General features: G+C 66.2%; 55 protein-coding genes and 2 pseudogenes (1 of these 57 running past the window's edge). 39 read left to right on the plus strand and 18 right to left on the minus strand.

Annotated elements, in window-relative coordinates; genetic code table 11:
• Positions 1-189: pseudogene (locus RMCB_RS36335) on the plus strand (hypothetical protein); the annotation flags it as partial.
• A 117-nt stretch (positions 190-306) separates the two neighbouring features.
• Here RMCB_RS36335 and RMCB_RS00380 read toward each other — a convergent pair.
• From RMCB_RS00380 to RMCB_RS36370, 3 genes and pseudogenes are all read right to left on the minus strand, one after another.
• The gene (locus tag RMCB_RS00380; RefSeq protein WP_062827179.1) at positions 307-984 is read right to left on the minus strand and encodes a haloacid dehalogenase type II; all 678 of its coding nucleotides are present in this window, start codon (positions 982-984) and stop codon (positions 307-309) included.
• A complete protein-coding gene (locus RMCB_RS00385) occupies positions 981-1,850 on the minus strand; it encodes an alpha/beta fold hydrolase (protein WP_062827180.1) in 870 nt (289 codons plus the stop codon). Before RMCB_RS00385 ends, RMCB_RS00380 begins: the two co-directional genes overlap by 4 nt.
• A 280-nt stretch (positions 1,851-2,130) precedes the next feature.
• A pseudogene (locus tag RMCB_RS36370) lies at positions 2,131-2,241 on the minus strand (CAP domain-containing protein); the annotation flags it as partial.
• Between the two features lie 91 nt (positions 2,242-2,332).
• On the opposite strand from RMCB_RS36370, the gene RMCB_RS00395 reads away from it, so the two are divergent.
• Positions 2,333-2,998 (plus strand): TetR/AcrR family transcriptional regulator, encoded by a 666-nt coding sequence (locus RMCB_RS00395; protein WP_029368828.1) that lies wholly within the window; start codon positions 2,333-2,335, stop codon positions 2,996-2,998.
• Between the two features lie 79 nt (positions 2,999-3,077).
• Here the strand turns inward: RMCB_RS00395 and RMCB_RS00400 are convergent, their stop codons facing one another.
• Positions 3,078-3,896 (minus strand): class I SAM-dependent methyltransferase, encoded by an 819-nt coding sequence (locus RMCB_RS00400; RefSeq protein ID WP_029368826.1) that lies wholly within the window; start codon positions 3,894-3,896, stop codon positions 3,078-3,080.
• Positions 3,893-4,420 (minus strand): GbsR/MarR family transcriptional regulator, encoded by a 528-nt coding sequence (locus tag RMCB_RS00405; RefSeq protein WP_062827208.1) that lies wholly within the window; start codon positions 4,418-4,420, stop codon positions 3,893-3,895. The genes RMCB_RS00400 and RMCB_RS00405 overlap by 4 nt, the downstream gene beginning before the upstream one ends.
• A 92-nt stretch (positions 4,421-4,512) precedes the next feature.
• Between RMCB_RS00405 and RMCB_RS00410 the strand changes: the two genes are divergently transcribed.
• Positions 4,513-6,225, plus strand: coding sequence for an acyl-CoA dehydrogenase (locus tag RMCB_RS00410; RefSeq protein WP_062827181.1), 1,713 nt, complete (start codon positions 4,513-4,515; stop codon positions 6,223-6,225).
• Here RMCB_RS00410 and RMCB_RS00415 read toward each other — a convergent pair.
• Positions 6,222-7,313, minus strand: coding sequence for an alcohol dehydrogenase catalytic domain-containing protein (locus tag RMCB_RS00415; protein WP_062827182.1), 1,092 nt, complete (start codon positions 7,311-7,313; stop codon positions 6,222-6,224). The genes RMCB_RS00410 and RMCB_RS00415 overlap by 4 nt on opposite strands.
• A 35-nt stretch (positions 7,314-7,348) precedes the next feature.
• Between RMCB_RS00415 and RMCB_RS00420 the strand changes: the two genes are divergently transcribed.
• The gene (locus tag RMCB_RS00420) at positions 7,349-7,801 is read left to right on the plus strand and encodes an acyl-CoA thioesterase (protein WP_029368821.1); all 453 of its coding nucleotides are present in this window, start codon (positions 7,349-7,351) and stop codon (positions 7,799-7,801) included.
• The gene (locus RMCB_RS00425; RefSeq protein ID WP_029368820.1) at positions 7,785-8,228 is read left to right on the plus strand and encodes an SRPBCC family protein; all 444 of its coding nucleotides are present in this window, start codon (positions 7,785-7,787) and stop codon (positions 8,226-8,228) included. The genes RMCB_RS00420 and RMCB_RS00425 overlap by 17 nt, the downstream gene beginning before the upstream one ends.
• Before the next feature lie 22 nt (positions 8,229-8,250).
• Here RMCB_RS00425 and RMCB_RS00430 read toward each other — a convergent pair whose 3' ends face one another.
• Together RMCB_RS00430 and RMCB_RS00435 are read right to left on the minus strand one after the other, a co-directional pair.
• Positions 8,251-9,567 carry a lipase family protein gene (locus RMCB_RS00430; RefSeq protein WP_036423537.1) on the minus strand — a complete coding sequence of 439 codons (1,317 nt, stop codon included), beginning with the start codon at positions 9,565-9,567 and terminating at the stop codon, positions 8,251-8,253.
• A 34-nt stretch (positions 9,568-9,601) separates the two neighbouring features.
• Positions 9,602-10,327 carry a GntR family transcriptional regulator gene (locus RMCB_RS00435; protein WP_062827183.1) on the minus strand — a complete coding sequence of 242 codons (726 nt, stop codon included), beginning with the start codon at positions 10,325-10,327 and terminating at the stop codon, positions 9,602-9,604.
• A gap of 61 nt (positions 10,328-10,388) precedes the next feature.
• On the opposite strand from RMCB_RS00435, the gene fadD5 reads away from it, so the two are divergent.
• The 14 genes from fadD5 to RMCB_RS00505 all read left to right on the plus strand — a co-directional run bounded on the left by fadD5 (position 10,389) and on the right by RMCB_RS00505 (position 26,086).
• A complete protein-coding gene (fadD5, locus tag RMCB_RS00440) occupies positions 10,389-12,080 on the plus strand; it encodes a fatty-acid--CoA ligase FadD5 (RefSeq protein ID WP_062827184.1) in 1,692 nt (563 codons plus the stop codon).
• A gap of 180 nt (positions 12,081-12,260) precedes the next feature.
• On the plus strand, positions 12,261-13,061 hold the full coding sequence (locus RMCB_RS00445) for an MlaE family ABC transporter permease (RefSeq protein ID WP_029368813.1): 801 nt from the start codon (positions 12,261-12,263) through the stop codon (positions 13,059-13,061).
• Between the two features lies 1 nt (position 13,062).
• Positions 13,063-13,932 (plus strand): MlaE family ABC transporter permease, encoded by an 870-nt coding sequence (locus tag RMCB_RS00450; protein WP_029368812.1) that lies wholly within the window; start codon positions 13,063-13,065, stop codon positions 13,930-13,932.
• A 4-nt stretch (positions 13,933-13,936) separates the two neighbouring features.
• A complete protein-coding gene (locus RMCB_RS00455; RefSeq protein ID WP_029368811.1) occupies positions 13,937-15,157 on the plus strand; it encodes an MCE family protein in 1,221 nt (406 codons plus the stop codon).
• An 82-nt stretch (positions 15,158-15,239) separates the two neighbouring features.
• Positions 15,240-16,271, plus strand: coding sequence for a virulence factor Mce family protein (locus tag RMCB_RS00460; protein ID WP_029368809.1), 1,032 nt, complete (start codon positions 15,240-15,242; stop codon positions 16,269-16,271).
• The gene (locus RMCB_RS00465; protein ID WP_062827209.1) at positions 16,268-17,848 is read left to right on the plus strand and encodes a virulence factor Mce family protein; all 1,581 of its coding nucleotides are present in this window, start codon (positions 16,268-16,270) and stop codon (positions 17,846-17,848) included. The genes RMCB_RS00460 and RMCB_RS00465 overlap by 4 nt, the downstream gene beginning before the upstream one ends.
• 9 nt (positions 17,849-17,857) lie before the next feature.
• Complete coding sequence (locus RMCB_RS00470) at positions 17,858-19,501, plus strand: virulence factor Mce family protein (protein WP_029368807.1); 1,644 nt, start codon at positions 17,858-17,860, stop codon at positions 19,499-19,501.
• Complete coding sequence (locus RMCB_RS00475; RefSeq protein WP_029368805.1) at positions 19,501-20,673, plus strand: virulence factor Mce family protein; 1,173 nt, start codon at positions 19,501-19,503, stop codon at positions 20,671-20,673. Before RMCB_RS00470 ends, RMCB_RS00475 begins: the two co-directional genes overlap by 1 nt.
• A gap of 3 nt (positions 20,674-20,676) precedes the next feature.
• Positions 20,677-22,236, plus strand: coding sequence for an MCE family protein (locus RMCB_RS00480; RefSeq protein ID WP_084388324.1), 1,560 nt, complete (start codon positions 20,677-20,679; stop codon positions 22,234-22,236).
• The gene (locus tag RMCB_RS00485; protein WP_062827185.1) at positions 22,206-22,895 is read left to right on the plus strand and encodes an Rv1363c family protein; all 690 of its coding nucleotides are present in this window, start codon (positions 22,206-22,208) and stop codon (positions 22,893-22,895) included. The genes RMCB_RS00480 and RMCB_RS00485 overlap by 31 nt, the downstream gene beginning before the upstream one ends.
• Complete coding sequence (locus RMCB_RS00490; RefSeq protein ID WP_062827186.1) at positions 22,892-23,884, plus strand: RDD family protein; 993 nt, start codon at positions 22,892-22,894, stop codon at positions 23,882-23,884. The genes RMCB_RS00485 and RMCB_RS00490 overlap by 4 nt, the downstream gene beginning before the upstream one ends.
• A complete protein-coding gene (locus RMCB_RS00495) occupies positions 23,881-24,432 on the plus strand; it encodes an Rv1363c family protein (RefSeq protein WP_029368801.1) in 552 nt (183 codons plus the stop codon). The genes RMCB_RS00490 and RMCB_RS00495 overlap by 4 nt, the downstream gene beginning before the upstream one ends.
• On the plus strand, positions 24,399-25,394 hold the full coding sequence (locus RMCB_RS00500; RefSeq protein WP_062827187.1) for a hypothetical protein: 996 nt from the start codon (positions 24,399-24,401) through the stop codon (positions 25,392-25,394). Before RMCB_RS00495 ends, RMCB_RS00500 begins: the two co-directional genes overlap by 34 nt.
• 14 nt (positions 25,395-25,408) lie before the next feature.
• On the plus strand, positions 25,409-26,086 hold the full coding sequence (locus RMCB_RS00505; protein ID WP_062827188.1) for a YoaK family protein: 678 nt from the start codon (positions 25,409-25,411) through the stop codon (positions 26,084-26,086).
• Positions 26,087-26,123: 37 nt separating this feature from the next.
• Here RMCB_RS00505 and RMCB_RS00510 read toward each other — a convergent pair whose 3' ends face one another.
• Complete coding sequence (locus RMCB_RS00510) at positions 26,124-29,246, minus strand: arabinosyltransferase domain-containing protein (protein WP_305802434.1); 3,123 nt, start codon at positions 29,244-29,246, stop codon at positions 26,124-26,126.
• Positions 29,247-29,395: 149 nt separating this feature from the next.
• Here RMCB_RS00510 and RMCB_RS00515 point away from each other — a divergent pair, with 149 nt between their 5' ends.
• Together RMCB_RS00515 and RMCB_RS00520 are read left to right on the plus strand one after the other, a co-directional pair.
• On the plus strand, positions 29,396-29,719 hold the full coding sequence (locus RMCB_RS00515) for a DUF732 domain-containing protein (protein ID WP_109784127.1): 324 nt from the start codon (positions 29,396-29,398) through the stop codon (positions 29,717-29,719).
• A gap of 344 nt (positions 29,720-30,063) precedes the next feature.
• Positions 30,064-30,903 carry a helix-turn-helix transcriptional regulator gene (locus tag RMCB_RS00520; protein ID WP_131805474.1) on the plus strand — a complete coding sequence of 280 codons (840 nt, stop codon included), beginning with the start codon at positions 30,064-30,066 and terminating at the stop codon, positions 30,901-30,903.
• Here RMCB_RS00520 and RMCB_RS00525 read toward each other — a convergent pair.
• The 3 genes from RMCB_RS00525 to RMCB_RS00535 form a co-directional block, all read right to left on the minus strand.
• Positions 30,900-31,169 carry a hypothetical protein gene (locus tag RMCB_RS00525; protein ID WP_062827212.1) on the minus strand — a complete coding sequence of 90 codons (270 nt, stop codon included), beginning with the start codon at positions 31,167-31,169 and terminating at the stop codon, positions 30,900-30,902. The genes RMCB_RS00520 and RMCB_RS00525 overlap by 4 nt on opposite strands.
• Before the next feature lie 139 nt (positions 31,170-31,308).
• The gene (locus tag RMCB_RS00530; protein WP_062827191.1) at positions 31,309-31,806 is read right to left on the minus strand and encodes a lipoprotein LpqH; all 498 of its coding nucleotides are present in this window, start codon (positions 31,804-31,806) and stop codon (positions 31,309-31,311) included.
• A gap of 97 nt (positions 31,807-31,903) precedes the next feature.
• On the minus strand, positions 31,904-32,746 hold the full coding sequence (locus tag RMCB_RS00535; protein WP_063979556.1) for an MAP_0585 family protein: 843 nt from the start codon (positions 32,744-32,746) through the stop codon (positions 31,904-31,906).
• A 390-nt stretch (positions 32,747-33,136) separates the two neighbouring features.
• Here RMCB_RS00535 and RMCB_RS00540 point away from each other — a divergent pair, with 390 nt between their 5' ends.
• The 7 genes from RMCB_RS00540 to RMCB_RS00570 all read left to right on the plus strand — a co-directional run bounded on the left by RMCB_RS00540 (position 33,137) and on the right by RMCB_RS00570 (position 40,985).
• Positions 33,137-33,541 (plus strand): nitroreductase/quinone reductase family protein, encoded by a 405-nt coding sequence (locus tag RMCB_RS00540; RefSeq protein ID WP_062827213.1) that lies wholly within the window; start codon positions 33,137-33,139, stop codon positions 33,539-33,541.
• 30 nt (positions 33,542-33,571) lie between these two features.
• Positions 33,572-34,411: an SDR family oxidoreductase gene (locus tag RMCB_RS00545; protein WP_062827192.1), complete on the plus strand. Its 840-nt coding sequence runs from the start codon at positions 33,572-33,574 to the stop codon at positions 34,409-34,411.
• Positions 34,411-35,181, plus strand: coding sequence for a fructosamine kinase family protein (locus RMCB_RS00550; protein WP_062827193.1), 771 nt, complete (start codon positions 34,411-34,413; stop codon positions 35,179-35,181). Before RMCB_RS00545 ends, RMCB_RS00550 begins: the two co-directional genes overlap by 1 nt.
• A 388-nt stretch (positions 35,182-35,569) precedes the next feature.
• Positions 35,570-37,663, plus strand: a complete 2,094-nt coding sequence (locus tag RMCB_RS00555; RefSeq protein ID WP_062827194.1) for a hypothetical protein — start codon at positions 35,570-35,572, stop codon at positions 37,661-37,663.
• Positions 37,664-37,735: 72 nt separating this feature from the next.
• A complete protein-coding gene (locus RMCB_RS36885; RefSeq protein ID WP_062827195.1) occupies positions 37,736-39,337 on the plus strand; it encodes a serine/threonine-protein kinase in 1,602 nt (533 codons plus the stop codon).
• 130 nt (positions 39,338-39,467) lie between these two features.
• Positions 39,468-40,163 (plus strand): hypothetical protein, encoded by a 696-nt coding sequence (locus RMCB_RS00565; protein ID WP_062827214.1) that lies wholly within the window; start codon positions 39,468-39,470, stop codon positions 40,161-40,163.
• A gap of 36 nt (positions 40,164-40,199) precedes the next feature.
• Complete coding sequence (locus tag RMCB_RS00570) at positions 40,200-40,985, plus strand: maleylpyruvate isomerase N-terminal domain-containing protein (protein WP_062827196.1); 786 nt, start codon at positions 40,200-40,202, stop codon at positions 40,983-40,985.
• Here RMCB_RS00570 and RMCB_RS00575 read toward each other — a convergent pair.
• Entirely contained in the window at positions 40,982-43,066 is a 2,085-nt protein-coding gene (locus RMCB_RS00575) for an acyltransferase family protein (RefSeq protein ID WP_084388325.1), read from the minus strand. The two genes, RMCB_RS00570 and RMCB_RS00575, sit on opposite strands and share 4 nt — an antisense overlap.
• Positions 43,067-43,210: 144 nt before the next feature.
• Between RMCB_RS00575 and RMCB_RS00580 the strand changes: the two genes are divergently transcribed.
• The 3 genes from RMCB_RS00580 to RMCB_RS00590 all read left to right on the plus strand — a co-directional run bounded on the left by RMCB_RS00580 (position 43,211) and on the right by RMCB_RS00590 (position 44,684).
• A complete protein-coding gene (locus RMCB_RS00580; protein WP_036423481.1) occupies positions 43,211-43,615 on the plus strand; it encodes a guanyl-specific ribonuclease in 405 nt (134 codons plus the stop codon).
• On the plus strand, positions 43,612-43,890 hold the full coding sequence (locus tag RMCB_RS00585; RefSeq protein WP_062827198.1) for a barstar family protein: 279 nt from the start codon (positions 43,612-43,614) through the stop codon (positions 43,888-43,890). Before RMCB_RS00580 ends, RMCB_RS00585 begins: the two co-directional genes overlap by 4 nt.
• Positions 43,891-44,111: 221 nt before the next feature.
• The gene (locus tag RMCB_RS00590) at positions 44,112-44,684 is read left to right on the plus strand and encodes a nucleotidyl cyclase domain-containing protein (RefSeq protein ID WP_029368775.1); all 573 of its coding nucleotides are present in this window, start codon (positions 44,112-44,114) and stop codon (positions 44,682-44,684) included.
• Here RMCB_RS00590 and RMCB_RS00595 read toward each other — a convergent pair.
• Complete coding sequence (locus RMCB_RS00595) at positions 44,681-45,742, minus strand: phosphodiester glycosidase family protein (protein WP_407662089.1); 1,062 nt, start codon at positions 45,740-45,742, stop codon at positions 44,681-44,683. The genes RMCB_RS00590 and RMCB_RS00595 overlap by 4 nt on opposite strands.
• Positions 45,743-45,957: 215 nt before the next feature.
• On the opposite strand from RMCB_RS00595, the gene RMCB_RS00600 reads away from it, so the two are divergent.
• Positions 45,958-46,629: an MIP/aquaporin family protein gene (locus RMCB_RS00600; RefSeq protein ID WP_062827199.1), complete on the plus strand. Its 672-nt coding sequence runs from the start codon at positions 45,958-45,960 to the stop codon at positions 46,627-46,629.
• Positions 46,630-46,651: 22 nt separating this feature from the next.
• Here RMCB_RS00600 and RMCB_RS00605 read toward each other — a convergent pair whose 3' ends face one another.
• Together RMCB_RS00605 and RMCB_RS00610 are read right to left on the minus strand one after the other, a co-directional pair.
• The gene (locus RMCB_RS00605) at positions 46,652-47,887 is read right to left on the minus strand and encodes a PQQ-dependent sugar dehydrogenase (RefSeq protein ID WP_062827200.1); all 1,236 of its coding nucleotides are present in this window, start codon (positions 47,885-47,887) and stop codon (positions 46,652-46,654) included.
• Positions 47,865-48,578 carry a pirin family protein gene (locus RMCB_RS00610; protein ID WP_062827201.1) on the minus strand — a complete coding sequence of 238 codons (714 nt, stop codon included), beginning with the start codon at positions 48,576-48,578 and terminating at the stop codon, positions 47,865-47,867. The genes RMCB_RS00605 and RMCB_RS00610 overlap by 23 nt, the downstream gene beginning before the upstream one ends.
• Before the next feature lie 60 nt (positions 48,579-48,638).
• Between RMCB_RS00610 and RMCB_RS00615 the strand changes: the two genes are divergently transcribed.
• Entirely contained in the window at positions 48,639-49,415 is a 777-nt protein-coding gene (locus RMCB_RS00615) for an SDR family NAD(P)-dependent oxidoreductase (protein WP_029368768.1), read from the plus strand.
• Between the two features lie 79 nt (positions 49,416-49,494).
• On the opposite strand, the gene RMCB_RS00620 is transcribed toward RMCB_RS00615, so the two are convergent.
• Complete coding sequence (locus RMCB_RS00620; RefSeq protein ID WP_062827202.1) at positions 49,495-50,619, minus strand: NDMA-dependent alcohol dehydrogenase; 1,125 nt, start codon at positions 50,617-50,619, stop codon at positions 49,495-49,497.
• A gap of 326 nt (positions 50,620-50,945) precedes the next feature.
• On the opposite strand from RMCB_RS00620, the gene RMCB_RS35940 reads away from it, so the two are divergent.
• The gene (locus RMCB_RS35940; RefSeq protein WP_234791945.1) at positions 50,946-52,469 is read left to right on the plus strand and encodes a DUF4262 domain-containing protein; all 1,524 of its coding nucleotides are present in this window, start codon (positions 50,946-50,948) and stop codon (positions 52,467-52,469) included.
• Positions 52,469-53,131 carry a DUF4241 domain-containing protein gene (locus RMCB_RS00630; RefSeq protein ID WP_062827203.1) on the plus strand — a complete coding sequence of 221 codons (663 nt, stop codon included), beginning with the start codon at positions 52,469-52,471 and terminating at the stop codon, positions 53,129-53,131. The genes RMCB_RS35940 and RMCB_RS00630 overlap by 1 nt, the downstream gene beginning before the upstream one ends.
• Positions 53,132-53,139: 8 nt before the next feature.
• Here RMCB_RS00630 and RMCB_RS00635 read toward each other — a convergent pair whose 3' ends face one another.
• Positions 53,140-54,156 carry a sigma-70 family RNA polymerase sigma factor gene (locus RMCB_RS00635; protein WP_029374232.1) on the minus strand — a complete coding sequence of 339 codons (1,017 nt, stop codon included), beginning with the start codon at positions 54,154-54,156 and terminating at the stop codon, positions 53,140-53,142.
• A 13-nt stretch (positions 54,157-54,169) separates the two neighbouring features.
• Between RMCB_RS00635 and RMCB_RS00640 the strand changes: the two genes are divergently transcribed.
• The 4 genes from RMCB_RS00640 to RMCB_RS00655 form a co-directional block, all read left to right on the plus strand.
• Positions 54,170-54,496 carry a hypothetical protein gene (locus tag RMCB_RS00640; protein ID WP_062827204.1) on the plus strand — a complete coding sequence of 109 codons (327 nt, stop codon included), beginning with the start codon at positions 54,170-54,172 and terminating at the stop codon, positions 54,494-54,496.
• A 31-nt stretch (positions 54,497-54,527) separates the two neighbouring features.
• Entirely contained in the window at positions 54,528-55,367 is an 840-nt protein-coding gene (locus RMCB_RS00645; RefSeq protein ID WP_029374230.1) for an alpha/beta hydrolase, read from the plus strand.
• Positions 55,364-56,332: a hypothetical protein gene (locus RMCB_RS00650; protein WP_062827205.1), complete on the plus strand. Its 969-nt coding sequence runs from the start codon at positions 55,364-55,366 to the stop codon at positions 56,330-56,332. Before RMCB_RS00645 ends, RMCB_RS00650 begins: the two co-directional genes overlap by 4 nt.
• Positions 56,333-56,395: 63 nt before the next feature.
• Positions 56,396-56,474, plus strand: partial view of a DUF2786 domain-containing protein gene (locus RMCB_RS00655; RefSeq protein ID WP_062827206.1) — the beginning only. It continues 665 nt past the right edge of the window; only the first 79 of its 744 coding nucleotides appear in the window; the start codon lies at positions 56,396-56,398; its stop codon lies beyond the right edge, outside the window.

Here is a 56,474-nt window from a genome sequence, read left to right on the forward strand (position 1 = left end):
GCCCTGTTCTCACCAGAGCAGGTCCACGACGGCAGCTGGCTCGACCGCTGGCACCGCCGCGCAGCCACTCACCAGGCCTACTACCAGGCACACCCCGAACGATTCCGCCGACGCCCACACACCCCAGCACCAGCCAATACCGTCGGCATCAACCTACCCAAACCCGAAAACCGACTCCAAGCAGCTTGACAACGGCCGGGCCGCGACATTTTCGTTGAATTCGGGGTTAGAGGACTCGACCATCTTACCGCCGGCCGAGGCGGTCGAGGCCGCCGAAGCCGTCGAGGACTATCGCGCGCATGGTGGTCATGACATGGAACCCAGAATCTCGTTGAGCTCCAGCAGGTTTGATGCGATGACCGTGGGTTCGGGAATGCCGGGAACACGCAGGGCGGCGTTGCCGGGCCGGGTGATGAGCGCGCCGCTGAAGCCGGCGGACTGGGCGCCGATGGTGTCCCAGGCGTGCGCGGCGACCATCATGCAGTCCCCGGGGGCTACGCCGAGGCTGTGGGCGACGCCGGTGTACAGCGACGTCGACGGCTTGAAGACGCGCGAGTCGTCGACGGTGAACTGGCGCTCGAAGTACTCCGTCAGTCCCGCGTGATCGAGCGGTGTCGGGCCGTCGCTGTGCGGCGAATTCGTCAGCGTCACAAGGCGGTAGCCGTTGTCGCGGAGGAGTGAAAGTCCTTCGCCGGCGTCGCGATGGGCCGGCATGGTTCGCATACCCTCGGCGAGGGCATGCAGATCTCCGTCGTTCACATCCACTCGGTGGATCTCGGCGAGCATGTGCACCACGCCCTGTCCCAGAGCGAAGAAGTCCGCATACCGTCCGGCCAGTGTGACGGTCATGGAGTACATCACCAGCTGACCGAACCACTCGCGCAGGACCGACGAGTCGCCGAAGATCCGCTCGAAATGTGGTTGTAGCGCGTCGATGTCGATGAGGGTTTCGTTGACGTCGAACACCAGCACCCGCGGGCTCATCGGCCGACTCGGTCCAGGAACGCGACGATCAACTGGGCCACTTCATCGTTCGCGGTTTCCAGCAGGAAGTGCCCGCCGTCGAGGATGTGGATGTCGGCGTCGACCGCGTCTTTGCCGAAGGCGCGGGCACCGTCGGGACCGAAGATCGGGTCGCCGCCGCCCCATACCGCCAGCACCGGCACGGCGCTCGTCCGCAGGTATTCGTGCAGTGCGGGGTACAGCGGGGCGTTGGTCGCGTAGTCGCGGAACAGCTGCAGTTGCACGTCGTCGTTGCCGGGCCGGGCCAGCTGTGCGGCGTCGTGGATCCAGGTGTCCGGGTCAACCAGGCTTTCGTCCGAAACACCGGTCAGGTATTGCCATTTGATGCCCTCGACGTCCAGTGCCGTGCGCACGGCGGCCTCGGTTTCCGGGGTCTGTTCGCGCTGGTAGTCCCACACGGTGGTCCAGAAGCTCTCGATGAACCCCGCGTCGTAGCCGTTGCCGTTCTGCGTGACGATCGCGGTGATGGCCTGAGGCTGCCGCAGGGCCAGTCGCCAGCCGATCGGTGCGCCGTAGTCCTGGACGTAGATCGCGTAGCGGCTGAGGCCCAACTGCTGCAGGAGGCCTTCGGTGAGGTCGGTGAGTGCGTCGAAGGTGTAGGTGAATTCGTCGACGGTCGGAGCGTCGGAGTGCCCGAAGCCGAGGTGGTCCGGTGCGATGACGTGGTAGCGCTCGGCGAGCTGGGGGACCAGGTTGCGGAACATGTACGAGCTGGTGGGGAAGCCGTGCAGCAGCACGATCGCCGGGGCGTCGGGTGAGCCCGCTTCGCGGTAGAACAGCCGGCGACCGTCGACAGTGGCGTACCGGTGATGAACCTGAACCGACATCTCTAACTCCCTATTTCGCTTAAGTGGTTAGGTAGCAGTCAACATCCGAACGACTAACCTGTCAATAGCCATTTGATAGTTAGAAGTTTCCTGGATGCAGGCAGCGCTGCAGGATGGACCTGTGCCGTGAAAGGGGTGAGAGCGCGCGTAGGCGGTGCGGCCAGGAGCCCGGGGCGGTCACGGGCGGCTACCGGTCGAGAATGCCGGTCATTGCTGAGGCCTGCGGAAACGCGTGAAGGCGCGTCCTTGTTACGAACGCGCCGAGACGTCAGGAAGTGGTTTACACCGGGGGATATGCGGGGGGCGGGTACACGCCGCGTATGCCCCAGGGCACCCAGTTGAAGAAGTACTCGATCTCGTCACTGGCGTCGTAGTCCGGATTCGGATCCATGCGCGAAGTCTAGACCGGTTGCCTCCGCACGGACCAGGCATTGCCTACACTATTCAACCAACGAGTTGATAGGTGAAGTACGGAGATTCCTATGGCATCCGATCCAGAGGCCGGGCGAGGCCGCGGTGCCGCGTCCACGAACGGTACATCGCGACGCGACGAATTGCTGACGGTGGCGGCGAAACTGTTCGCCGCGCGCGGCTACCACGGCACCCGGATGGATGACGTGGCCGAGGCCGTCGGACTGAACAAGGCCACGGTCTACCACTATTACGCCAGCAAGTCGCTGATCCTCTACGACCTCTACAAGAGCACCGCGGACTTCACGGTGGAGGCGCTGCACGACGATCCGAGCGCGACGGCCCGCGAGACCATCTACAACTTCACTCGTCGGCTGCTGGTCGGCATCGCCAACGACCTGGAGAAGGCGGCGGTGTACTTCCAGGAGGGGCCCTACATCACCGAGTGGTTCACCGAGGAGCAGGTCGCCTACATCCGGCACGCCGAGGCGCAGGTCTATGAGCATGTGCGCGACGTCATCGACCGCGGCATCGCTAGCGGCGAGTTCTACGACTGTGACTCGCACGTGCTGGCGCTGGGCTACATCGGGATGACCTTGGGTGCCTACCGGTGGCTGCGGCCGCACGGCAGGCGCTCGGCGCAGGAGATCGCAGTCGAGTTCAGCACCGCCCTGCTGCGCGGGCTGATCCGCGACGAGACCATTCGCAACGAGTCACCACTGGGTGTCGAGGTCTAGAGCTGCTTGCCGCCGAACGTGAAGAAGATTGCGAAAACCGTGCGAGGATTCGCCAACAAGTTCACATTCGGCGCATGTCCTAGAACCGGAACTGGTTCAACACGTCGTAGCGGCCGGCCAGGGTGGCGTTGAGAAGGCCCAGCAGCAGCCGTTGCGGCTTGAGCGGAATCGTCCGGTAGTTGGCGTACGCCGGTACCCGGTCGATGAGCTGCAGGCGCGGAACCCAGCGTTCGACCTCGGTCATATCGCTGATGCCCCACTTGACCATCCCGTTGCTGAACGTCCGGGACAGCTTGGGGCCGATCGGGGCGATGGTGTCGAAATCGATCTCGCCGTGTTCGAAGCGGTCGGTCAGGCGCTGCAGTAGCTCGCGCACGTCACTCTCGGCCAGGTACATCAGCAACCCCTCGGCCACGATCAAGGTCGGCCGGCCCGTGGGTGCCTCGTCGAGCCAACCGGCATCGGTCACCGACGATCCGATCATGCGGTAGCCCGGCCCATCGTCGTAGAGCTTGCGCCGCAGCTCGACCACACCGGGCTGGTCCACGTCGAACCAGTCGACGGTGGCGGGGCGCCGCACGCGGAAGGCGCGGGTGTCCAGCCCGCATCCCAGGTGCAACACGACGGCGTCGGGGTGCCGGGTCAGGAAGTCATTGGTCCAGTCGTCGAGCTGTTTCGCGCGCAGCCCGACCAGGAATTGATTGGCCCACGGTTGCGAGGCCCGATGCATGCGCTTGAAGTCGTAGTCGATGCGGTCGACGGCTTCGGCGGCCGCGTGATCGCCGAGAACCGGTTGCGGCAGGCGACTTTCGCATGCCCGCAGATACAGCGTGCACAGATTGGTCCATTCCACCGATCCCCAGCGCACGGCGCTGAAGTCCACCTTGTTGGTCGTCATGACTCCCTACCTCTTTTGTTGGTGCTCCTCGCGTCCGCGCCGTTGTCGGTGCTCCTCGCGTCCGCCCTCGATTCCCGGTACTCGGCCCAGAGCCGCAACATTTCGTCGTGGTAGTCCCGGCTGGAGAACTCGCAGAAGTGCTTGAAATCCTCGAGCCGTTCGCGTTGATCGGGGCGGTTCCCGTCGAGGATCGCCAGCCCGAAATCGGCGGCCTCGATGCCGAGCTTCATCCGGGACAGCTGCACGCTGAGCACGCTGCTGAAACCCCCTGGCCGCACGCGGTAGCGGTGCTGCCGACCGGCGCTGGGCAGCCGCTCGATCAGCCCGCCCTCCTGCAGCTGGCGGGTGACGGTGCTCACCGAGGCCTTGCTGACCGACAGCGTGTCTGCCAGCGCGGTCAGCGACTGCTCGGGCGGATCGGAGATCATCAGCCAGCCGTAGACCCGCCCCATCGTGCGCGACCCGCCGAGGAGCTCCATGAAAAGCCCGATGCGGTCGACGAATTCCGACTCGTCCGGTGTCAACATCCCTCCGTAAACATCGTTCAGTACAAACTAAACGAACTATACGTCGGGTCGGGCGGTGGTCGTCAACAGTGGAAGCCCACACTGATCGGATGAAGTCGACCATCATGTCGCGCCGGGATCTGGACTTCCTGCTCTACGAGTGGCTGCATGTCGAGGAACTCGCAGCGCTGGACCGCTTCGCGGAGCATTCGCGCGAGACCTTCGACGGCGTGCTCGAGTTGTCGGAGCAACTGGCGACCCGGTACTTCGCTCCACACAACAAGCTCTCCGACGCCAACGAGCCGAGCTTCGACGGGCAGACCGTCACGCTGATCCCCGAAGTCAAGAAAGCCTGGGATGCCTTCGCGGCGGCCGATCTGCTGGCGATGAGTATGGACGCCGAGCTCGGCGGTGCGCAGTTGCCGGCCGTCGTGGCGCAGGCCGCGTTCGCCTGGATCGCCGCGGCCAACGTGTCGACATCGGGCTACCTGATGCTGACCATCGCCAACGCCAACCTGCTGGCGCACTTCGGGACGCCCGAGCAGATCGAGACCTACGTCAAACCGATGCTTGCGGGGCGCTTTTCGGGAACCATGGCGCTGTCGGAGACACAGGCCGGGTCATCGCTGGCCGATATCACGACCCGTGCCGAGCCGGCCGCCGACGGTAGCTACCGGCTGTTCGGTTCGAAGATGTGGATATCCGGCGCCGAGCACGAACTCACCGAGAACATCGTCAACCTGGTGCTGGCGAAGATCCCCGGCGGGCCCGCCGGAACCAAGGGCATCTCGCTGTTCATCGTGCCGAAGTACCTCGCCGACGGCACCCGCAACGGCGTGGCCATCTCCGGGCTGAATCACAAGATGGGACAACGGGGTATCACCAACACCGTGCTCAACTTCGATGGTGCGGTCGGGTACCTGGTCGGCGAACCGCACCGCGGCATCGTCTACATGTTCCACATGATGAACGAGGCCCGGCTCGGCGTCGGTATGGGCGCCGTGGCGCGGCCAGCCACGGGCTACCTGAAATCGGTGCAGTATGCCCGGGAACGGCCCCAGGGCCGCCCGTTGGGTGTCAGGGATCCGTCAACACCGCAGGTGCCGATCATCGAGCATCCCGACGTGAAGCGAATGTTGTTGGCGCAGAAGGCCTATGTCGAAGGTGGTCTGGCGCTGGGCCTGTACTGCGCCAAGCTGGTCGACACCGGGGACAACGCGCTGCTCGACATCCTGACCCCGGTGGCCAAGAGCTGGCCGTCGCAGTGGTGCCTGGAGGCCAACAGCCTGGCCATCCAGGTGCACGGTGGCTACGGCTACACCCGCGAGTACGACGTGGAGCAGCACTACCGGGACAATCGGCTGAACCCGATCCACGAGGGCACGAACGGCATCCAGAGCCTGGATCTGTTGGGCCGCAAGGTCACCCAGAACGGTGGTGCCAGTATGGTCGCGCTCGGCGAGCGGATCGCCGCAACCGTCTCGGCCGCCCGCGACGGCGTGGCCCCGCACCTGGCCGATCAGCTGGACGCCGCGTGGCAGCGCCTGGCCGCGGTGACGGCGGGGATGTTCGCCGCGGGAGACATCGAGGCTGCGATGGCCAACAGCGCCGTGTACTTGGAGGCGTTCGGGCACATCGTGGTGGCGTGGATCTGGCTGCAACAGGTGCTGGCCGCCGACGGGCGCGACGGCGATTTCTATGACGGCAAACGGCAGGCGGCCCGCTACTTCTTCGCCTACGAATTGCCAAGGACCGCACCGCAGTTGGATCTGCTGGAGAGTCTGGACCGCACCACGCTCGAGATGCGTGATGCCTGGTTCTAGTCGAACGCGATGATCTGGCGCACCGCGGTGCCGTCGGCCAGCGCGTCCATGCCGGCATTGATGTCGTCGAGCGAGATGGTCGACGAGACCAGTTGCTCGACCGGCAGTCGCCCGGCCCGCCACAGTTCGACGAAGCGGGGGATGTCGCGTGCGGGTACCGCCGAACCGAGGTAGCTGCCGATCAGGGAGCGACCCTCGGCGACGAAACCCAACGGGGACACCGAGATCCGGGCGTCGGGCCGGGGGAGGCCGACGGTGATGGTCCGTCCACCGGGACCCGTCAGCCCGATCGCGGTCTCCAACGCGGCCGGGTGCCCGGCAGCCTCGATCACCACCGTGGCCTTCACGTCGGCGGCCTGCTCGGGGGTGTAGGTCTCGTGCACGCCGAGCGCTCGGGCCCGGTCGAGCTTGTCGGTCACCTGGTCGACGCCGATGACACGGACGTCGTCGTGGGCCAGCGCCGTCAGTGTCGCCGCCATCCCGACCCCGCCCAGTCCGACGACGACGACCGTCTGGCCGGGCTGGGGTTTGCCCACGTTGAGGACGGCGCCGCCGCCGGTGAGCACCGCGCAACCCAGCAGTGACGCCACCACCGGCGGGACGTCGGCGGGCACCGGCACCACTGAGCGCCGGTCCACCACGGCGTACGTGGCGAACCCGGAAACCCCGAGGTGGTGGAACACCGGCTCGCCGTCGCGGGTTAGCCGGATACCGCCGTCCATCAACGTGCCCGCACCGTTGGCGGCGCTGCCCGGGGCGCACGGCGTCAACCCGTCCGTCGCGCAGGCCGGGCAGCTGCCGCAGCGGGGCAGGAAGGTCATCACCACCCGCTGGCCGACGGGCAGGTCAGTGTCGCCGGCCTCGACGATCCCGGCGGCTTCGTGTCCCAGCAGCATCGGCACCGGGCGGACCCGATTGCCGTCCACCACCGACAGGTCCGAATGACACAGGCCCGCCGCCTCGATGCGCACCAGCAGCTCGCCCGGGCCCGGGGCGGCGAGGTCGAGGTCGGACACGGTCAGCGGCCCGGACTGGACGTAGGGACGGGGCAGGCCGATGCGGTCGAGGACGGCTCCACGGATCTTCATGACCAACAGCCTGCCGTGACTGCAAGACTTCAGCCATGACCGAGGCCCCCGCCGAACTCACTTCTGCCGACTTTCCGCTGCACTGGCCGGTGCTCACCCGGTGGACCGACAACGACATGTTCGGGCACCTCAACAACGCCGTGTACTACGAATTGTTCGACACCGCGATCAACGCGTGGATCAACACGAACTGCGACATCGACCCGATCACCGCGCCCTGGCTGGGGGTGGTGGCCGAGTCCGGCTGCCGGTTCCTGTCCGAGCTGAAGTTTCCGGATTCGCTGGTCGTAGGCCTGTCGGTGACCCGGCTGGGCCGCAGCAGCGTCACCTACCGGCTCGGGCTCTTCCGGTCCGGCGGCCCGGTCGCCGCGGTCGGTCACTGGGTGCACGTCTACGTCGACCGGGACTCCCGGCGCCCGGTGCCCATTCCCGATGGGATCCGGTCCCTCCTGGGGTCGATATGCTCGGCGGATGCCGCTGGTAAGTAAGACAGTCGAAGTCGACGCCCCCGCTGAGACGATCATGGCGATCGTCGCCGACTTCGAGGCCTATCCGCAGTGGAACCCGGAGATCAAGGGTTGCTGGATTCTGGCCCGCTACGACGACGGCCGGCCCAGCCAGCTGCGGTTGGACGTCGAGATCCAAGGGCAGGCCGGTGTGTTCATCACCGCGGTCTACTACCCCGCCGAAAACCAGATCTACACCGTGCTGCAGCAGGGGGATCACTTCTCCAAGCAGGAGCAGCGGTTCTCGGTGGTGCCGCTCGGGGCCAGCACACTGCTGCAGGTCGACATGGAGGTCGAGGTCGACACGAAGCTGCCGATCCCCAGCCTGATGGTGAAGAAGCTCATCGGTGACACCCTCGACCACCTGGCCAATGCGCTGATCACCAGGGCGCAGCAGCTGTCCGCCTAGCCAAACCACTGGGCGGTGAGCCCTAGAACTGCCCACAGTTCGGTGTGGTCGGCACACCGTTGAACCGGTCGGCGATCCACTGCATGCCGCGCTCGCCGTCCATGAAGTAGGCGAGCGCGTGGTTGACCGCCAGCTTGTTGAGGAACGGTGGTTGGTCGTTGGTCCAGAACTCGACGTCGGCGCCCTGCGCGCACCAGTCCCGGCCGAGCTGGTTGGCTCCCGTCCACGGCACCAGCGGATCGAAGTGGTTGCTGTCGATGAACACCGGCGCAGTGGGTTTGAGCCGGCCGATGCGCTGCAGGTCGAGCAGGCTCTTGAACGGTTCGTTGGCGATCACGTCGTAGGGGTCGCCGTTGAAATACGAACGCAGATGGTGGAATCCGAAGGTCAACGCGGTTTCGACGACGCACTGGTCCTTGGTCTTGGCGAGCAGGTCCTCGCCTTGCGGGGTGAGCTTGTCGTGGATCGCGTCGGCGGCTTCGGGGTAGGCCGCGATGGCGCCGTTGATGAGATAGCCGACGGCTCCGACCAGGATGCTGCCGTCGACGTAGGGCAACAGCTCGGGCAGATCGGCAGGCGGAGCGCCGGCGTATGCGCCGACCAGATGCAGCTCGGGCGCGTAGCCGGGCGCCGATTCCGCGGCTGCTGCGCTGGCCCCGCCGCCCTGCGAATAGCCCCACAGCGCCACCGGTCCGTCGGGCGTCAGTGACGTCCCGGGCAGTCTCTTCGCCGCCCGCGCCGCATCGAGAAGCGCTTGCGCCTCGGCCAGCCGGTTGACGTAGGTGTGCACACCGGGTGTGCCCAAACCCTCGTAATCGGTTACCACCACCGCGAATCCACGCGCGACCATGGTGGCGACGAACAGTTCCTCATAGCCCATGGTGATGTCGAGACCGCTGGAGAAGTGGATGCTCTGGCCGAACACGCGCGACGGCGCGCACTGGTCACCCTGGCCCTGGGTGCCCGGCGCGAACGCGATCAACGGGCGTGGTCCGGCTCCCGGCCAGGGTCGGTCGGGTTCGAAGTAGGTGCCGGTGACCGCGGTGGGCTTACCGCGAGAGTCGTTGCTGAGGTACATGATTCGGGTGGCGGTGGCCACCCAGCTGCCGAGCTGCCCGGACGGTTCGTAGACGATCCGCATGGGCTCGCTGCGGATCAGATCGCCGGGGTTCCCGGCCGGCAGCGGGTCCGGCGGAGTGTAGAACTCGCCGTACCGATTGCACTGGAATTCCTTGGCGTATATGTCATCCGGCTCGAAACCACAGTTCCCGGTGACCGGGTCGGCCGCGGCGGGCACGGTGGTGGCGCACAGCAGTGCGACGGCAGCGAGCAGCGACATGAACCAGTTACGGTTGACCCCCACCCGCGGATCGTTACATATTCGATGCCGGATCGGACTCGTTTTCGTGATTCCACATGCCACTCTCGTCCAGCCGCGCGATCAACCGCGTTGCGCCGTCGGTGAACTGGACGGCGTTGAGCCGCACCGCACTGTCGATGTCGCGACGCCGCAGTGCCGCGATCAACTCCCGGTGGTGTGCGATCGCCTCGGCGCCCCACCGTGGATCGTTCGAATAGACCAGCGCGGGCAGATACCGTGCGACGTGAAGAAGGAACCACGCCAACTTGATTCGGCCGCTGGCCCGGTTGAACGCGCGGTGGAACGCGAACTCCGCCGACGCGACCTCATCGGCGTCTCTCCGGGCGACCGCCCCTTCGAGATCGACGGTGAGCCGCTCCAGCTCGTCGATCTCGTCATCGGTGATGCGCTCGGCCGCGGTGGCGGCGAGTTCGCGCGCGATGGTGGCCTGCAACCAGAAGATGTCCTCGACGTCGGTGCGGGTCAACGGGACCACGACATGCCCGCGGTGCGGCTCCAGCTGCACCATGCCCTCACCGCGCAGCGTGCGCAGCGCCTCGCGCACAGGCGTGATGCTGACGCCGAGCGTGGCCGCGGTTTCGTCCAGCCGGATGAACGTGCCGGGCCGCAGTACGCCGGTCATGATCTCGGCGCGCAGATGGGCCGCCACCTCGTCGGAGAGTTGCTCGCGACGGGCGACACGACGGCGCCGCGCGGCGGGGCGGGCGGGTGCGTTCACATGTTCTCCGGTCAGGCTTGTACTCGTGAGGCCGAGGCCATAGTGTGACCGGGGCAACCCAATGTTTGATCAAATATCAACATCATGCAACTGGAGTACCGGACCGTTGACAGCCGAGCCGTCCCCCACTGAGCAGCCCTATCTGGCGCGTCGTCAGAACTGGACCAACCAACTGGCCCGGCACGCGCTCATGCAGCCCGACAACACCGCGCTGCGGTTCCTGGGGCACACCACCACCTGGCGTGAGCTCCATGAACGGGTCGACAAAATCGCCGGCGCCCTGAGCCGACGCGGTATCGGCGCGGGTGACCGGGTGCTGATCCTGATGCTCAACCGCCCTGAGTTCATCGAATCATTCCTTGCCGCAAACAAACTCGGTGCCATCGCGGTGCCGGTGAACTTCCGGATGACGCCTCCGGAGATCGCCTTCCTGGTCGGCGACTGCCAAGCGCGCGTCGTCGTCACCGAGTCCGTGCTGGCCGGGGTGGCCACCGCGGTGCGTGACCTGGATCCGACGTTGCAGACGGTGATCGTCGCGGGCGGGGGCGGTGACGATGGTGTGCTCGGTTACGACGACCTCATCGCAGAGCCCGGCGAGAGCCCGGAAGTCGTTGACATTCCGGATGATTCGCCTGCGCTGATCATGTACACGTCCGGGACCACCGGCCGGCCCAAGGGTGCGGTGCTCACCCACGCGAACCTCAGCGGCCAGGCGATGACCAACATGTTCACCGTCGGCGTCGACCTCGCCAATGACGTCGGCTTCATCGGTGTCCCGCTGTTCCACATCGCCGGAATCGCGGGCAACGTGACCACCGGGCTGCTGTTGGGCCTGCCCACCGTGCTCTACCCGCTGGGCGCCTTCGATCCGGGGGCGCTGCTCGACGTGCTGGAAGCCGAGAACGTCACCGGCATCTTCCTGGTGCCCGCGCAGTGGCAGGCCGTCTGCGCCGCGCAGCAAGCCAAGCCCCGCAATCTCAAACTGCGCGTGCTGTCCTGGGGTGCGGCCCCGGCGTCGGACACGCTGCTGCGCACCATGGCCGAGACGTTCCCCGGCGCCCAGATCCTCGCGGCGTTCGGGCAGACCGAGATGTCGCCGGTCACCTGCATGCTGTTGGCCCAGGACGCGATTCGGAAACTCGGGTCCGTCGGTCGCGTCATCCCCACGGTGTCGGCACGCATCGTCGACGAGAACATGAACGATGTGGCCGTCGGTGACGTCGGCGAGATCGTTTACCGGGCACCGACACTGATGGCCGGTTACTGGAACAACCCGAAGGCCACCGCCGAAGCGTTCGCGGGCGGCTGGTTCCACTCCGGCGATCTGGTACGCCAGGACGAGGAAGGCTACGTCTGGGTGGTGGACCGCAAGAAGGACATGATCATCTCCGGCGGAGAGAACATCTACTGCGCCGAGGTGGAGAACGCCCTCGCAGCCCACCCGGCGATCGTCGAAGCCGCCGTGATCGGGCGTCCCCACGAGAAGTGGGGAGAGGTGCCCGTGGCTGTCGTGGCGCTCAGCGGTGGTCAGGACGCGCCGCTGAATCTGGGAGATCTCGACGAGTTCCTCAGCGAGCGACTGGCCCGCTACAAGCACCCCAAGGCGCTCGAGGTCGTCGAGGCGTTGCCGCGTAACCCCGCAGGCAAGGTGCTCAAGACCGAGCTCCGTGAGCGCTTCGGCCGCGGTGAACAGATTAACGTTAGCGAAACTTATTCTCCGTCAACGGTTTCTGCAGGTCACCAAGGAAGATAGAGATCGGGGTCGGGGTTTGCTAACGGTTCACGGCATAATCCAGCCGATGCGGTACACGGCCACGTTTGTATCGGGTACAGTCCTGTGGTCTCACTTACTACCCACGAGTAGGGAGATGCAGATCACGTATGCGGGGTTGAGGCAAGGAGGGGGCGTGCGAAACGTCCAGGGGGTGCACCGGTGACGGCATCGTCCAACGCACTTGTCGGCTACGTTCGTGATCAGCTCGAGAAGCCGATGGCGATGGTCGGTGGCTTCTTCAAGATGACAGTACTCACCGGTAAGGCACTTCTCACCCGGCCGTTCCAGTGGAAGGAATTCGTCCTTCAGAGCTGGTTTCTGATCCGGGTGGCGTTCCTGCCGACACTGGCGGTGTCCATCCCGCTGACGGTGCTCATCATCTTCACGCTGAACATCCTGCTCGCGGAGTTCGGTGCGGCCGACATCTCCGGCGCCGGTGCAGGTCTGGCCGCGGTGACGCAGCTGGGACCCCTGGTGACGGTGTTGGTCGTGGCCGGTGCCGGGTCGACGGCCATCTGCGCCGACCTTGGCGCCCGCACGGTCCGCGAAGAGATCGACGCCATGGAGGTGCTGGGCATCGATCCGATCGAGCGCCTCGTGGTTCCCCGCGTCGTCGCCGCGACGTTCGTCGCCTTCCTGCTCAACGGCACCGTGATCATCATCGGCCTGGTCGGTGGCTTCTTCTTCGGTGTGTACATCCAGAACGTCTCCGCCGGTGCGTACGTGTCCACGCTGACGCTGCTCACCGGTTTCCCCGAGGTCATGATCTCGGTCATCAAGGCCACGGTCTTCGGTCTGATCGCCGGGCTCGTGGGTTGCTACCGCGGGCTGACCACAGCCGGCGGTTCGAAAGGTGTTGGTACGGCGGTGAACGAGACCCTGGTCTTGTGCGTCATCGCTCTGTTCGCTGTCAACGTCGTGCTCACCACCATCGGTGTGCGGTTCGGAACGAAGACCTGACATGAGTACATCAACAGTCCTTCGCTCCCGGTTCCCCCGGGCGTTCGCGCGTTCGTCCGAGGTGGCGGCCGCACCCGGCCGGCTGCTCGACAGCATGGGCCACGTCGGGTGGTTCGTGGTGCAGGCCGTCGGTCACGTACCGCACGCTTTCCGCCACTACCGGCGTGAGACGCTGCGGCTGGTCGCCGAGATCGGCATGGGCACCGGCGCCATGGCCGTCATCGGTGGCACCGTCGCCATCATCGGCTTCGTCACCCTGTCCGCGGGCTCATTGATCGCCATCCAGGGTTTCGCATCCCTGGGCAACATCGGTGTCGAGGCGTTCACCGGGTTCTTCGCCGCCCTGGCCAACGTGCGCGTCGTCGCGCCCGTGGTCACCGGCCAGGCGCTGGCCTCGACCGTCGGCGCAGGCGCGACCGCCGAGCTCGGCGCCATGCGCATCAGCGAAGAGGTCGACGCCCTGGAAGTCATGGGTATCAAGTCGATTTCGTACCTGGTGTCCACGCGGCTGATGGCAGGCGCCATCGTCATCGTCCCGCTGTACGCGATGGCCATCCTGCTGTCGTTCCTGTCGGCGCAGCTGGTGACGACCATCTTCTACGCCCAGTCGGTCGGAACGTACGAGCACTACTTCCATACGTTCCTGCGCGTCGACGACGTGATGTGGTCCTTCCTCGAGGTCGTCATCATGTCGATCATCGTGATGTTGAACCATTGCTACTTCGGCTATTACGCCAGTGGCGGTGCTGTCGGTGTCGGTGAGGCAGTGGGGAGGTCGATGCGCACCTCGTTGATCGCGATCGTGTGTGTGGTCCTGTTGGCATCGTTGGCGCTGTACGGCACCGACCCCAACTTCAACCTCACGGTGTAGCGCCATGACCGCGCCCCACGCCCCCCTGAACAAGTCGAAGACCCCGCCGTACAAGTTGGCGGGGCTCGTCCTGGCCTTGGTGACCGCGCTGGTCCTGGCCCTGACCTGGCTGCAGTTTCGCGGGTTTTTCGAGCCCAAGACACAGTTGACTGTGCTGTCCGGCCGGGCGGGCTTGTCGATGGACCCGGGTTCGAAGGTCACCTACAACGGCGTGCCGATCGGCCGGCTGGCCACGGTCAACGTGGTCGAGGTCAACGACAACCCGGAAGCCAAGCTCATCCTGGACGTCGACCCGAAGTACCTGCACCTGATCCCGCAGAACGTGGACGCCGAGTTGCGGGCCACCACGGTGTTCGGCAACAAGTACATCTCGTTCATCTCGCCGCCGAATCCGTCCCCGGAACGGGTCTCGGCGGACACCCCGATTCAGGCCCAGGGCGTGACGACGGAGTTCAACACGCTGTTCGAGACCATCACCAAGATCTCCGAGCAGGTCGACCCGATCAAGCTCAACGAGACACTGACGGCGACGGCCCAGGCCCTCGACGGGCTCGGCGACAAGTTCGGGCAGTCGATCGTCAACGGCAACACGATCTTGGCCGACCTCAACCCGCGCATGCCCCAGATCCGCCACGACATCACGGCGTTGGCCGATCTCAGCGAGATCTACGCCAACGCGTCGCCGGACCTGTGGAACGGGCTCACCAACGCCGTCACCACCGCCCACACCCTCAACGATCAACGCGGCAACCTCGACCAAGCCCTCGTCGCCGCAGTCGGCTTCGGCAACACCGGCGGTGACATCTTCGAACGCGGCGGCCCTTACCTGGTGCGTGGCGCCCAGGACCTGCTGCCGACCTCGGCGCTGCTGGACAAGTACAGCCCGGCGTTGTTCTGCACCATCCGCAACTTCCACGACGCCGCGCCGAAGCTGGCCGCCGCGCTCGGCGGTAACGGCTACTCGCTGCTGACGCACTCGCTCGTCGTCGGCGTCGGCAACGCGTACGTGTACCCGGACAACCTGCCTCGGGTGAATGCCAAGGGCGGTCCCGAGGGCCGGCCGGGCTGCTGGCAGCCCATCACCCGCGACCTGTGGCCGATGCCGTACCTGGTGATGGACACCGGTGCGTCGATCGCGCCGTACAACCACTTCGAACTCGGTCAGCCGTTGACGGCCGAGTACGTCTGGGGCCGCCAAGTGGGGGAGAACACGATCAACCCATGAGCGAAGCGAATAGAAAACAGATGCGTGACGTTTGCGCAATCGCCCAGATGCCAGGCGGGACCCGAGCCTGCGAGGGAACCGCATGAGTATCAAGGGCACACTCATCAAACTGGGGATCTTCTCCCTGGTGTTGCTCACGTTCACCGCGCTCATCTTCGTGGTGTTCGGGCAGATCCGGTTCAACAGCACCAACGAGTACTCGGCGATCTTCAAGAACGTCAGTGGTCTGCGCAGCGGGCAGTTCGTCCGGGCCGCCGGCGTCGAGGTCGGCAAGGTCTCCAAGGTCGACCTGATCAACGGCGGCGAGCAGGCCGAGGTGACGTTCAACGTCGAGAAGTCGTTGCCGTTGTTCGACCAGACCACCGCGGCGATCCGCTACCAGGACCTGATCGGCAACCGCTACCTCGAGCTCAAGCGCGGCGAGAGCAACAAGATCATGCCTCCCGGCAGCACCATCCCGCTGGACCGCACGCAGCCCGCACTGGATCTCGACGCCCTGGTCGGTGGCTTCAGGCCGCTGTTCAACTCGCTGGCCCCGGACAAGGTGAACACCATCGCCAAGTCGCTGATCACGGTGTTCCAGGGGCAGGGCGGCACCATCAACGACATCCTGGATCAGACCTCGCAGCTGACCTCCACCATCGCCGACCGCGATCAAGCCATCGGCGAGGTGATCAAGAACCTCAACATCGTCCTGGACACCACGGTCAGGCACCAGAAGCAGTTCGACGACACGTTGAAGAACTTCGAGACGCTGATCACCGGCCTGAAGAACCGGGCCGACCCCATCGGCGCCTCGGTGGCCAACATCAGCAACGCGGCGGGTTCGCTTGCCGACCTGCTGAGCGACAACCGGCCGCTGCTGCACGACACGCTGGGCTATCTCGACGTCATCCAGAAGCCACTGATCGACCAGAAGCAGGAGGTCAACGACATCCTGGTGCAGATTCCGGCAGCACTGAAGATCATCGGCCGAGCTGGTGGTATCTACGGCGACTTCTTCAACTTCTACGCCTGTGACCTCTCGTTGAAGCTCAACGGGTTGCAGCCGGGCGGCCCTGTCCGAACCGTACGAATCACATCGCAGCCGTCGGGTAGGTGCACGCCGAAATGAGGACACTGCAGGGTTCCGACCGGTTCCGTAAGGGCTTGATGGGCGTGGCCGTGGTCGCGCTCATCATCGCGGTGGGTTCGACGCTGACCAGCGTGCCGATGATCTTCGCGGTACCGACCTACTACGCGCAGTTCACCGACACCGGTGGCTTGAACGTGGGCGACCGGGTGCGCATCGCCGGGATGGACGTCGGTGACGTCAAGACGATGGACATCAGCGGGGACAAGGTGGTGATCGGCTATACGCTCGGCGGCCGCACTATCGGCACCGAGAGCCGGGCCGCCATCCGGACCGATACCATCCTGGGTCGCAAAAACATCGAGATCCAGCCGCGCGGCAACCAGACCCTGGCCCCGCGCGGGACGTTGCCGGTCGGCCAGACGACCACGCCGTACCAGATCTACGACGCCATCTTCGATGTCACCCGCAATGCCTCGGGGTGGGACATCCAGTCGGTCAAGCAGTCGCTGAACGTGCTGTCGGAGACGGTGGACCAGACCTCGCCGCACCTGAGCGCCGCGCTCGACGGGGTCGCCAAATTCTCCGAGACCATCGGCAAGCGCGACGATCAGGTCCGCCAGCTGCTGGCCAACGCGAACAAGATCGCCACGGTGCTCGGTGACCGCAGCACGCAGGTGAACCAGTTGCTGGTGAACGCGCAGACCCTGCTGGCCGCGGTCAACCAGCGTGGCCAGGCCGTCAGCATGCTGCTCGAGCGGGTGTCGTCGGTGTCGCAGCAGGTCGAGGGCCTGATCAACGACAATCCGAACCTCAACCACGTGCTGGAGCAGCTGCGCACCGTCAGCGACATCCTGGTGCAGCGCAAGCAGGACCTCGCCGACACGCTGAGCATCGCGGGCAAGTTCATCACCTCGCTGGCCGAGGCGCTGGCCTCCGGCCCGTACTTCAAGGTCATGCTCGTCAACCTGCTGCCCCCGCAGATCCTGCAGCCGTTCGTCGACGCGGCGTTCAAGAAGCGCGGCATCGATCCCGAGGAGTTCTGGCGCAACGCGGGCCTGCCGTCGTTCCGGTTCCCGGACCCCAACGGCAAGCGGTTCGAGAACGGCGCCCCGCCGCCGGCACCGACGCCGCTGGAAGGCACCCCGGAGCATCCGGGGCCTGCCGTCCCGCCCGGTTCGCCGTGCTCGTACACACCGACGGCACAGGGCATCCCATCGCCGGGTAACCCGCTGCCGTGTGCGGCGGCCACCGTGGGGCCGTTCGGTGACAACCCGTACGGGCCCAACTACGGCCCGCCCGACGTCGCGACCTCCGCACCGAATCCGGACGGTGTCGCGCACTCACCGGGCGTGCCCAGCGCCGCGATCCCCGGCCAGATGCCGCCGGATCAGCCGGGCGCCCCGACGGCACCGCTGGCTCCCGGTCCGCCGGGTGCCCGCACCGTGCCGGTCAGCCCGCAGCCCGGGCCCGACGAGTTCGTCCCCGGGTTCGCGCCGATACCGCCGCCGCTGAATGCGCCACCGGCACCTCCGGGTCCGGGTCCGCAGCTGCCGCCGGTGGACACGGCTCCGTTGCCGGGTAATCCGCCGTTCCTTCCGCCCGGGTCGCAGGGATAGGCCACAGCTATGTCAACGATTTTCAACATCCGAAACCTGAAGCTGCCGCACATGTCGCGGCTGGCGGTCATCTTGGGTGCGCTGGCAGTGGTGGTGGCCCTCGCGGTCGGCTACTTCGGGATCAGCCTCTACAAGAAGCTGACCAACACGACGGTCACGGCGTACTTCCCCGAGGTGCTTGCGCTGTATCCCGGCGACAAGGTCCTCATCATGGGCGTCCGCGTCGGCGCGATCGACAGCATCGAGACCGCCGGCGACAAGATGAAGGTCGTCTTCCACTTCAACAACAAGTACAAGGTGCCGGAGAACGCCAGCGCCTCCGTGCTGAACCCGAGCCTGGTGGCGTCCCGCGTCATCCAGCTCTCACCGCCCTACACCGGCGGCCCGCAGATGAAGGACGGCGCGGTCATCACGGTGGACCGGACCCAGATCCCCATCGAGTACGACGAGTTGCGCAACCAGGTGACGCGCCTGCTGCACGATCTGGGCCCGACGCCCGAACAGCCCAAGGGCCCGTTCGGCGACATCGTCGAGTCATTCGCCGACGGCTTCGCCGGCAAGGGCGAACAGCTCAACCGCACGCTGAACGGCCTGTCGGAGGCGTTGACCACGCTCAACCAGGGCCGCGGCGACTTCTTCACGATCGTCAAGAGCCTGGCGCTGTTCGTCAACGCGCTGCACAAGAGCGATCAGCAGTTCGTCGCGCTCAACAACGATCTGGCGAAGTTCACCAACTACTTCTCCAAAGATGACGAGTTGGCCAGCGCGGTGCAGAACCTGAACCAGGTGCTCAAGACCACCCGCCAGTTCCTGGACAAGAACGGCGGCGTGCTGACCCACGACGTCAACAACCTCGAAGAGGCCACCACGGCGATCCTGCAGCCGGAACCGCGCAACGGCCTCGAGACGGGCCTACACGCGTACCCGAACCTGGCCGCCAACGTGGTCAACATCGTGGCACCCAACCAGGGCGGCATCATCGGTCTGCCGGTGCTGCCGGGCCTGACCAACTTCTCCAACCCGTTGCAGTTCATCTGCAGCTCGATTCAGGCGGGAAGCCGGCTGGGCTACCAGGATTCGGCGGAGTTGTGCGCGCAGTACCTGGCGCCGATCCTCGACGCGATCAAGTTCAACTTCCTGCCGTTCGGCATGAACCTGGCCAGTACCGCGATGACGCTGCCCAAGCAGATCGCCTACTCCGAGCCGCGGCTGCAGCCGCCGGGCGGATACAAGGACACGACCGTGCCGGGCATCTGGGCGCGTGACACCTTGTTCTCGCACGGCAACCATGAGCCGGGCTGGACCGTCGCGCCGGGCATGCAGGGCGTGCAGGTGCAGCCGTTCACGCAGAACATGCTGACGCCGGAGTCGTTGGCCGAGTTGATGGGTGGCCCCGACATCGTCGCGCCGCCGGCCCCGCCGGCGTTCGGGGCACCTCCCGGTGGCAACCTGCCCGGTCCGCCCAATGCCTACGACCAGAACAATCCGCTGCCGCCGCCGTGGTACCCGCAGCCCGGCCCGCCGCCGGGACCGGCGCCAGGCGTCATCCCAGGAGATCCGTTGTCAGCCATCGCCCCGGCGGCTCCGGCCGCCCCGGCACCCGCACCCGCACCGAGTGGGCCGCCGTTGCCCGCAGAGGCAGGAGGGTCGTAATGCGTGGGATCAGGCTGCCCAAGAAGGTGGCGCCCAGGAAGGTCGGCTTGCGGCTGGCCGTGCTCGCGGCCGCGACGCTGATGCTGACGTCGTGTGGGCAGTGGCGAGGCATCGCCAACGTCCCGCTGCCGGGTGGTCCCGGCACCGAGAGCGGGCACACCACCCTGTACGTGCAGATGCCGGAAACGTTGGCGCTCAACGCCAACAGCCGGGTGCGGGTCCGTGACGTGTTCGTCGGCCGGGTCCGCAGCATCGAGTTGGTCAACTGGGTGCCCACGCTGACGCTCGATCTGGAGCCGGGCATCGAGCTGCCGAAGAACACGCTGGCCAAGATCGGCCAGACCAGCTTGCTGGGCTCACAGCACATCGAGCTCAACCCGCCGGATCAGAATCCGTCCAAGGAGATGCTGCGCAGCGGTGACACCATCCCGCTGGCGCAGTCCTCGGCGTACCCGACGATCGAGCGGACGCTGGCCGGCATCTCCGGCATCCTGACCGGCGGTGGCATCCCGAACATCGAGGTGATCCAGTCCGAGGTGTTCAACATCCTCAACGGTCGGGCCGATCAGATCCGGCAGTTCCTGGGCCAGCTGGACACTTTCACCAACGAGCTCAACCAGCAGCGCGACGACATCACGCGGGCGATCGATTCGACGAACCAGTTGCTCAACATCGTGGCGCAGCGCAACGACACACTCGACCGAGTGCTCACCGAGTTCCCGCCGCTGATCCAGCATTTCGCCGACACTCGCGACCTGTTCGCCGATGCGGTGACCGCGCTGGGACGGCTGTCGGCCGCGGCCGACACGACGCTGTCGGGCAGCAATGCCAACCTGCACACCAACCTGCAGAACCTGCAGCGTCCGCTCAAGCAGCTCAGCCGGGCGGCCCCATACCTGGTGGGCGCACTCAAGCTGCTGCTGACGGTGCCGTTCAACATCGACAACATCCCGAAGGCCATCCGCGGCGACTACATCAACGTGTCGCTGAACCTGGACCTGACGCTGAGCTCGGTGGACAACGCGATCCTGTCCGGCACCGGTGTCTCGGGCATGCTGCGGGCGCTGGAACAGGCCTGGGGTCGTGATCCGAACACGATGATCCCGGATGTGCGGTTCACGCCGAACCCGCACGACGTGCCGGGCGGCCCGCTGGTGGAAAGGGGGGAGTGAAAGATGCTGCTGACTCGCTTCATCAAGATGCAGCTCGTCATCTTCCTGACGCTGACGCTGGTCGCGCTGGTGGTGCTCGGTCTGGTGTTCCTGCGCCTGCCCACGTGGGCAGGCGTGGGGATGTACAACCTGAACGCCGAGTTGCCGAATTCGGCCGGCCTGTACAAGACGGCCAACGTCACCTACCGCGGCACCACCATCGGAAAGGTCACCTCGGTGGAGCCCACCGAGACCGGTGCCCGGATCCAGATGAACATCTACGACCAGTACAAGATCCCCACCGACGCCACGGCCAACGTGCACTCGGTGTCCGCGGTCGGTGAGCAGTTCATCGACCTGATCTCCCCCGGGGAGTCGAAGGCGTACTTCGCCTCCGGCGACACCATCACCAAGGGCAGCGTGCCCGCCGAGGTGGGGCCCGCGCTGGACGCCGCCGAGCACGGCCTGTCGGTGCTGCCGAAGGAGAAGATCGGGGTTCTGCTCGACGAGACAGCGAAAGCTGTTGGCGGCCTTGGCCCGTCGCTACAGCGCCTGGTCGATTCGACGCAGTCCATCGCGAGCGACTTCAAGGACAACCTGGACCCGGTGAACGACATCGTCACCAACTCCGGGCCCATCATCGACAGCCAGGTGAATTCGGGCGACGCGATCTCGCGCTGGGCGAGGAACCTGAACACCATCTCCGCCCAGACCGCCCAGAACGATGCGGCGCTGCGGAGCAGCATCGAGCAGGCCGCGCCGACGGCTGATCAGCTGAACGCGGTGTTCAGCGACGTCCGGGAATCGCTGCCGCAGACGCTGGCGAACCTCGAGATCGTCATCGACATGCTCAAGCGCTACAACAAGAACGTCGAGCAGGTCTTGGTGGTCCTCCCGCAGGGTGCCGCGATCGCCCAGACCGCGACGATCTTCGCTCCCGAGGGCCTGCTGCACTTCGGCCTCGGCATCAACATGCCGCCGCCGTGCCTCACCGGCTTCCTGCCTGCGTCGCAATGGCGCGCGCCCGCCGACACCACGACGGCGCCGCTGCCGTCGGGCCTGTACTGCAAGATCCCCAAGGATGCGCAGAACGCCGTCCGCGGTGCCCGTAACTACCCGTGTGCCGATGTGCCGGGCAAGCGGGCGGCCACCCCGGCCGAGTGCCGCAGCAACGAGCCGTACGTACCGATGGGCACCAACCCGTGGTACGGCGACCCGAACCAGATCCGCAACTGCCCGGCCCCGGCCGCGCGATGCGATCAGCCTGTGGACCCGGGCCGGGTGATCCCCGCGCCCTCGGTGAACACGGGGTTGAACCCGCTGCCTGCGAGTATGTTGCCCCCGCCCGAAGTGGGCGGATCGGCTCCGACCAGCGATCCGCTGACCGCACCGCGAGGCGGTAGCGTCACTTGCAGTGGACAGCAGCCGAACCCCTGCATCTACACTCCGGCAGCAGGTTCGACCGCGACCTATAGCCCGTCAAGCGGCGAGGTGGTCGGTCCAGGCGGTGTGAAGTACTCCGTCACCAACTCGAATAAACCAGGAGATGACGGATGGAAGGAGATGCTGGCACCAGCCGGCTGAACCTCGCCGACCAGCAAGACCCCGAACACCCAGAGTCTCGTCCCGAGGAGGCCGTAGAGCACTCCAGTGAGCAGGATGTCGAGCATTCCAGCGAGCCGGAAGCCACGGCGGAGCCGGACGGGCCGGAAGCCGAGTCGAGTTCCGGCGTCGAGCGGCGCCCGTCCCGGTTGGGCCGGGGCGCGATGGCCGCGATCTGCGCAGGTCTGCTCGTTCTGACCGCACTGGCCGGGACGGGTGGTTACCTCGCACTGCGGTCGCACGCCGAGAGCGAGCAGATCGCCCGCGACGAGGCTTCCGCGCTGCAGGCGGCCAAGGATTGTGTGACGGCGACGCAGGCACCCGACACTGCGGCGATGACGGCGGCGCAGACCAAGATCATCGAGTGCTCCACGGGTGATTTCGGTGCCCAGTCGGTGCTGTACAGCAGCATGTTGTTGGAGGCCTACCAGGCGGCGAACGTCAAGGTGCAGGTGTCCGATCTGCGTGCCGCTGTGGAGAAGCACAACGACGACGGTTCGATGGATCTGTTGGTCGCGGTCCGCGTCGTCGTCAGCAATACCGAGAAGTCCAACGAGGAGCAGGGCTACCGGCTGCGGGTGAAGATGGCGCTCGACGACGGTGTCTACAAGGTGGCCAGGCTCGACCAGGTCACCTCGTGACGGCCGTGTTGGAGACCCCTTCGTCGGAGACCGTCGACTCGGCGGTGGACGCGACCCCGGAGCCGCAGCTGGCGTCATGGTCCGCACGCGCCGGAGCGTTCGCCATCGATGTGCTGCTGGGCGCCGGTGTGATCGCCACGCTGGCTGTGCTGGCGTTCGCGGCGCCGACCTATGGCTGGCTGTGGTGGGTGTACGCAGGCGTCGCCATCGTGGTGATGATCGCGATGCTGGTCAACCGCGTCGTGCTGCCCACCAGGACCGGCTGGACGGTGGGGCGGGCGGTCGCAGGCATCCGGGTGGTGACCGCCGACGGCGGTGACGCCGGGCTGGTGCGGTTGACGCTGCGCGAGCTCGCCCATCTGCTGGACACCGCCGCGGTGTGCATCGGCTGGTTGTGGCCGTTGTGGGACAGCCGCAACCGCACGTTCGCCGATCTGCTGGCCCGCACCGAAGCGCACCGCGTCGGTGTGCGCGACGAGGATGTGCGCGACGTGCGGCTCCGGGCCGGGATCGTGCTGCTGGCAGGCGTGCTGGTGTCGGCAGCGGCGGTGGGCCTGGGATATTTCGGTTCGTACCGCCAGGAGCTCGCGGTCGAGCAGGCCCGCGCCGAGCTGGCTGACCAGGGACCGCGGATCGTCGAACAGTTACTCAGCTACGGCGTGGACTCCATGGACCAGGATTTCGCCAAGGCGCTCAACCTGACCACCGACAATTACCGTCCGCAGCTCGTTGTGCAGCAGGCCACCGTGCGCAAGGGGGGCCCCAACACCAACGAGTACTGGGCGGTGAGCAGCGCGGTGCTGCCCGAGTCGAGCAAGACCGAGGGGACCATGTTGCTGGCGCTGCAAGGCCAGCGTGGCATCGACCCGAAGAATCTCAAGTTCCTCACCGCCACCGTGCGGGTGGACTTTCACAAGATCGACGGGCAGTGGCGGGTGGACAACCTGACCGTGCTCACCAAGCCACAGATGAACGGGGCGGGACAATGAGCCCACGCCGCAAGATCGATGCCTCGGAGCCGGATTACTTTGCCGTGCAACCGAAACCGCCGAAGCGGTGGGGGCTGCCGCTGGTAGCCGTGCTGTCGTCGCTACTCGTCGCGGCGGCGATCGCAGGCGGCACCTTCATGCTGGTCCGTCATGTGTCCGGTGACCGGGTGAAGGGCAAGGACGCCGCGGCGCTCGGATACGTGCGCGAGTTCATGACGATGTACACGACGATCGATCCGTACCACGCCAATGACTACGCCGACCGTATCGCGGCACAGGGCACCGGTGATTTCGCGAAGATGTTCAAGGACCGGGAGAACGAGATCGTGGTCCAGGTGGCCCGTGCCGAGCCGACGGAGGGCACCGTGGAGGACGCGGGCATCCAGCGCTGGAACGACAATGGCAGCGCTGATGTGTTGATCGCCGTCAAGACCAGCACGCGGTCACCGGACGGCAAGTCAACGATTGCAAGTGGCGCCCGATGGGTGGTCACGACGATTCGAGAGGGACAGCAGTGGAAGATCAGCCAACTGAACCAGGTGATCTGACCACCGAGACGTCGGGCCCGGAGGGTTCGGCCACCCAGCGACGCCGGCTGCGGATGCCGTGGCAGCGCAAGGCCCAGACGTTGCCCGATGAGACGGCGGCCGACGAGTCGGCGGCTGCGAAGGCGTCGACGAACACGCCGTCGCCGGAGGCCCGGCCCAAGCCGAGGACCCCGGTCGGCAAAGGCCGCCGTGCGGCCGCGGCCGAGGACGAGACCGCTGAGGTTGCGGAGCCGGAGACTGAGTCCGAGGAGTCTGCGCAGCCCGAGACCGCCGAGCCTGAGCCTGAGCCTGAGGTTGAGGCCGTCGAGGTTGTCGAGCCCGAGGCCGCGGCGGACGAATCCGAGCCGGCCGAGGCTGACGGCGAATCTGCCGAGGAATCAACGGATCCCGATGAGCCTGCGCCCGGCGAGGACGAGAACGTCGAGACCGTCATGGTCCCGTTCCGGCCGGCCGGGAAGCGGTTGACATACCTGGCGGCCGGAGCCGCGGCGTTGTTCGTGGCCGCAGGGGCGTTCGCGGGCGCAATGGTGCAGCCATATCTCGCCGACCAAGCCCTGGTGGCGACCAAGCTGAAGGTCGCGGAGACCTCGGCCAACGCGATCACCACGCTGTGGACGTACACGCCGGACAACATCGATTCGTTGCCCCAGCGTGCGGCGCAGTATCTGTCGGGTGATTTCGCCGCGCAGTACCGGACATTCGTCGACTCGATCGTGCCGACCAACAAGCAGGCGCAGGTCTCCAGCAACACCCAGGTGATGGGCACGGCAGTGGAGAGCATCGGGCCCAACGAGGCCACCGCGATCGTCTACACCAACTCGGTGTCGACGAGCCCGGTCACCAAGAACATCCCGTCGCTGCGCTATCTGTCCTACCGGGTGACGCTCAAGCGGGACGGAAGTAATTGGCGGATAACGCAAATGCCCGCGCTGACCAAACTGGACCTGTCACCGCAGCTGTAACCCGGACTCAAGCAATGGGCATCCAGTCACCGGTCTCGCACCGGCTGACCGTTACCGCGTTACTGCTGTTGACCTTCGCGACCGGCATCATCGACGCGATCAGTGTGCTGGTGCTCGGCCACGTGTTCGTCGCGAACATGACCGGCAACGTGATCTTCCTGGGGTTCTGGTTGGTGCCGCACTCGGGCGTCGACCTGGCGGCGGCGGTCGTCGCCTTCGTCAGCTTCGTGGCAGGCACGGTTGTGGGCGGACGGTTCGCCCGGCACCTGCAGGGCAACCCGAGGCGATGGCTCACCGTCACGCATTCGGTGGAAGTGGTCATGCTGCTGACGCTTTCGGCCCTCGCCGGCGCCGGTGTGCTCGATTACCAGGACAACCGGAAGCTGATTCTCATCTCCGGGCTGGCGATCACCTTCGGTATCCAGAACGCCACTGCGCGGCAGTTCGGCATCCAGGAACTCAGCACCACCGTGCTCACCCAGACCATCGTGGGCATCGGGCTCGACAGCAGATTGGCCGGCGGCACCGGGGACCGGGAGAAGCTGCGCTACGGCGTGGTGGCGACCATGATGGCCGGCGCGATGGTGGGCGCATCGCTGACACTGGTCGCGGTCGCGCCCGTGATTGCGTTGGCGGCGTTGGTCATTGCCGCGAGCGCGGCGATCTTCCGGTTCGGCTCTTCGGGTTCATGAAGTCCCAGCGCGCCGCTCGTGGTCCGAAGCGAGGAGCCTAAGGCTCGATCCGGATCGGCCCGGGTGACCACAGCCCAGACCTCGTCGCCGTACCGAGGTCGATGCGGGCTTCCGGGGCGTCGACGACGGTGTCGAATTTGCGCAGCGATCCCCAGTCGCGGCCCCAGTCACGGGACAGATAGGTGGGCATGACGTGGGCACGCAGCAGCACATCGGAGATGCCGAGCAACCCGCCGTTGCGGCCTTCCTGCCAGGTGTCGGGGTTCTGCAGCTTGGCCGGATAGTCCGGTGAGATGCGGTATCTGGGTACCTCGGTCACTCCGTTGGCATGCAGCATCGGGTGTTGGCAGGGGAACACCAGGCCCACCATCCAGTCCAGCAGGATCGGCTGGGTGGTACCGAGATACTCCTGCAGCGAGCGCAATTCGGGAACCCGGGGCGGGGTGACGGCAACCCAGTCGCCGGGGTTCAGCGAACGGTCGTCGGCGATCACGCGAACGTAGTCGGCGTCGGCGGGAATCTGTGCGCGCGGGAACCGTAGGGACCGCCACGACGGTTGGGGCCCGATGTCGTATGGCGTGATCCGGCCGGCCGGTTGCGGCTTACCATCGGCGTCGACCCGCCCGTATTCCAGTGCCACGGTCTGAGCTTCGGTGTGGCCGTAGAGCACGCTGTTGCCGGTGATGGTTCCCGCCGCCGTCACCACCACGAGCGGGTGCGCGTCGTCGGCGGCGGGCAGCCGATACCACGCCGAGGTCAGCTTGCTGGGTTGTTGCGGCCCGGCGGTGAAGCTGCCCAGCACCGGAACCCGCGCGGGGTCAAGGCCGTAGGGCAGCGCGGGTGCCGCCGCCCAGTCGTAGTCGGTGCCGGGTTGTGTGTTGGTCTGCCAAACTGACTCGGCCACAATGTGTTCGGGTAGCCCGTCGGGGCTGAAACCGACGGGCGCATCGCCACCCAATGGGCCCAGCTGGCCGTAGCTGCCGGGCTCGGGCGTCAGAAACCCGACGTTGGGGTCGGGTTCGACGAGCACATCGTCGGCAAGCCCGCAGCCTCCGCTGAGTTCACGAATGTTGGCCCAGCCGTTGGAGTATGTCGGGTATTCGCGGACCATGCCGATGGTCAGGGACGCGACGAAGACGATCACCATGACCCCGGCCGCCACCGGAACAGGCGCGGTGGTGAGCATGCGGACGAAGCGAGGTTCGGGTCGCGTCGCCGGCATGATGTGCAGCAGCGCCGCGTAGAACGCCGTCAGCAGGAAGAGCCCGAAGAACACGCTGCTCGCGGTGACCGGCCCCAGATGCGGTGTGCTGTCGTTGAACGGAACGCCGTAGCTCGACACGTACCACCAGCCATTGGTAGACGCGAAACACAGTGCGACAACGAACAATACGGCGGAGAGGAAGGCCATCCGATTGCGCGCCGACCGCACGATCGTCGGACCCATCAGCACGGTGGCCAGCGCTGCCATCGCGGCGCCGACCGCCGCGAACAACCCGAAGTGGTGGATCCACTTGGTCGGTGTGAACGTGAGGAAGAAGATGGTCGCGAATATGATGCCCATCAGCCGCCATGCCGGGCCCGTCGCCACCCCGGGAATCTTCTTGCGGCGCAAGAACAACACCATGGACGGGAAGAGGCACGCCATCGTGATCAGGATGCCGAAGCGTCGCGACAGCGCACCGTCGGTAGTCGGCAGCACCAGGTAGAAGTACCGCAGATTCTCGGTGTACCAGGGTTGGCTGGGGCCGATCGCGGTGCGCACTCGGGTGGCTTCCAGAACCGCCGCCAACGTCTGGTCCGCGAACACGACCGTGAGCACCACGAAACCGGCGGCCAACAGCGGCGCCAGCAGTGGCCATGTGCCGATCACCCGGTGCCGGGCCACGAAGATCCGCAACAGCGGGCGCCCGCCCGCCACCAGCGCTGCCACCGCGATCAGCCCTGTCGGTTGGATGCCGAGGGTGAAGGCGGCGGTCACGACCGCCAGCGCCGCCGGCGTGACTCGACTGGAGATGATAGCCCGTTCGATGAGCACGTAGGTGATCAGCGCGCCCGCCGCGATCTGTCCCTCGGGCCGCAGGCCGTTGTTGAACGGCATCCACGCTGCGATCAACACGAACGCCGCGGCCCACAGCGCCGGTCGGCTCGCCGCCACCGCGGGCCCCAGCCGAGGCAGGACCTCCCGGGACAGCAGCAGCCAGCACACCAGGGCACAGACCAGATCTGGCAACCGGATCCACAGGCTGATGTCGCTGAGGTGGGTCATGACGGAGAGCAGGTTGTAGTACCAGCCGAACGGGTCCTCGGGACTGCCGAACCAGCGGAAGTAATTCGACATGTACCCGGCATGCCCGGCGACGCGGGCCATCTGCATCTGATAGCCGTCGTCGGAGGCACCCGCGCCGGCGATGTACCAGTAGAGCGACACCACGATGACGGTTACGTCGACCCAGGTGAACGTGCGCCACCGGGTGGGGATCCAGCGCTGCATCCGGCGACCGTCGAGCCGGTCGAGTTGCCACAGCGCCACCAGGGCGATGACGGTGGCCGCCATCCCGATCAGCATCGCCGCGAGCTTCAGCGGTGTCGGTGAGGTGGTGTAGCGGGTGTCGATGGTCGCTGATACCGAAAGCCCGTCGGGCGCAGGGCCGTTCAGGTCCGTGAACACGCCGACGATCTGTGGCCGCAGGTTGGGGTCGGCGTAGCCGGTCCGCCGATCGGCGCCGTCGGGTCCGGGGAGCCCGACGAAGGTGGCGAACGTGCCGTCGAGTGACGACGTGATGTCGATCCGACGGCAGTGCGTGGCATCGCTGCGTGCGACGGTGGCGACGACGATGTTGCGCACCAGCACGTCGACGCGGTCCTTGCTGACGGTGACGAACAGTCCGTTGAGGCCGGCGTCTTTGCCGTCAGCGGGGATGGTGCCGAATATCAGGCCGCCGTCGGACGGCATCTGCTGCACCACTGCGCACGGGACTGTCGCTGTCAGCGATACCGGCGTCAGCGTGATCAGCGGCGCGGTCACGTTGCCCAGCCGGCCGTCCTGCGGCCAGTTCAGTGTCGCCGTCGTCTGGACCACCGGCAGGATGGGGGTCAGTGCACTGAGCACAAAACCGATCAGGCCGGCGACGATCGCTACCCAGCGCCAAGCCTTCACTGAATGATGTTCCCGCCCATTGCACAACCAATATATGAAACAACTGTTACGGTCAAGGCGAAGCGCGGCCGACGAGATGTGGCCGATGTTTGCGGTCAAATCGGTCGAATGATTGCGGGGGTGAGCTTCCAAACCCTAACCTGATGGCCATGACGAGGGGAATTGTCCGAATTGGTGCTGCCGTGCTGGCGGCCGGAGCGTTGCTGAGTGCCACAGGTGCGACGGCGGGAGCGTGGCCCATCCCGTTGACGGACGTCGACTACCGCTACCTGAACGCCACCCGTGGAGTCTTCCCGGGCGACGACGATCAGCTGTTGATGGCCGGCCGACAGATCTGCAGGCTGCTCTACACCGGGCAGCACACCCAGGACGCGATCGACGCCATGGTGGGTCAGTACGGCGCGACGCCCGAGCAGGCCGCCGTTGCCGTCCGCGCCGCACGCAGCACGTACTGCACCCAGGCGCCGGGCTGACTGCTCTGATCGCCAGATGCCGAAACTCTAGTCGCGGGCAGGATCCTGCGTGCCCGCGGCTGATCTCTAGCGAAGCGGTTGCCGACGCGCTTTCGAGATTTGGCGGCGATTTTCGAAAGACACAGTTTGCGGACCGATTGGCCCGAGTGTGTTTGCTCAACTCAGGCGCACATACGGTCGACAGGCGGCCCAGGCGATCGCGGGGAGTTGCTGCGAACTTGCGTATCGCAACCGTGATCCGGTAGACATGTTCTGCCCGAGTTCAACGCGAAACATCGTCTCCAAGACAGAAACAGACACCTCCGGGTTGGCAGGAGATCCTCCCCAACCTCAGGAGTTTCGCAGTGAGTCGGTTCGACCCACCCGTTGTTGATTCGCGCCGTGAGGCAGCTACCGGGTCTCGCGCGTGGTTCGTTGCTACGTTCGCGACGGCGCCGACAATCGCCCACGAAGCGTGGGCCACCCATGCGCCGCACCGCATCGTCGTGTGCCCGGATCTCAGCGAGTTGAGGCGCAGTCGGCGTCGACCCGCCGGTCCGATGTGCCTGACATCTGCCGACATCTGGGTGATCCCCGTGGCGCAGCGGTCTTTCGCGGTCGGCCACGGACCCATGACCGAGTACTGCGAGATGGAGCTGCCGCCAAGGCCATTCGACGCAACAGCGACCGAACCATTGGTCCAACCCCGCGGATCACTGACCGTGCAACTGCTCGACCGCATCCACCAACTGCGTCGGCGTCGTGACGCCGCGGCGCGATTATTCGCCGATGCGCTCAAAAACGCGCTGCGGCTGCACGTCATCGATTTGTTCACCGTGCAGAATCCGCCCGGGGCACGCCCTGGCCGCCCACTGACCCAACATGACCAGACCGCGCTCCTGGACTACATCGATCAGCACGGCATGGAAGACGACCTGTCGATCGCCGCGCTGTCCGAACGGATGGGGATGACGCCGAGCGTGTTCACCAGGGCGTTCACCGCGGCCTTTCACGCCACGCCGCATCAGTTCATCCTGGACCGTCGCATCGCCCGGGCTAAGCATCTGCTGTGCAACACCGAACAATCGATCACCGAAATCAGCTCAGCTGTCGGCTTTTCCACCCACAGCCACTTCACGACGGCGTTCAAAAAGCGCGTCGGCATGACGCCGGCCGCTTACCGAACCGACGGCACGAACCGCTAGTTCGGTGTGTCGGAGTTCCAGAGGTACCAGTGCACGTTGTCACCTCGATCATCGCCAATCCTGCAGTACCAGTAGGGATATGCGTGGTCATTGATCTGCAGGTGCACGTTCGGACCGTCAGCGCGGCAGTCCGCCTCGGTGTAGTAGAACTCCTCGACGCCGTCGTAGCCCACCACCAGGATGTCGTCGGCGTGTGCCACACCGGACACGTTGGCCAGCGTCGCACCCAGCGCGACCGCACCGGCGATGGCGATCCTCTTCAACACGGTGATCTCCTCACGTTCAGGTCCGGGGCCCGTGCGGCCCAAGCGAATCGTGGGGAGCGTACTCAGCGAGTTCGAAGCTCGCTTTCAGAAAAGGGACAGGCTTTCGAGAATCGGCCAGGTCAATACCGAGCTGTGCGGCTTACGGGCAGGTGAAGTCGAGCTCGAAGGGCTTGGTCACCTGTTGTTGATTCGAGGCGTCCAAGCCGACGGCGGTGCCGGTGATCTTGTAGGAATTGCCGGTCTTGGTGGCCGAGGCATTGCCGTGGCCTGCCGCGGCGTCGGCATAGCCGAGCGTCACACCGTTGACGTTGCCGAGTCCTACGGAATGCACGGCCGGCGGCGAGTCATTGCTGATCACCGCGCCCACACCGGAACTGGCGTCGCCGAGCGTGACATTGATGTCGGATTCCGCGGCGGTGCAGGTCACCGGTCCGGACACATTCTGGGGCTGACCGTCGACGAGGACCGTGGGGGTGCCAGAAGCACTGGCGGCGCCGACTGATGTCGAACCCGAGGTGGACGTGTTGTTGGCCGTGGTGGCAGATGTGCCGGTGGAGCTGCTGTTCGAACATCCGGTGATGGCGCACGCCGCGACCGCTGCGCTTGCCACGCCGATCATCACAACGCGTGTGACCATGTCATCTCCTTGAGAGTTGTAGAGCCCGATAGGTCATCCGCAGGGCGCCGGAACTGCCTGTTGTGCGCGCAGTTCCGACGCCGCCGCGTCGTGCAGGTCAGAACAGCGGGATCCACACACCGAAGAACCAGAAGCCCCAGCCCCCGAACACGGGGTTGAAGATCGGTATCGCGTTGTAGCCGTTGTAGTTGAACGGGCCGAAATCTACTCGGGCCCTGGCGATGTCACGGTCGGGTCCGTCCCAGCGGCGGTTCCAGCCACCGGGAGGCGGCGGGCCGTTCCAGCCGCCGGCAGGAGCGGGGCCGTCCCAATTGGGCGGCGGCCCGCCGGGCGGAGGACCGTCATTCCAGCCCGGACCGCGCTCGGGCGGCGGAGGCGGCGCACCGTTGCCCGGAGTGCTGAACCCGTGCGGAGCGTCCCTCGGGCCGCCGACCTGGTTGTTGCCCCGGTCGAACCGGCCGCCGGGAGCTTGGCCGTTGGGATGGTTGTCGGGTCCATTGTTCTGAGGCCCGTTATTGGGCGGGCCCTGTGGGCCGTTGTTTTGTGGGCCCTGAGGACCGTTGTTCTGCGGGCCTTGCGGACCGTTCGCCGGCGGGTTGCCCTCGGGGCCGCGGCCCTGGGGACCCTGCGGTGCGTTCCCCTGCGGTCCTTGCGGCGGGTTGCCCTGGGGTGCCTGTGGTGCATTGCCCTGAGGACCCTGCGGTGCGTTGCCCTGCGGGCCTTGAGGCGGATTGCCGCGCGGGTTCTGCGGCCCGTTGTTCGGCGCCTGCGGCGGGGTGCCCGGACCGCCCCCATTGCCGCCCGGTCCCGGCTGGCAGTTGGCGGCATTGGCCTGATCGCAGGGCTGCGGCGCTGCCGCGGCCTGCCCTGCCGTCAAGAACGCTGACACGCTGATGCCTGCAGCAGCCGCCGCAGTACCGGCTATGCGTTTCACACTCATGGTGACTCTTTCTCCCCGACCCCCCGCCGTGATGTCACCGCGGGCACAGGACTCCACATTGACACCGTCGTGGGCTTCTAAACTGCGACGGCGGACAGCCGCAGCGAACTTTCAGGCAATCGGCAGCGCTCGGCCTCGAAGTTCAGTGCCAGGTGAGCACGAGCTATGTATCAGCTGTGCGAATCATATTGCCGCAGTGCGTGTTCCCGCATATTCGCGGGTTCCGCGGCAGCGCCGATGGCACCTGACTTCGTCGTTGCCGCCCAACGGCATTGACGCCGCCATGTCGAGTCTCTGTCACCGCTGATTCAACATGGGCCTACGGTACGGTTGGCGGAGTTCCGCCAGGTCTCCCACGCGAGTGACAGCTATCCAATGGAGAGGCACGACATGGTCGACATAAAGTCCTTGAAATTCAGACTCGTCCGCACCGGCCAGCGATTCGTCGTGAACCCGCTGGCGCGACGTTCGTCGAACCTGACCATGCTGGAGACCACGGGGCGCAAGAGCGGCTTACCTCGGTTGACGGCTATCGGGGGCCGACGCCAGGGCGACAGTTTTTGGCTGGTGTCCGAACACGGGTACCGCTCCGACTATGTCCGCAACATTCAAGCCGATCCCCACGTCCGGTTGCGGCTGAGGGGGCAATGGCGTTCCGGCACCGCCACACTGCTACCTGATGACGACACGGCGAAGCGGCTCGACCTCCTCGGCGGGCTCAACAGCGTGGGCGTGCGCGTCGCCGGTACCGACCTGTTGACCATCCGGATCGACCTCGATCCCGTCGGCTCGTAGTCGGTCGCGCCGCGCAGTACCCTCGCCGATATGCCTTCAGTTCTGGTCACCGGTGCAGCCCGTGGAATCGGTAGGGCCATTGTCGAGCACCTGGCCGCCAACGGGTGGGACGTCGTCGCGGGAGTGCGTTCGGAAGCCGATGCGGCGTCGGTCGCCGCGATCGATCCGCATCACGTCTCCACGGTGATCCTGGACGTCACCAATCCCGCGCATATCGATGCGTTGGAGGCCGCGTTGCCACCGCGCTTGGATGCCGTGGTGAACAACGCCGGCATCGTGGTGGCCGGTCCGGTCGAGGTGTTGTCCTCCGATGACTGGCGTAAACAGTTGGAGGTCAACGTGATCGGCCAGTTCTCGGTCACCAGGGCCGTGCTGCCGAAGCTGCGCGAGTCCCGCGGACGGGTGATCTTCATCTCGAGTGTGAACGGTCAGCTGTCGTCGCCGATGCTGGGCGCGTATGCGGCATCGAAATTCGCGCTCGAGGCCGGTGCGGAGGCGCTGCGAATCGAGTTGCGGCCCTGGCGGATACCCGTGGTGGTCGTCGAGCCGGCGCAGACCGACACCGACATGTGGCGCAAGGCCGACGACATGGTGGTGGAAGTGGAGGCCGCGACACCGCCCGCGCAGCGCGCGCTCTACGCCAAGCACATCGAGGGCATGAAGAAGTTCATCCCCGTGTCGAAAAGGCTTGCGGTGCCACCGGCGAAAGTTGTTGCGGTCGTTGAGGAGGCGCTCACCGCTCGCACGCCGAGGGCCCGGTATGTCGTTGGGCTGGGCACCAAGGTCCAGGTCGCCGTCATGCGGAACACGCCTGCGGCAGTGCGGGATCGGATCGTGGCACGAGTCTTCGGCGTGCCTGGCCGGGCTTGATGGAACATTTCGTCAAGCGCAATCCGGCGGCGCCACAAGGGTTTTTCGAAGCGGAAGCAGCTGGACTGCGGTGGCTCGCCGTGGACGGCGGCGTGCCGTGCGCCCGAGTCCTGGCGCATGATGCGACATCGCTGACGCTGCAACGGTTGCAGTCGGTGACCCCGTCGGCGCGCGCGGCGTCTGAGTTCGGCCGAGGCCTGGCGGTCACCCACGACGCCGGTGCTCCGGCGTTCGGGGCTGGGCCCGACGGCTACGCCGGCGCTGGATTTTTCGGTCCGATGGCCGAGCCTCTGCCGATGTCGTTGACCCACCACGATTCCTGGGGCGAGTTCTATGCCGACGAGCGGCTGGGGCCGATGGGCGAGCTCGCTGCCCGGCGGCTCGATGATTCGACGCGTCGAGGCCTGGCCGAGGTGGCGGCATTGTGCCGCGCGGGTCGGTTCGACGACGGTGATGGCCCGGCTCGCCTGCATGGTGACCTGTGGAGCGGCAACGTGATGTGGACGCCCGGCGGTGTGGTGCTGATCGATCCGGCCGCGCACGGTGGGCACCGCGAGACCGATCTGGCGATGCTGGCACTGTTCGGCTGCCCGCATCTGGGGGATGTGCTGGCGGCCTATGAGTCGGTGCATCCACTGCAGGATGGCTGGCAGGACAGGGTTGGCCTGCATCAGCTTTACCCGTTGCTGGCGCATGTGGTGCTGTTCGGTGGGAGCTACGCCTCTCACGTCGCTGCGGTCGTGACGAAACTGTTGACCGCCATCAGCTAACGGCACCTTTGCCGTCGGGTCGCCCGGCCGCGGTACGCGCTTCGATGCACACCGATACGGCAGCAGGGACCGCCGTGCGGCAGCTTGCTGTCGAGAACCCGCAGGTCGCAAGCGTGAGGTGAGATCGGCTAGCGGGTTTGCCGCCAATCTGTGAGTCAGCTGGCAGCAATTGACGCTTACGTAGATGTGGCAGTCCCTGACAGTTGCGTCCGCACAAAATCGGCTCGGCATATTCACTGGCAGACGCGAAAACGATCGGAAAGCGGCGAGCAGACTCTTCTTTTCCAACATGAACGAAAATTTTCCTTAGCAATCGTAGTGATCTAGATCACCGGGGTGCTAGGTTGCCTGAGAGCAACCTGAGATGGTTCCCGAAAGGACTGGTCATATGGCCGTTAAGCACCGCAAGTCGAAGCAGCGGACGACGAAGATCGCGACTATCGGTGCAGCGACGGCAACGGTCACAGCCCTGACCGTCGGTGTTGCCCAGCCAGCCGAGGCAAACGCCGCCGTGGTGAGCCGGGATGTGGCACTGAGCGCGGCTACGGGCCCCAACTACACGCAGATCATCACCGACTCGTCCGACAGCCTGAACAACATTCTGTTCGCGGCCGGGAACTTCGGTGGCGCTGCGGCGGGCGCGTGGGATCCGATCGCATCGGCATTTCCGGCCGGCTGGCTGCCGACGTTCGATGCGGGGACGACACAGCAGGATCTGCTGACGACACAAGGTCTCGCTGCGGCGTTGACTGCAGTGCTGAACAGCCTGAAGGCTCCTGACCTCAGTGCCATTCCTGGTCTCCCCGCCAATGACGCCGCCGATCTCACGACAGCACTCCAGGTCGCCCTTGCGCCGTTGTCGCTGCTTACCGGGGTTGGCACCGACGCCCTCGATCTTGTCAACACAGCGCTTGGGCAGCTTGGCCAAATTCCGCTGGTCGGCGGGCTTCCGTCGCTCGGCAGTCTGATACCCGGACTTCAGGTCACAGACACCAGCTACGAGTCCAGTTACAACTGGGCGCTGCTCGGCCTGAGCGGCCAGACGAATATCAACAATCTGTTTGCACAAATACCCAGTTTGACCGGCACTGCGCTCGTCAACAGCATCCTCAGCACTCTCACGATCGGTGGTCTTTCTGTAGGCAATCTGCCACTCGTCGACAAGCTAAAGCTTGACGGCATCCTTGGGCCGCTCGACATCATCAAGACCCCGTCATTAACCGTCTGGGATCCGTCAGGCGCCGGTGACTACAAATTCCCGTTGGGTGGCGAGATCGGCTGGTTGGCGACCATGCCGGTGCTGGATGTCGGCCCCCTGGATCTGACCTTGCCTATCGTCGGTTCTGTTGTGTCCACCACCGACACGGTCGTGGCCATCCCGATTTTCGCGGGTGGAGTGGCGCTGCCGCTGAACCTCGCCACGTTCGCTACCGTCGCTACGCCTGGGCTCGTATTGCCCACTGCCACAGGTGTTTCCACCTTGCTGGGCACGAATTTGCAGTCGTTCGCGATTCCGTTGCTCGGCGTCAGCTACACCAGCCTGAACACCTTGCAGGCCGGCTATGTGGGCACCAATGGGTTCAACTTCAACAGCGGGCAGACCGTGGGCCTGCTGACCACGCCGTTGGGAGTTCTGCCCATCGTGTACTCGCTGGGTTCGGTCAATGCCGGCACCACAGGATTCGGCTTTACTCTGCCGTCGCTCTTTACGATCGGGGCGTTGCCGCACTTCCAGGTCGGTACCGCACCGACACAGCAGTCTCCGGACGGGCTGATTCCGGCGGACGTGCTGAACCTGGGCCTCGACGTTCCGACCCAAACCGATAGCATCACCCACCTGCTCGGACTTCCAGATGTCGGCAAGACCCTGTCGGACTCAGTGCTGACACCGGTCTTCAACGCAACGGCCGCACCGTTGGGAGCGCAGCTCACCAATTACCTGAACAACAATGTCGGTTCGTGGGCCGACGGGTTCGCGAACTTCGTCAAGCAGTTGACCGCGGCGATCGCGAACGCGTCGTACAACCTGCCGGGCGCGACGAAGCCTGAAGCGACCGCGTCAACGTTGGCCGTCACCAGCACCCCGCAGACAGGGCTGCCCACTCTGCCGTCGGCCAAGACGTTGTCTCTCCCGTCGGTCCCGTCGTCGACCACGAATACCGGCACAACGACCGCGAATTCGACTGCGGACGAGCCGAAGTCCTCGGTGACGGACACCACCTCCAAGGCGACCGACAACACCAAGAAGCTCAGCACCTCGGGAAATACCGCGCGTGACCGGGTGAACACATCGGTCAAGCAGATCAACGACACGGCCAAAAACGCCACCAAGCAGATCAGCGATACCGCCAAGGAGGCGAGCGACAACCTCAACAACATCGCCAAGAAGGGACAGGACGCAGTCAAGAAGACCGTTGCCGGAGCCACGCAGGGCGCCAAGGACACGGCGGACAAGGCCAAGGCCGGAGCATCGTCGAAGTAGCACTACAACAGCAGGGCCCAGGTCGCCACCATCCGGGCGTGCCGACCTGGCCAGCCAACTAGGCTCCCGTACATGCCGTTAGGTGCGGGGGCCAAGTTCGCGGGCTATACCGTGATGTGGCTGTTGGGTTCGGGTGGCATGGGTGAGGTCTATCTGGCCATGCATCCGCGGCTCCCGCGTGAGGATGCGCTCAAAGTTCTGCCTGTCGAGATGAGCGGCGACGCCGAATACCGGGCCCGGTTCACGCGGGAAGCGGATCTGGCGGCGCGCCTGTGGCATCCGCACATCGTCGGCGTCCACGATCGCGGTGAATTCGAGGGCCGGTTGTGGATCGCCATGGACTATGTCGACGGCACCGACGCCGCGCGGCTGGTGCGCGACCAGTATCCCGACGGCATGCCGGCCACCGAGGTCGCGAAGCTCATCAATGCGGTGGCCGCTGCGCTGGATTACGCACACGAGCGTCAGCTGCTGCATCGCGACGTCAAGCCGTCCAACATCTTGCTGACCAACCCCGATCACGGCCAGCGCCGAATCATGCTGGCCGACTTCGGTGTTGCGCGCGCAACCAATGACGACACGGGGCTCACCACCACCAACACCGCGGTGGGATCGGTGGCCTACACCGCGCCGGAGCAGTTGACCAACGACCCCCTCGACGGGCGGGCCGACCAGTATGCGCTGGCGGCGACGGCCTACCACCTTCTTACGGGGGCGCCGCCGTTCGCGCACTCCAATCCGGCGGTGGTGATTGCGAAACGGCTCAGCAGCCCGCCGCCGATGCTCTCCGACACCCATCCGCAGCTGCGGTCGCTGGATTCGGTGCTGATTCGCGCGATGGCGAAAGACCCTGGCGCTCGGTTCAATTCATGCGCGGAGTTCGCCGATGCCTTCGCGATGGGTGCGGTGCTACCGGACCTGACGACGGTGGACCCGCCCACCACGCCGACCCGGGTGGCCGAACCGCCGCGGCCGCATACGCCCGCACCATCGCGTACGCCCGCACCACCGCGTGCCGAACCGCCTCCGCAGCGCGCGGTCCCGCCACCTCTCGTGGTGTCGGGGTGGTCGAGCCCGAGCATCCCGGTGACACCTCCGCCGCAGTCCTCGGGCCCGGCCATCTCGCCGGTCAGCGCAAAACGTGGCCGGAGCCCGCTGCCGTGGATCCTGTCGGCGGTCGTGCTGGTGGTCGTCGTGAGTGCGATTGTGCTGGCCGTCAACATCATCGGCGGGTCCATCACGTCGTCGACCACCAGCGGATCGCTGACCCCGATAACCAGCAAGCCGTCCTCGACCACCACCACGACAACGTCGACATCGCGCACCCAGACGGCCACCGCGAAGCCGCCACTGGTTCCGGGTCCGGATACCCGCAACGAGGATTGCGGTGCGGGCATTCAACTTCCGGGTCAGCAGGGCTGGGCGACCCGCGCCGGGCGCGGTACCCCGGAGACGTCATGCTTTCTGGCGCGCAGCGTCCTGGAGTCCTACTGGGCTGAATATCCGAGTCCCAGCAAGGACCAACGCACCGTCGAGGCGGCGGGCACGGTGCCCTGCACCACCACGGGCAGCCAATGCGCGGGGGACAAGTTCGTGATGACCTGCGGCGTCAACGGCGGCGACGGCTGGATCACCTGCACGGGCGGGAAGAACGCACGTGTCTATCTCTTCTAGCGGCGTTCGGAACACGTTGGCGGCGGTCGTGGTCTGCTGTGTGGTCGTCGCCGGCTGCGCGTCCCCACCGTCGCCGGACCCGAAACCAGCAGGGGCTCCGCCGAATCCCGCAGCCGCGCCCGTCGACACTCTGGGTGAGAGTTTCGCGGCCCTCGCCGCCACCATCCCCGCCGCTGTGGGTGTCGCCGTCGCGTCGGCGGGCGGTACCCGGCTGTTCGGCAACTGGTCCGCAGGCCCGGCGTGGTCGACCATCAAGGTGCCCCTGTCCATCGCCGCGTTGCGCAGTGCGCCCGAGCGGGCGGGTGCGTTGGTGAACAAGGCGATCATGCAGTCCGACAACGCTGCTGCCGAGCAGCTCTGGTCCATTCTCGGCGATCCGGTGGCGGCGTCTCACGCGGTCGAGGCGGTCCTGCGCGACGGCAAGGACATGGGCACCGTCGTGCAATCCCAACGAGTGCGCGACGGCTACAGCGCCTTCGGCCAGACGGACTGGGCGATGCAGGCCCAGGCCGCGTTCGCCGCTCGCTTGCCGTGCCTGGCCGGGGCCGGACCCGTGCTCGACGACATGCACAAACTGGCCTCCGACCAACAGTGGGGACTCGCCGGAGTGGATGGAGTTGCCGCCAAGGGCGGTTGGGGCCCCGGCGTCGACGGCGCCTACCTGGTCCGGCAGCTCGCGACGGTCACCGGCCCGGCGGGAACCTTCGGCGTCGCACTGGCTGCCCAGTCCGACGGCGGCACCTATGATGCCGCCGTCGCGGCCATCAACCAGCTCGGCGACTGGGTCGAACAGCACCGCAACGAATTTCCCGCGATGCACTGCTGAGGGTTTGGGTACGCCGCGAAACGGGTAGGCGCCGAGATGGTGACAGGCACAGTTTCGGACGATGTTCATGCGCTCCTTCCCGAGTGGGAGGGCTTTGCGCAGGCGGTACGGGCCCGCCGCCCGGATGCCGGCACCTGGTGTGAGGGTTGGACCGTACGAGATGTGCTGATTCACAACACCGGCAACGCTGAGGAATTCACCCGCGTGCTGGGTGGCCGGATCCTCGGTGAACCGGTGCCGACGCGCAGTTTCGAAGAACGCGAAGGGCCCTACCACAATATGGGTGACGCCGAACTGTGGTCGGCGTTCATCACCCGATGTGAGCAGCTCGTCGAGGTCTGCGCGGCCGGCGCCGCGGAACTGCTCGCCGACACCCCGATCGAATGGACCGGCCGCACCGTGACACCCGGCTTCTTCGCCGAACACATGCGCGAGGAAATGGTGTTGCACCGCTGGGACATGACCGGTGACGACGCCACGGCGACGCAGTCCCTGTGCGAGCCCTGGATGACCGAGCACAGCGTTTTCGATGTCGGCACCCCGTTGCTCGCCCGGGGAACCACGGGGCTGGATCTCGGCCCGGACGGCCGCATCGAGGGTCGCCTGCGTGTCCCGGGAACCGACGACATTCGAGTGGTCGCGACCGCAGAGGGCAACACGATCGAGATGGTGCCGCAGGAGGGCGAGGCCACCATCGAAAGCGATCCGGCAGTGCGCGCCCTGTTGCTGTGGGGCCGCCGCCCCGCGGACCCGTCACGGTGGCACAGCCAAGCCGGGCCAGATGCGCTACGGCAGTTGCGGACCGTGCTCAGCGGCTATTAGTTGCGCGCCAGCGCGCTCTCGGCGAGGCCGCCCACGACGGGGCTGAGCTGCTGGGCGTATTCGGTGGTGATGTGGTTGTCGTCGCGGAACACCATGGTGTTGCCGATGATGACGGGACAGCGGTCGGCCGTGCAGAAGAACTCCCCGAGATTCGCGTACTGCCCACCGCCGGCCTGCACGGCCGCCGCCTCCGCAGCGATGCCGGTGTCGTTCATGGCGATCGACCGTTGCGGCGTGCAGGCACCGACGTCGTTCATGTGCGCCGACAGGCACGTCGGCACGGTGTCATGGGGATCGGGAACGGGACCGAGCACCAGAACCTTGGCGCCCGTACCGCGCAACTGGGAGACCAACCGCGTCAACGAATCCAGCCACACCGGGTCATAGCTGGTGAAACCGAAGTCGGCACCGTAGCGGCGCACCATGTCGACCACCACGAGCGCCGGGCGCTCCTGCTGAACCCGGGCCAGCACGGTGGCCCGCCACTGCTTGCATTCGGAGAACTCGCGGCCCAGGTACGGGCTGATGATCGGCAGTTTCAACACGGGGCAGGTGACCTTGGCCATGGTCTCCAACCGCCAGCCACGCTGCCGCGCAACGGGTTCCAGTGCCGGGTACCACATGCCCGCGTGTGAATCGCCGATCAGCGCCACCGTGGTCTTCGAATTCACCTGACCGGCGGCGCATTCCGGCGGGGTCAGGTCTTTCCACGACAACACACAGCCGTTGAGAAAAACCTCCGGTTTGGTGATGTTGCCGAGCGACGGCGAGAGGTTCGACGGCACGGCCCGCAGGTTCGCCGACGCCGCCACGGCGGCCCGCAGCTGTTCGGCAGGCGTCAGAATTTTCGGTGCGGGCCCCGGCGCGGGTGCCTGCACAGCGGCCACCGGTACCGCCGCGGGCCCGGACCCGGTCGGCACCGGCCGGACGGCCAGCAGGATCAGACCGGCACACACCGCGACGCCGGTCGCGGTGGCCCCGACCGCGAGGCTCCGCCACGCCGACGCGCGCAGTGCCGCGGCGAACCGGGCCGGATTCTCGATGAGGTGCAGCGTCAGGACCGCCAGGCCCAGCGACATCAGCACCATCAGCACCCGGCCACCCAGCCCGAGTGGGCCACCGAACAGTGCCGGCGCCAACAGCAGCAGCGGCCAGTGCCACAGGTACCAGGAGTAGGACACCCGGCCGATGCCGCGCATCACCGGCAGGGCCAACAGCCGCCCCGCTCCCAGCGTGGGTATCGCGCAGCCGGCACCGATCACCAGGGCGGTGCCCAGCGCAGGCAGCAGTGCCGCGGTGCCGGGGTAGGGCTCCGACGCCCGGATCTGCGTGCAGGTCACCAAGATCAGGGTTAGCCCGCCCCAGCCGGCGATTGCCGCGCACACCGGCGGCAGCGTCCGCCAACTCGCCGCGGTCAACGCGACCAGGCCACCGACCGCCAGCTCCCACGCCCGGCTGGGCAGCGAGAAAAACGCCCACGGCGGCATGGTCTGGGTCCAGGCCAACGACAACGCCAACGATCCGCCCGTCACGGCCAACAGCACCAGTGCGTACGGCGTGGCCGAGCGGGTGCTCCGCCCGGACCGCGTCACCAGCCACGCCACGCCGATGATCAGTGCCGGCCACAGCAGATAGAACTGCTCCTCGACACCGAGAGACCAATAGTGCTGCAGCGGAGATGGCGGGGTGTCGGCGGCGAGGTAGTCGGTGCCCTCGACGGCGAACCGGTAGTTGCCGACGTAGAGCGCGCTGGCGATCGCGTCGCCGAGCACTCCACGCGCCTGCAGCGGCGGCAGCAGCGCGACCGCACCGATCGAGGTGGCCACCAGCACGACCGCAGCGGCGGGCAACAGCCGCCGGGCCCGTGCGGCATAAAACGACGCCAGCCGCACCGTGCCGGTTTGGCCGGCCTCGCGCCACAGCAGCCCCGTGATGAGGAAACCGGAGACGACGAAGAACATGTCGACGCCGATGAATCCGCCGCCGAACCCGGGCACACCCGCGTGATACAGCACGACTGCCAGTACCGCGACGGCGCGCAAGCCTTCGATATCGGGTCGGAATTGCTTGGTGGACGCCATCTTCCGGCCACTCGCGGATACGGCGCGGCGGGACGGGGGTTGTTCGGAAGGGGGCGTTCTGTTCACTCGAGTAACGATCGTGCCATGAGGTTCTGCGGTAACCCGGGATTTGTTGCTAGCGTCGTGGCGGTGCGGCGGGTAGCGATGGCAGTGGTGCTGATCGGGCTGGTGGCCGGCTGCGGTCACAGCGCACCCACGGCCACCAAGACGACGACGGTCACCACAACCACGACCAGTGCGGCCAAGGCCGCCGACGGCACCTGCAACCTCAACGGGCTCCCGCCGGAAGCCGGGCAGACCGTCAAGCTCATCGAATCCGGCGGCCCATTCCCGTATCCGAAAAACGACGGCGTGGTCTTCGGCAACTTCGAACGCGTCCTGCCGCAGCACGAACGCGGCTACTACCACGAGTACACGGTGCCGACACCGGGCGCGAAGAATCGGGGCGCCCGCCGCATCGTCACCGGCGGGCAGCCGCTGAACCATCCGCCGGAGTTCTACTACACCGGCGACCACTACCAGAGCTTCTGCCGGATCGGAGGCACGTGAAGACCTATCGGATCGACGGGGCCGCGGTCACATCCAAAGCCGACCTGTTCACCGAGATCGGCCGCGCTGTCAATGGAGACGGCGGCTACTTCGGCTCCAACTTCGACGCGCTCGCCGATTGCCTGCGCGGTGGGTTCGGTACCCCCGACAACGGCAAGTTCAGGTTCGTCCTGACCGACTACAAACACGTGAAGACGGCGCTCGGACCCGACGCCTGGAGCACGCTGCTCAACGTCTTCACCAGTGAATCCGTCGATTTGTGGCTGACCGCCTGAACGTTCATCAGCAAACCTTGTCTGCTGCATCTGATGGGTATCCGACGGCCACAAACCCGGCGTACCCGCGAGTTAGCAACCGCGTTCCGCGGCAACGGGGTTGACGCCGCTAACACCGTCTGAGCGCACCGGCCGCACGTCCCGCGCAAGGCGGTTACGCTGGCTTTCTGTGGTGTGCTCGCCGGCACCGCGGAATTGACGAAGACTGGAGCGACGTGGGCATGACCGAAAAGCAACCAACCGGGACGGTGACGTTGCTGATGGCTACCGCCGAGGGGTCGGCACGCCTGTGGCAAACGCAACCCGGGGATATGGCCGCCTCGCTGCCATGGTTGCGAGCGACGATGAGCCACTTGATCGCCCTCAATGACGGTGTTCTGCGCGGCGGCGAATACGCATGTGACAGTTTCGTCGCCACATTCGGCCGGGCCTCCGACGCGGTGGCCTGCGCACTCGACCTGCAATTGGCGCCGTCGGATCCGTTCTCGTTGTGCATCGGCCTGCACACCGTCGAAATGCGCAGCCGCGAGTCCGTCGCCACCGTGAGCACGGATGTCGCTGCGCGGCTACGGGATATGGCCCACGGAGGTCAGACGCTGATGTCGGTCACGACGGCATCCCTGGCCGCGGACCGCCTGCCCGCCGGGGCGTCGCTGATGTACATCGGCGACCACGACCTGGGCGAGATGCCTTGGCATGAGCGGCCTTTCCAGCTTCGGCACGCCGGAGTGCGCGATCAGTTCCGGTCGGTGCGCGCGTCGGACGACACCGTCGCTCAGCATCACTTGAACTAGTTGAAACCGAGCCAGCTGGGCAGGGCGCGTTCGCGCGAATCGCACAGCACGGCGCGGGTGTCGCAGTTGCCGCGCGGCGAGCCTGCGCCACTCCACATGCCGCCGGTGTCACGACGCAGCACGATTGCCGATGAGCCGCCGCCGTCGAGCAACAGTGCGTTGTCCGCGCCCAGACCACGGAAAAGATCCTGCATGTTGTCCGGGGTGTAGCTGCCGCCCTGGAACACGTAGAACTGGTCGGCCGCCCGGTTGTAGCCCAGCGCGGTACGAGCGGCACTGGGGCCGTTGTCGTTGAGCTGGCCGGTGTCGCCCGGGGCCAGCAACCCGATGCCGGAGACCGCGACGAACCGGGCGTTCTGGTCGAACAGCCGCTGGATCACCGGGGTGGCCGCGTCGTAGTCGTCGGGGCCCTTGGGCATCACGACGTACGGAGCCCCGCCGGTCGGCAGGATCATGGTGGCCAACGCCGTCCACCGCTCGTCGCCACCCGAGAGGCCCTGCTTGCCGGCGTAGGCCAGGGTTCCGGTCACGGCCGTGTTGGCGCGGCCCTGCCCGCGGGTGTTGTCGACGTATGCGCCCAGCGGTGAGCTGCAGCCGGTGTCACGCCACGAGCCGCCCTTCTGGCCGCGCACGTCGAAGAAGTTGGCGTTGACTGCGATGGTCGGCTGGCCCAGCGCTTGCCAAGCCTGAAGGGGCGCATAGGTTTCGGAGGCCTGCCAGAGTCCTTCGCTGGTACGGGCACCCGGCGTGCGCTCACAGCGGGACTGATAACCCTGATGGCTGTCGACGAGCAGCCGTGGGCTCAGCCGCGACGAGGCGTTCTTGACGATCATCAAGTGGCCGCCGTTGTTCAGCGTGTACTGGTTGCCCGACGCCGACACGAACGGTGCCGCGAACTGCCCGCCGAAGTTGTAGACGAGGTACGAGCCCTTGGTGTTGGCGATGGCGCCGAGCAGAAGCGCCTTGGCGTCCTCGGCCCGCGCCGTCGGCGTCCCGCCGGTACTCAACACAGCGCACAACGCGAGGGTGGTCGCACCTGCTACCACACGTTGTTTCAGTTTTGCCAGCGCAGGCACGCTGTACACAATAACCACACAGGAAACTCTGTCAACATTAGTAACACTACAATCTCGATTGGGTACCGGACGTGCGACTTAGCAGGTAGGCGCGGTATTCACCCGCTTGGGCGGCACGGCGATTCCTGCTGGCGGGCATTCAGCTATTGCAGTTAGCTGTGGCGACTTCGGCCGCGGCGACGATGAAGCTGTGAGCCATGCAGACAAGCACCTTGCTCCTCGATAAGCGTCCCCAAATCCGCAGTGTCGCTGTCAAATACGCAGTCGAAGCCATCGGAACCTTCTTCCTGGTGTTCACCGTCGGCGCCTGCGTGCGCGGCGGCGGCGTGCTGGCCCCGCTGGCCATCGGCGCTGTGCTGATGGTCATGGTCTACGCCGGTGGCCACATCTCCGGCGGGCACTACAACCCCGCGGTGACGCTGGCCGTCCTGGTCCGGCGCCGGATCGGCCTGCGCGACGCGTGCGGTTACTGGGCTGCCCAACTGGTCGCAGGCCTCGCGGCGGCCCTGGTGGTTCCGGCGGTGATCGCCGACCACGGCCCTGCCCTGGTTCTGACCGGTCATATCGGAGCCGCGTTCTGCGCCGAGCTGCTCTTCACGTTCGCCTTGTGCTTCGTCGTACTCAACGTGGCGACCAGCAAGGACCACCCCGACAACTCGTTCTACGGACTGGCCATCGGGTTCACCGTCGCGGCCGGGGCCATCGCCGTGGGCGGCATCTCCGGCGGCGCGTTCAACCCCGCGGTGGTGTTCGGCGGGGCTGCCATGGGCCTGTTCGCCCTGCCCACGCTGTGGGTGTACCTGGCGGCCCAGTTGCTCGCGGCTGTCGCGGCAGGCCTGGCCTTCCGGGCTCTCAACCCCGCCGACTGATATCTCGACTGCGTTGCCCTGGTTACGTTTTCGGCGTCAGCCGGTACACCGCGCCCGCGGCGTCGTCGGTGATGTACACCGCGCCATCGGGTCCTGTGACCGCAGCGACCGGCCTGCCCCACCGCGAACCGTCGTCATCCTGGAACCCGCCGACCAGGGTCTGCTGTGGGCCCAATGTGCCGTCGTGCCAACCGAAGAACGACACCTCGGGAGCTTGGGCGCTGGCGCGGTTCCACGAGCCGTGCACACCCACCACCGCACCGGGACCGAACCGCGCCAGGTCGGTGAAGCTCATCCCGAGCGGGGCCGAATGCGCGGGCATGGCCTGCTCCAGCGGCGGCAGCGCCGCACAGTCCAGCTTGCTGCCGTCGGCGTTGGTCTGCATGTCGCGGATGAAGCCGACCGGCGCGGGGCCGTCGGGATTGCAATAGGGCCAACCCAATTCGCGCCCCGGCCAGAGCTTCGCGACCGATTCCGGCGGATGATCGTTGACGTAGTCCTGGTCCACCTTGCCGCCAGGATCCGCGACGTTGTCGCGGTTGTTCACCGCGGTCCACAACGACCCGTCGGGAGCCAACGCCAGGCCGGTGCCGTTGCGAACCCCGGTCGCGAACGGCTGGGCCGGGCCGCCGCCGGGTGGCACGCGCATGATGGTGGCCCGCGGCGGGCTGGCGGTCCGGTCCTCGGCGGAGATGTTGCCCGTCGAGCCGATCGAGAAGTACACCGCGCCATCGCGTCCCACCGCCACACTCTTGAGCGCATGGGCATAGGCGCCGTGTAGGTCGGGGCTCTTGGCGTCGGGAAGGTCTGCGGCGATGGTGCGGGGATTGACGGCGTGGCCGTCTGCGTAGTCATAGGCGTCGATCTGGTCGCTCTCGGCGACATAGAGCGTGGACCCGGCGAAGGCCATGCCGTGTGGCTGGTCCAGGCCGGCCAACACCACCTGCCGCGTCGGCAGTACCTGCACGACCTGACCGGTGCCCGGTACCGAGACCAGGAGCCTGCCATCGGGCGTCCACGCTGCCATCCTGGCGCCCGGGACCCGTGCGAGGACGGTCAGCGTCCAGCCGGGAGGTACCTGCGCGTGGCGGGGCCGGTCGAACGGCGACTGCGCGAGGACATCCGGCACCTCGACGGCAACCGTGGACAGGCCCGCAGGCACGGGCGGCGGGTTCGGTGCCGGTGAGGGCGGAGAGCTGCAGGCCGCCGTCGCGACCAGAACCGCTGCGAGCGCGCTACGAGCCGCCCAGGCTCGCATGCATCTCCCACACCAGGATCTCGGCGTCCGTCGACGCGCTCACGCGCTGGCCGCCGCTGGCGGTGAGGCGGGCGGCGTCGCCCGTCGTCAGCTCACCGGAGTCTTCGAGCGTCACCGTGCCCCGCGTGACGAACACGTGTACGTACGGAGCGTGCGGCAACTCGAGCGCGTCACCGGAGTGCAGCCGGGCGCCGTACAGCGTCGCGTTGCGGTTGTGCAGCGTGACGGCGGCGTCGGTGGCCCCCGACGCAATGGGCGTCAGAGAATTGGTGAGCTCGATCTCCCGCTGTTGATAGCCCGGTGTCACGTTGGCCTCGTCCGGCAGCACCCACATCTGCACGAAATGGACTGGGGTGGCCGAAGATCCGTTCTTCTCCGAATGCGACACCCCGGAACCCGCCGACATCCGTTGCGCCAGGCCGGGATAGATGACACCGGAGTTGCCCATGGAATCGCGGTGTGCGAGTTCGCCGTCCAGCACCCAGGTCACGATTTCCATGTCGCGGTGCGGGTGGGTGTCGAATCCTGAAGCGGGTTTGACGATGTCGTCGTTGTTGACCAGCAGCAGCCCGTGATGGGTGTTGGCGGGGTCGTAGTAGTCGCCGAACGAGAACGAATGCCGGGACTGCAGCCATTCGGTGGTGGTGAGGCCACGGTCGCCGGCGCGGCGAATGTCGACGATCGGAGGCATGCCGCCCAGCTTAGCGACCTACCGTCAACCCACCGGTCGGCCGGACTTAGTGTGTGAGTCGTGGATATCAATGGAGCTAGCGCAATCGTCACCGGTGGCGCATCAGGTATCGGCGCGGCAACTGCCCGCCAGTTGGCTGCCAAGGGAGCCCGCGTCGTCGTGGCTGACCTGCAGGCCGAAAAGGGCGAGGCACTCGCCAAAGAGATCGGCGGCGTGTTCGTCACCGTCGACGTGACCGACACCGACCAGATCATCGACGCGGTCAACACCGCCGCCGACCTCGGTCCGCTGCGGGCCCTGGTGAACTCGGCCGGCATCGGCTGGGCCCAGCGCACCATCGGCAAGGACGGCCAGTTCGAATCGGCCCACAATCTGGATGTCTACAAGAAGGTGCTCGCGATCAACCTGGTCGGCACCTTCGATTGCATCCGGCTGGCCGCCACCGCGATGAGCCGCAACGAGCTCACCGACACCGGCGAACGCGGCGCGATCGTCAACATGACCAGCGTCGCGGCCTTCGACGGCCAGATCGGCCAGGCCGCCTACTCGTCGTCCAAGGGCGGCGTCGTCGGCCTGACCCTGCCGGTCGCGCGTGACCTGTCCGCTGTCGGCATCCGCGTCAACACCGTGGCCCCCGGCCTCATCGACACCCCGATCTACGGGGAAGGGGAAGCGTCCGAAGCCTTCAAGGCCAAGCTCGGCGAATCCGTGCTCTTCCCGCACCGCCTGGGCAAGCCCGAGGAGCTGGCCTCGATGGTCATCGAACTGATCACCAACTCGTACATGAACGCCGAGGTCGTCCGCGTCGACGGTGGCATCCGGATGCCACCCAAGTAGCCTCTCCCCGCGAGCAGACGCGAAATCCCCCTTTTCCACGGTGAAAAGGGGGATTTCGCGTCTGCTGGGCAGGGAAGCGTTACCAGTCGGCCTCGTCGAACTTGATGACGCCGCGAATATTGTTGCCGTCCAACATGTCCTGATAGCCCTGGTTGATGTCCTCGAGCTTGTAGGTGCGCGTGATCATGTCGTCGATGTTCAACAGCCCCGACTTGTACAGCGCGGTGAGCCGTGGCGTCTCCACATGTGAGCTACCGCCACCGAAGATGTTGCCCTTCAACGTCTTCTGCAACATGGTGAACAGGAACAGGTTGAGTTTGACGTCGGCGTCCACCATCGACCCCATACCCGTCACCACACAGGTGCCCGTCTTGGCGGTGAGGATCATGGCCTCTTCGATGTACTCGCCCTTCATCTCGCCGACCGCGATGATCACCTTGTCGCCCATCAGGCCCCAGGTCGTCTCCATCACCGGCGCGATGGCCTCGGCCATCGACGGGTAAACGTGCGTGGCGCCGAACTTGATGGCCTGCTCACGCTTCCACTCGTTCGGGTCGATGGCGATGACCTGCTTGGCACCCGAGATCACCGCGCCCTGCAGCGCACTCATGCCGATACCGCCGACGCCGACGATGATGACCGTCTCGCCCGGCTTGACTTCGGCGACGTTGGTGGCCGAGCCGAAGCCCGTCGGCACCGCGCAACCCATGATGGCCGCAGTCTCGAACGGGATGTCCTTGTCGATCTTGACGACCGAATCCTTGTGCACGGTCATATACGGCGCGAAAGTGCCGAGGAGGTTCATCGGCGACACCTCACGGTCGCCGGCATGGATGCGGCTGGTGCCGTCGGCGATCGCCTTGCCGCCCAGCAGCACGGCGCCACGGTCACACAGCGACCGGAAGCCCTTCAGACACGGCGGACATTCACCGCAGGCCGGGATGAAGGCGAGGATGACGTGGTCGCCCTCCTCGATGCCGGTGACGTTCTTGCCGACCTTCGTGACCACACCGGCACCCTCGTGGCCGCCGAGTGCGGGCAATCCGATCGGGGTGGCTCCCGTGGTGATGTGGTAGTCGGAGTGGCACATGCCCGCGGCATGCATCCGGATCTGTACCTCGTCGGCGACGGGGTCCCCGAGATCAATCTCGTGGACCTTGAACGGCGAATTGAGTTCCCACAGCAGAGCGCCCTTGGTCTTCATGACAGGCGATAATAGAACACGTTTCAGATTTGTCCAGGATAGAGCTGTGACCTGCGCATTTGGGTGCTTGATTTCATCGCGATGCCCGCGGCCGCGAGCGCTGGCTCCCCGGGTGCCACGCCGAATCGCCCGCGCCGGTCGACGGACAGAGGCGGTCAGGCGCGGCGTCGGACAGGTTTGCTTGGTGTGACATTCAGCAAATCACTATGCCGCATCAATATGCATTGTGATATGCAATTGAGTCATGTGTGGCAAATGCACGTACGGCTGTTCTCTGATCGCTGGCGGCTACGGTGACCGGTAGCGAGTGTTTCTGCATCGGCTGTGTGGATTACGGGAACCGGGACGCCTACGACGACTCCGACCGCAGGTTGATCGCCGACGTGGAAAGACACGGTCACCAGTGCATAGCGATCGGGCCCACCGCGCCCGACGACCCACCGCCGTACGCCTTCACCGCCGGGCTGTGGCACACCCACCGGCAGCCCGAACTCGCGATCTACGGAGTGGGCGATCTCGACCTGATGACAAGCGTGCTCAACCAGGTCGTCGCCCGCGCGAACGCCGGCGACCATCGGCTGGCTCCCCACGACCGATTCTCCGGCGTCATGGGATTGCGAGATGTCGCGCCCGACGATTACTGGGTGAAGCTGATGCCGATTCACCCGAGCTGGTACAAGAGCCAGTTCGGGATGGCGCTGTTCTTCAACGGTGTCAACGCGGTGGAATTCCTGCAAGTGGTGTGGCCGGACGAAGCCGGACGCTATCCCGGTGAACCCGGATTCGACGCGAACTTCGCAGACCGCCAACCCCAGATGTGGCTTCCGGTGGCTGATCATCCGCCCGGGGTGTGGCTGCGGCAGGGCGTGCGCTCGATAGATGACCCAATTACCAACAAACAAGGGGACTTTCGCAAAGTGGGAACATGGGGCACCGGACCGTTCGACAACGATACGGCCGGCGACTGGGCCAAAAAATTCGATGACACACCCCCGGGCGCCCGGTTGGCGTTCCTGGAACGCACCTTTGGACAGGTGCGTGGGGCAGACTTCCTCGACAACAAAGAATGCGAAGAGGTGATCGCGGCTGCCGCGGTCGTGGCTGCTCTGCTGCCGGGCGGACCCGTCATCGACACCGCCATGGGCCCCGAAAACCTCGGCGATGAACAAGGGCTCGAGATTTCGGAAAGCCTGCGCAACTCGGCAGTCGCCGCGCTGCGCGAAGTGTCCCGACCGGACTCCGAATGGACTCAGCTGTGGGCGGAATCCGGGTATGAACCCGAGGCGCAGTCGGTCGTGACTCAGCTGATCTCCGACCTCGAACCGTATGGGGATTGGGGGCCGTTCCGCACTCTCGAAGAGGCGCTACCGGCGCATCTGCGCGACGCCGCGCAAGCTCTGGAGGCGCTGCGCGGCATCGTCGATTACGAAGCGGTACAGGCGTTCATAGTCGAACGCTTCGTCAAGGAAAAAGACTGGGGTCGGGCCCTCTACCAAGAGGTCACCGTGCTCGACGGCGATCGGCTGATCCTGTGGATGGGTGACGACGTGCGGGATGGGGACGGGCTGGCGTTGTTCGAGTCGGCGCTGCGAGTGATCCCGCTGTCCTGGCTCTACGACGTCTCGCTCGACGAGCGCTATCGCACCGAAGCGGGCAGGCGAGTCTTGCACAGCGTGGAATTGCGGCTGTACGTCGGAGTCGGTGACTATGCCAAGCGCGTCCGCGGTACCAAGAAGACCCGGCTCTACACCGAGCAGTTGACGTTCAGCAAGTCTGAATCCGACGGCGGATCCGCTCAAATGCTGCGGCTCATCGAGTTTGGCCGGGCGGCAAGCAAACTGGTGCGCTGATGCGGCTGATCGATTTCTACGCGCTGCGCAGCGGGGTGGCGCCGCTCAACGAACGGGCCTGCGTACTGTCACTCCGCGATGCCGGGACGCTCACCGTCACGTCCGGTCAGATCGAGATCGCCGACCCGATCAACTTCGGTCAGGGCTTCGTCGCGGATCTCCCGGCCGGTGTGCACCCTGTGCGCTTGACGATTGCCGACGTGTCCGAACGGCTCGACCGCAGCCATTTGCGGGTGGCTTACCTCAGCGTGAACGTGCGTGACGATCCGCCCGCGAGCGTTGAAAGTGTGGTGCCCGTCGGTAAGCCTGCACCCGAGCCCGGTCGGGTGTACTGCGTCGCCGTCGATTGCGCCATGGTGGGCGTGGCGGACGCCGCCGAGGCGAAGCGAATTAGCGACCTGCCGTATGAGCAGACCAGGGATTGGTTCGACGATGGTCTCTTCGCCGAGCGCGCCTATGAAACCGCTGACGACTACGTTGCGCCGCAGGACATCCCGTTGTTCGCCGCCGGTGCAGGCGAAAACTACGTGACCTGCCCGTCCGGGTGGGGCGACGGGCGCTACGGCGTCTTCGCGACACGCAACGCCCGCGGCGAATTGTGCGGCCTACACGTCGATTTCGAGGTCGTCTACGACCGCACTGCCGACTACTCGGCCGACTGAACCCAGACTCATAGTGTCGCAGGCAGCCCGAACTTCTCGAACAATGACTGGTCCATGAACGCCACGACATGGGATATGCCGTCAGCGCCGATGGCCAGCACGTGGAGCTGGAACGCTTCGTGCACGCCGGTCTCGGGATTGCGCATGTACATCGCCGCGGCGGGCTGGTCGTTGGCGGTCGTCGGGATGAACCGCATGTCGCCGGCCTTCTCGGCGGGGCACTTGTTGCGCGACAGATCGCCGATGGCCTGCGGGCCGCGGTACCAGCTGTCGAACGGTGGCATTTCCCAGATGGCCTCGGCAGTGAAGAGCTCGACGAGTTTGTCGATGTCGTAAGCCTCGAACGCGGCGATGTAGCGGCTCAGCATGTCCTGCGCTTCGGGCGACTCGGGCGCGACGACCCGGGCGTCCTGTGTCGGGTTCGCGGCTTCGAGCTGGGCCCGTGCGCGTTGCAGGAGGCTGTTGACGGCGGCGGTGGAAGAACCCAGCGCACCGGCAACTTCCGAGGCCTTCCACTGCAATACCTCGCGCATCACCAGCACGGCACGCTGCCGGGGCGAGAGGTGTTGCAGCGCCGCCACGAACGCCAGCCGGACCGACTCGCGGTCGCCGACGATGTTCACCGGGTCGGCGGACTCGTCGGGCAGCGGCTCAAGCCAGGGCACTTCGTGGTGCTCGGCGATGTCCTCTGTTCCCGTCGAGCTCGGGGTCCCCAGGCCTGACGGCAGGGGCCTGCGCTGGCGGCCTTCCAGGGCGGTCAGGCAGGTGTTGGTGGCGATCCGGTAGAGCCAGGTGCGGATCGACGATTTGCCTTGGAAGCCCTCGTAGGACTTCCACGCGCGCAGGTAGGTCTCCTGCACGAGATCCTCGGCGTCGTGCAGCGAGCCGGTCATCCGGTAGCAGTGCGCGAGCAGCTCGCGCCGGTACTGCTGGGCGTCGGCGAGGAAGGCGTCAGCCGGACTGCCGCTGTCGAGTGAAGGTGCGAGCACGGTCACGTTGTCGAGCCTACGCACGCCCACCGACAACTACGATCGAAAAATGGCTCGGCGGGGGGTGGACGGCTGGAACATCGCGGCATTTGTGCTGTATGTCCTGCTCGTCCCGGCCGCGTTCATCGAATTCATGATGAGTGCTCTTGGCTTCGGCATGGCCACCGACGGCTGCCACGACGCGGCCTGCGATGCCAGCTACCACGAAGAAGCGGCGATCATCACCGTGGGCGTCGGATTGGCCGTGGTGTTGGTGGCCACCGGCGCGATCATGCTCTACGGGTTGACCCGCGGGAAGATCGTCATCATCTGGCCGTTCGTCGCCGCGGCGGCGATGGTCGGCGTGTTCGTCCTCGGGACCGCAGTGCTGCATTAACTGTTCACCTGTACCCCGCTACGCTCGCCTGATGACCAGTACCCGTACCGAGCGGACCTTCGACGGTGTCGGCGGGGTGCGCATCGTCTACGACGAGTGGACGCCGGAGGGCGAGCCCAGGGGTGTCATCGTGCTGTCGCACGGGCTGGGCGAACATGCGGGCCGCTACCACCACGTCGCGCAGCGCTTCGGACAGGCCGGGCTGATCGTCTACGCCCTCGATCACCGCGGGCACGGCCGATCCGGCGGCAAGCGGGTGTATCTGCGGGACATGTCGGAGTACGTCGGCGACTTCCACACCCTGGTCGGAATCGCCGCCACCGAGCATCCCGACCTCACCCGCATCGTGCTCGGACACAGCATGGGTGGCGGCATCGTCTTCAGCTACGGCGTCGAATATCCCGACGAGTACACCGCGATGGTGCTGTCCGGGCCCGCGGTCGCCGCGCAGGCGTCACTGTCACCGCTGCTGGTCGCGGCGGCCAAGGTGCTCGGCAAGATCGCTCCCGGGCTGCCCGTCGAAGAACTCGACGCCACGGCCGTCTCCCGGGACCCCGCCGTGGTCGCCGCGTACAACGCCGACCCGCTCGTGTGGCACGGCAAGGTGCCCGCCGGCATCGCCCGGGCCCTGATCCTCGTCGGCGAGACGATGCCGCAGCGCGCTTCTGCGCTGGCCGCGCCGCTGCTGGTGGTGCACGGCGAGAAGGACCGGTTGGTGCCGGTCGAAGGCAGTCACCGGCTCGTCGAGTGCGTCGCCGCCGAGGACATCCACCTCAAGGTGTACCCGGGCCTGTACCACGAGGTGTTCAACGAGCCCGAGCAGGCGCTGGTGCTCGACGACGTCACGTCGTGGATCGAGGCGCATCTGTGAGACGGATCGCCGCCGCACTGCTGTCGGTGCTGCTGCTGGCCGGTTGCGGATCCGAGCAGCCGGCGAAATGGGTCGACCAGGATGTCAGCTTCGACGCCGACGGCCTGACCATCTTCGGTACCTACCGCAACAACGGCAGGTCCGGTCCGGCCGCGCTGCTGATCTCCGAGAGCGGGCCGACGGACCGCAACGGCGACAACAAGGTCGTCGGCCCGATCGGCAACATGCGCCAGATCGCCGAGGCGCTGTCGGACGACGGCGTGGCCACCTTGCGCTACGACAAGATCGGGACCGGCAAGACCAAGCTGGGGCCCTATCAGCAGAAGCCGACGGAGGTCGTCAGCGCGGTCTACACCGCCGGCGCGGCGGCGGCACTGAAGTTCCTCAGTGGCCAGTCGGACACCGACAAGGACCGATTGTCGATCTACGCGGTCGGTGAGGGCGCCATCCATGCGATGACGCTGGCCGGCCGGGGTGATCCGAAGGTGCACTCGCTCGCGCTGCTGCAGCCGCTGGCGGGCCGCTACCTGGACATCATCACCAACCGGGTGCGTTCGGGGTCGACGCCGGAGGTGCTCAACGCGTGGCTGGCGGCCGTCGACCAGATCCGCACCAAGGGCACGGTGCCCGACAAGCTGCCCGAGGGCCTGAACGCCATCGTCAACAAGGGCAATCTGAACGCCATCGTCGAGGCCGACAAGATCGACCCGCTGGCCCTGGCGGCCGCGCTGCCCGCCGGGATGCCGGTTCTGCTGACCTGTTCGGATTCCGACTCCCAGGCCAGCTGCGACGCCGAACGTCCGCTGATCGACGCGCTGCACCACACGGCACTCAAGGTTGTGGAGCTCAAGGGCGTCAACCACATCCTGCGCGACGACCCGACCGACAGCATCGCGAACTACGGCAAGCCGGGTCCGCTGTCCCCGCAGGTGCTCGACGCACTGAAGGCTTTCGCCGGGCAGTGATGTCAGGGTCGTTTTCTAGGATCGTGCCGTGAGCGACAAGCGAGTAGCGAAGCGGATCGCGCGATGACAGACGACAAGATGCTGGCGCGCATCGCCGCCCTGTTGCGCCAGGCCGAGGGCACCGACAATGCGCACGAAGCCG

This window comes from Mycolicibacterium brisbanense (assembly GCF_001570425.1).
Lineage (GTDB): Bacteria > Actinomycetota > Actinomycetes > Mycobacteriales > Mycobacteriaceae > Mycobacterium > Mycobacterium brisbanense.

Coding starts and splice junctions, on each gene's coding strand:
- RMCB_RS00395 (WP_029368828.1), top strand. CDS start 2,333: ATGGCATCCGATCCAGAGGCCGGGCGAGGCCGCGGTGCCGCGTCCACG.
- RMCB_RS00450 (WP_029368812.1), top strand. CDS start 13,063: ATGAGTACATCAACAGTCCTTCGCTCCCGGTTCCCCCGGGCGTTCGCG.
- RMCB_RS00580 (WP_036423481.1), top strand. CDS start 43,211: ATGGCAGTGGTGCTGATCGGGCTGGTGGCCGGCTGCGGTCACAGCGCA.
- fadD5 (WP_062827184.1), top strand. CDS start 10,389: ATGTTTGATCAAATATCAACATCATGCAACTGGAGTACCGGACCGTTG.
- RMCB_RS36885 (WP_062827195.1), top strand. CDS start 37,736: ATGCCGTTAGGTGCGGGGGCCAAGTTCGCGGGCTATACCGTGATGTGG.
- RMCB_RS00505 (WP_062827188.1), top strand. CDS start 25,409: ATGGGCATCCAGTCACCGGTCTCGCACCGGCTGACCGTTACCGCGTTA.
- RMCB_RS00455 (WP_029368811.1), top strand. CDS start 13,937: ATGACCGCGCCCCACGCCCCCCTGAACAAGTCGAAGACCCCGCCGTAC.
- RMCB_RS00470 (WP_029368807.1), top strand. CDS start 17,858: ATGTCAACGATTTTCAACATCCGAAACCTGAAGCTGCCGCACATGTCG.
- RMCB_RS00430 (WP_036423537.1), bottom strand. CDS start 9,567: ATGTCGCTGCTCGCTGCCGTCGCACTGCTGTGCGCCACCACCGTGCCC.
- RMCB_RS00460 (WP_029368809.1), top strand. CDS start 15,240: ATGAGTATCAAGGGCACACTCATCAAACTGGGGATCTTCTCCCTGGTG.
- RMCB_RS00420 (WP_029368821.1), top strand. CDS start 7,349: ATGACCGAGGCCCCCGCCGAACTCACTTCTGCCGACTTTCCGCTGCAC.
- RMCB_RS00410 (WP_062827181.1), top strand. CDS start 4,513: ATGAAGTCGACCATCATGTCGCGCCGGGATCTGGACTTCCTGCTCTAC.
- RMCB_RS00550 (WP_062827193.1), top strand. CDS start 34,411: ATGGAACATTTCGTCAAGCGCAATCCGGCGGCGCCACAAGGGTTTTTC.
- RMCB_RS00380 (WP_062827179.1), bottom strand. CDS start 984: ATGAGCCCGCGGGTGCTGGTGTTCGACGTCAACGAAACCCTCATCGAC.
- RMCB_RS00610 (WP_062827201.1), bottom strand. CDS start 48,578: ATGCCTCCGATCGTCGACATTCGCCGCGCCGGCGACCGTGGCCTCACC.
- RMCB_RS00570 (WP_062827196.1), top strand. CDS start 40,200: ATGGTGACAGGCACAGTTTCGGACGATGTTCATGCGCTCCTTCCCGAG.
- RMCB_RS00495 (WP_029368801.1), top strand. CDS start 23,881: ATGAGCCCACGCCGCAAGATCGATGCCTCGGAGCCGGATTACTTTGCC.
- RMCB_RS00545 (WP_062827192.1), top strand. CDS start 33,572: ATGCCTTCAGTTCTGGTCACCGGTGCAGCCCGTGGAATCGGTAGGGCC.
- RMCB_RS00600 (WP_062827199.1), top strand. CDS start 45,958: ATGCAGACAAGCACCTTGCTCCTCGATAAGCGTCCCCAAATCCGCAGT.
- RMCB_RS00530 (WP_062827191.1), bottom strand. CDS start 31,806: ATGGTCACACGCGTTGTGATGATCGGCGTGGCAAGCGCAGCGGTCGCG.
- RMCB_RS00620 (WP_062827202.1), bottom strand. CDS start 50,619: ATGAAGACCAAGGGCGCTCTGCTGTGGGAACTCAATTCGCCGTTCAAG.
- RMCB_RS00385 (WP_062827180.1), bottom strand. CDS start 1,850: ATGTCGGTTCAGGTTCATCACCGGTACGCCACTGTCGACGGTCGCCGG.
- RMCB_RS00645 (WP_029374230.1), top strand. CDS start 54,528: ATGACCAGTACCCGTACCGAGCGGACCTTCGACGGTGTCGGCGGGGTG.
- RMCB_RS00575 (WP_084388325.1), bottom strand. CDS start 43,066: ATGGCGTCCACCAAGCAATTCCGACCCGATATCGAAGGCTTGCGCGCC.
- RMCB_RS00415 (WP_062827182.1), bottom strand. CDS start 7,313: ATGAAGATCCGTGGAGCCGTCCTCGACCGCATCGGCCTGCCCCGTCCC.
- RMCB_RS00640 (WP_062827204.1), top strand. CDS start 54,170: ATGGCTCGGCGGGGGGTGGACGGCTGGAACATCGCGGCATTTGTGCTG.
- RMCB_RS00485 (WP_062827185.1), top strand. CDS start 22,206: ATGGAAGGAGATGCTGGCACCAGCCGGCTGAACCTCGCCGACCAGCAA.
- RMCB_RS00605 (WP_062827200.1), bottom strand. CDS start 47,887: ATGCGAGCCTGGGCGGCTCGTAGCGCGCTCGCAGCGGTTCTGGTCGCG.
- RMCB_RS00555 (WP_062827194.1), top strand. CDS start 35,570: ATGGCCGTTAAGCACCGCAAGTCGAAGCAGCGGACGACGAAGATCGCG.
- RMCB_RS00475 (WP_029368805.1), top strand. CDS start 19,501: ATGCGTGGGATCAGGCTGCCCAAGAAGGTGGCGCCCAGGAAGGTCGGC.
- RMCB_RS00465 (WP_062827209.1), top strand. CDS start 16,268: ATGAGGACACTGCAGGGTTCCGACCGGTTCCGTAAGGGCTTGATGGGC.
- RMCB_RS00515 (WP_109784127.1), top strand. CDS start 29,396: ATGACGAGGGGAATTGTCCGAATTGGTGCTGCCGTGCTGGCGGCCGGA.
- RMCB_RS00590 (WP_029368775.1), top strand. CDS start 44,112: ATGACCGAAAAGCAACCAACCGGGACGGTGACGTTGCTGATGGCTACC.
- RMCB_RS00425 (WP_029368820.1), top strand. CDS start 7,785: ATGCCGCTGGTAAGTAAGACAGTCGAAGTCGACGCCCCCGCTGAGACG.
- RMCB_RS00540 (WP_062827213.1), top strand. CDS start 33,137: ATGGTCGACATAAAGTCCTTGAAATTCAGACTCGTCCGCACCGGCCAG.
- RMCB_RS00400 (WP_029368826.1), bottom strand. CDS start 3,896: ATGACGACCAACAAGGTGGACTTCAGCGCCGTGCGCTGGGGATCGGTG.
- RMCB_RS00630 (WP_062827203.1), top strand. CDS start 52,469: ATGCGGCTGATCGATTTCTACGCGCTGCGCAGCGGGGTGGCGCCGCTC.
- RMCB_RS00535 (WP_063979556.1), bottom strand. CDS start 32,746: ATGAGTGTGAAACGCATAGCCGGTACTGCGGCGGCTGCTGCAGGCATC.
- RMCB_RS00480 (WP_084388324.1), top strand. CDS start 20,677: ATGCTGCTGACTCGCTTCATCAAGATGCAGCTCGTCATCTTCCTGACG.